53 protein-coding genes, 2 pseudogenes and 1 riboswitch (2 of these 56 running past the window's edge) are annotated in these 57671 nt (G+C 63.7%); of the genes and pseudogenes, 40 read left to right on the forward strand and 15 right to left on the reverse strand.

The features are described from left to right. The 3 genes from FQ746_RS11345 to FQ746_RS11355 all read left to right on the forward strand — a co-directional run. Positions 1-263 carry the 3' end of a sugar efflux transporter gene (locus FQ746_RS11345; protein WP_144109450.1) on the forward strand. 1060 nt of this gene lie to the left of the window's left edge, so only the last 263 of its 1323 coding nucleotides appear in the window; its start codon lies beyond the left edge, outside the window; the stop codon is at positions 261-263. 330 nt (positions 264-593) lie between these two features. Further along, positions 594-1631, forward strand: coding sequence for a phosphogluconate dehydrogenase (NAD(+)-dependent, decarboxylating) (gene gnd, locus FQ746_RS11350; RefSeq protein ID WP_144109451.1), 1038 nt, complete (start codon positions 594-596; stop codon positions 1629-1631). A 27-nt stretch (positions 1632-1658) separates the two neighbouring features. Next, positions 1659-2351, forward strand: coding sequence for an HAD family hydrolase (locus FQ746_RS11355; RefSeq protein ID WP_144109452.1), 693 nt, complete (start codon positions 1659-1661; stop codon positions 2349-2351). A gap of 70 nt (positions 2352-2421) precedes the next feature. Here the strand turns inward: FQ746_RS11355 and FQ746_RS11360 are convergent, their stop codons facing one another. Together FQ746_RS11360 and FQ746_RS35170 are read right to left on the reverse strand one after the other, a co-directional pair. Continuing rightward, positions 2422-2967, reverse strand: a complete 546-nt coding sequence (locus tag FQ746_RS11360; protein ID WP_144109453.1) for an ankyrin repeat domain-containing protein — start codon at positions 2965-2967, stop codon at positions 2422-2424. 108 nt (positions 2968-3075) lie between these two features. Beyond that, positions 3076-3201, reverse strand: coding sequence for a hypothetical protein (locus FQ746_RS35170; protein WP_260853982.1), 126 nt, complete (start codon positions 3199-3201; stop codon positions 3076-3078). Positions 3202-3511: 310 nt separating this feature from the next. Here FQ746_RS35170 and FQ746_RS11370 point away from each other — a divergent pair, with 310 nt between their 5' ends. After that, on the forward strand, positions 3512-5905 hold the full coding sequence (locus FQ746_RS11370; protein WP_144109455.1) for a phosphoketolase: 2394 nt from the start codon (positions 3512-3514) through the stop codon (positions 5903-5905). Between the two features lie 13 nt (positions 5906-5918). Continuing rightward, on the forward strand, positions 5919-7067 hold the full coding sequence (locus FQ746_RS11375) for an acetate/propionate family kinase (RefSeq protein WP_144109456.1): 1149 nt from the start codon (positions 5919-5921) through the stop codon (positions 7065-7067). 15 nt (positions 7068-7082) lie between these two features. On the opposite strand, the gene FQ746_RS11380 is transcribed toward FQ746_RS11375, so the two are convergent. Beyond that, complete coding sequence (locus FQ746_RS11380; protein ID WP_144109457.1) at positions 7083-7970, reverse strand: LysR family transcriptional regulator; 888 nt, start codon at positions 7968-7970, stop codon at positions 7083-7085. 102 nt (positions 7971-8072) lie between these two features. Between FQ746_RS11380 and FQ746_RS11385 the strand changes: the two genes are divergently transcribed. The 3 genes from FQ746_RS11385 to FQ746_RS11395 all read left to right on the forward strand — a co-directional run bounded on the left by FQ746_RS11385 (position 8073) and on the right by FQ746_RS11395 (position 11429). Continuing rightward, positions 8073-8666: a LysE family translocator gene (locus FQ746_RS11385; RefSeq protein ID WP_144109458.1), complete on the forward strand. Its 594-nt coding sequence runs from the start codon at positions 8073-8075 to the stop codon at positions 8664-8666. 2 nt (positions 8667-8668) lie between these two features. Continuing rightward, entirely contained in the window at positions 8669-9055 is a 387-nt protein-coding gene (locus FQ746_RS11390) for a cupin domain-containing protein (protein ID WP_144109459.1), read from the forward strand. Between the two features lie 241 nt (positions 9056-9296). Next, positions 9297-11429 carry a TonB-dependent siderophore receptor gene (locus tag FQ746_RS11395; RefSeq protein WP_186310696.1) on the forward strand — a complete coding sequence of 711 codons (2133 nt, stop codon included), beginning with the start codon at positions 9297-9299 and terminating at the stop codon, positions 11427-11429. A gap of 72 nt (positions 11430-11501) precedes the next feature. Here the strand turns inward: FQ746_RS11395 and FQ746_RS11400 are convergent, their stop codons facing one another. Continuing rightward, a complete protein-coding gene (locus tag FQ746_RS11400) occupies positions 11502-12719 on the reverse strand; it encodes a D-amino acid dehydrogenase (RefSeq protein WP_144109461.1) in 1218 nt (405 codons plus the stop codon). A 181-nt stretch (positions 12720-12900) separates the two neighbouring features. Beyond that, a riboswitch (glycine riboswitch) is annotated at positions 12901-12993 on the reverse strand. A gap of 84 nt (positions 12994-13077) precedes the next feature. Beyond that, positions 13078-14331 carry an MFS transporter gene (locus FQ746_RS11405; protein ID WP_144109462.1) on the reverse strand — a complete coding sequence of 418 codons (1254 nt, stop codon included), beginning with the start codon at positions 14329-14331 and terminating at the stop codon, positions 13078-13080. A gap of 180 nt (positions 14332-14511) precedes the next feature. Between FQ746_RS11405 and FQ746_RS11410 the strand changes: the two genes are divergently transcribed. After that, on the forward strand, positions 14512-14907 hold the full coding sequence (locus FQ746_RS11410) for a PaaI family thioesterase (RefSeq protein ID WP_144109463.1): 396 nt from the start codon (positions 14512-14514) through the stop codon (positions 14905-14907). A 6-nt stretch (positions 14908-14913) separates the two neighbouring features. On the opposite strand, the gene FQ746_RS11415 is transcribed toward FQ746_RS11410, so the two are convergent. Then, positions 14914-15486: a lipocalin family protein gene (locus FQ746_RS11415; RefSeq protein ID WP_144109464.1), complete on the reverse strand. Its 573-nt coding sequence runs from the start codon at positions 15484-15486 to the stop codon at positions 14914-14916. Between the two features lie 221 nt (positions 15487-15707). Here FQ746_RS11415 and FQ746_RS11420 point away from each other — a divergent pair, with 221 nt between their 5' ends. Continuing rightward, a complete protein-coding gene (locus FQ746_RS11420; RefSeq protein ID WP_144109465.1) occupies positions 15708-16412 on the forward strand; it encodes a YceH family protein in 705 nt (234 codons plus the stop codon). A gap of 18 nt (positions 16413-16430) precedes the next feature. On the opposite strand, the gene FQ746_RS11425 is transcribed toward FQ746_RS11420, so the two are convergent. Next, entirely contained in the window at positions 16431-17489 is a 1059-nt protein-coding gene (locus FQ746_RS11425; protein WP_144109466.1) for an LLM class flavin-dependent oxidoreductase, read from the reverse strand. Between the two features lie 245 nt (positions 17490-17734). Between FQ746_RS11425 and FQ746_RS11430 the strand changes: the two genes are divergently transcribed. Beyond that, positions 17735-18664: an aliphatic sulfonate ABC transporter substrate-binding protein gene (locus FQ746_RS11430; protein ID WP_260853983.1), complete on the forward strand. Its 930-nt coding sequence runs from the start codon at positions 17735-17737 to the stop codon at positions 18662-18664. Positions 18665-18679: 15 nt separating this feature from the next. On the opposite strand, the gene FQ746_RS11435 is transcribed toward FQ746_RS11430, so the two are convergent. The 4 genes from FQ746_RS11435 to FQ746_RS11450 all read right to left on the reverse strand — a co-directional run bounded on the left by FQ746_RS11435 (position 18680) and on the right by FQ746_RS11450 (position 23083). Beyond that, on the reverse strand, positions 18680-19585 hold the full coding sequence (locus FQ746_RS11435; protein ID WP_144109468.1) for an ABC transporter permease: 906 nt from the start codon (positions 19583-19585) through the stop codon (positions 18680-18682). 2 nt (positions 19586-19587) lie between these two features. Next, complete coding sequence (locus FQ746_RS11440) at positions 19588-20502, reverse strand: ABC transporter permease (RefSeq protein ID WP_144109653.1); 915 nt, start codon at positions 20500-20502, stop codon at positions 19588-19590. A gap of 133 nt (positions 20503-20635) precedes the next feature. Next, positions 20636-21955: a PotD/PotF family extracellular solute-binding protein gene (locus FQ746_RS11445; RefSeq protein ID WP_144109469.1), complete on the reverse strand. Its 1320-nt coding sequence runs from the start codon at positions 21953-21955 to the stop codon at positions 20636-20638. A gap of 69 nt (positions 21956-22024) precedes the next feature. Further along, positions 22025-23083 (reverse strand): ABC transporter ATP-binding protein, encoded by a 1059-nt coding sequence (locus FQ746_RS11450; protein WP_144109654.1) that lies wholly within the window; start codon positions 23081-23083, stop codon positions 22025-22027. A gap of 327 nt (positions 23084-23410) precedes the next feature. Here FQ746_RS11450 and FQ746_RS11455 point away from each other — a divergent pair, with 327 nt between their 5' ends. The 3 genes from FQ746_RS11455 to FQ746_RS11465 are packed head-to-tail and all read left to right on the forward strand — an operon-like array spanning position 23411 to position 25703. Continuing rightward, complete coding sequence (locus FQ746_RS11455; RefSeq protein WP_260853984.1) at positions 23411-24388, forward strand: polysaccharide deacetylase family protein; 978 nt, start codon at positions 23411-23413, stop codon at positions 24386-24388. After that, the gene (locus tag FQ746_RS11460) at positions 24385-25098 is read left to right on the forward strand and encodes a GntR family transcriptional regulator (protein WP_186310697.1); all 714 of its coding nucleotides are present in this window, start codon (positions 24385-24387) and stop codon (positions 25096-25098) included. Before FQ746_RS11455 ends, FQ746_RS11460 begins: the two co-directional genes overlap by 4 nt. A gap of 14 nt (positions 25099-25112) precedes the next feature. Next, positions 25113-25703, forward strand: a complete 591-nt coding sequence (locus FQ746_RS11465; RefSeq protein WP_144109471.1) for a flavin reductase family protein — start codon at positions 25113-25115, stop codon at positions 25701-25703. 17 nt (positions 25704-25720) lie between these two features. Here the strand turns inward: FQ746_RS11465 and FQ746_RS11470 are convergent, their stop codons facing one another. Genes FQ746_RS11470 through FQ746_RS11480 form a run of 3 tightly spaced genes read right to left on the reverse strand, consistent with a single transcriptional unit; the run spans position 25721 to position 29329 of the window. After that, on the reverse strand, positions 25721-27307 hold the full coding sequence (locus tag FQ746_RS11470; protein ID WP_144109472.1) for a gamma-glutamyltransferase family protein: 1587 nt from the start codon (positions 27305-27307) through the stop codon (positions 25721-25723). 10 nt (positions 27308-27317) lie between these two features. After that, complete coding sequence (locus tag FQ746_RS11475; protein ID WP_144109473.1) at positions 27318-28520, reverse strand: amidase; 1203 nt, start codon at positions 28518-28520, stop codon at positions 27318-27320. Positions 28521-28528: 8 nt separating this feature from the next. Further along, entirely contained in the window at positions 28529-29329 is an 801-nt protein-coding gene (locus tag FQ746_RS11480; protein WP_144109474.1) for a cysteine hydrolase, read from the reverse strand. A 208-nt stretch (positions 29330-29537) separates the two neighbouring features. On the opposite strand from FQ746_RS11480, the gene FQ746_RS11485 reads away from it, so the two are divergent. From FQ746_RS11485 to FQ746_RS11505, 5 genes are all read left to right on the forward strand, one after another. Beyond that, positions 29538-30515: a BMP family protein gene (locus FQ746_RS11485; RefSeq protein ID WP_144109475.1), complete on the forward strand. Its 978-nt coding sequence runs from the start codon at positions 29538-29540 to the stop codon at positions 30513-30515. A 1-nt stretch (position 30516) separates the two neighbouring features. Next, entirely contained in the window at positions 30517-32142 is a 1626-nt protein-coding gene (locus FQ746_RS11490; protein ID WP_144109476.1) for an ABC transporter ATP-binding protein, read from the forward strand. Continuing rightward, on the forward strand, positions 32139-33236 hold the full coding sequence (locus tag FQ746_RS11495; RefSeq protein ID WP_144109477.1) for an ABC transporter permease: 1098 nt from the start codon (positions 32139-32141) through the stop codon (positions 33234-33236). Before FQ746_RS11490 ends, FQ746_RS11495 begins: the two co-directional genes overlap by 4 nt. Further along, on the forward strand, positions 33236-34165 hold the full coding sequence (locus FQ746_RS11500; protein WP_144109478.1) for an ABC transporter permease: 930 nt from the start codon (positions 33236-33238) through the stop codon (positions 34163-34165). The genes FQ746_RS11495 and FQ746_RS11500 overlap by 1 nt, the downstream gene beginning before the upstream one ends. 105 nt (positions 34166-34270) lie before the next feature. After that, positions 34271-35056, forward strand: a complete 786-nt coding sequence (locus tag FQ746_RS11505) for a TetR/AcrR family transcriptional regulator (RefSeq protein ID WP_144109479.1) — start codon at positions 34271-34273, stop codon at positions 35054-35056. Here FQ746_RS11505 and FQ746_RS11510 read toward each other — a convergent pair. Then, on the reverse strand, positions 35029-36330 hold the full coding sequence (locus FQ746_RS11510) for an O-acetylhomoserine aminocarboxypropyltransferase/cysteine synthase family protein (RefSeq protein WP_144109480.1): 1302 nt from the start codon (positions 36328-36330) through the stop codon (positions 35029-35031). The genes FQ746_RS11505 and FQ746_RS11510 overlap by 28 nt on opposite strands. Positions 36331-37180: 850 nt before the next feature. Between FQ746_RS11510 and FQ746_RS35590 the strand changes: the two are divergent. From FQ746_RS35590 to FQ746_RS11610, 21 genes and pseudogenes are all read left to right on the forward strand, one after another. Then, a pseudogene (locus FQ746_RS35590) lies at positions 37181-37708 on the forward strand (carbohydrate-binding protein); the annotation flags it as partial. Positions 37709-37734: 26 nt separating this feature from the next. After that, on the forward strand, positions 37735-38181 hold the full coding sequence (locus FQ746_RS35020; protein WP_222105872.1) for a hypothetical protein: 447 nt from the start codon (positions 37735-37737) through the stop codon (positions 38179-38181). Then, positions 38090-39358 (forward strand): glycoside hydrolase family 18 protein, encoded by a 1269-nt coding sequence (locus tag FQ746_RS35025; protein WP_260854000.1) that lies wholly within the window; start codon positions 38090-38092, stop codon positions 39356-39358. The genes FQ746_RS35020 and FQ746_RS35025 overlap by 92 nt, the downstream gene beginning before the upstream one ends. A 21-nt stretch (positions 39359-39379) precedes the next feature. Further along, entirely contained in the window at positions 39380-39865 is a 486-nt protein-coding gene (gene gspG, locus FQ746_RS11520; protein WP_186310698.1) for a type II secretion system major pseudopilin GspG, read from the forward strand. Between the two features lie 13 nt (positions 39866-39878). Next, positions 39879-41063, forward strand: coding sequence for a type II secretion system F family protein (locus FQ746_RS11525; protein WP_144109481.1), 1185 nt, complete (start codon positions 39879-39881; stop codon positions 41061-41063). Between the two features lie 4 nt (positions 41064-41067). Next, entirely contained in the window at positions 41068-42744 is a 1677-nt protein-coding gene (locus FQ746_RS11530) for a GspE/PulE family protein (RefSeq protein WP_260853985.1), read from the forward strand. Between the two features lie 90 nt (positions 42745-42834). Next, on the forward strand, positions 42835-43644 hold the full coding sequence (locus FQ746_RS11535; RefSeq protein WP_144109482.1) for a hypothetical protein: 810 nt from the start codon (positions 42835-42837) through the stop codon (positions 43642-43644). Beyond that, positions 43641-44255 (forward strand): hypothetical protein, encoded by a 615-nt coding sequence (locus FQ746_RS11540; RefSeq protein ID WP_144109483.1) that lies wholly within the window; start codon positions 43641-43643, stop codon positions 44253-44255. Before FQ746_RS11535 ends, FQ746_RS11540 begins: the two co-directional genes overlap by 4 nt. After that, positions 44252-44770: a hypothetical protein gene (locus FQ746_RS11545; RefSeq protein ID WP_144109484.1), complete on the forward strand. Its 519-nt coding sequence runs from the start codon at positions 44252-44254 to the stop codon at positions 44768-44770. Before FQ746_RS11540 ends, FQ746_RS11545 begins: the two co-directional genes overlap by 4 nt. Next, the gene (locus FQ746_RS34765; protein WP_186310699.1) at positions 44767-45462 is read left to right on the forward strand and encodes a hypothetical protein; all 696 of its coding nucleotides are present in this window, start codon (positions 44767-44769) and stop codon (positions 45460-45462) included. The genes FQ746_RS11545 and FQ746_RS34765 overlap by 4 nt, the downstream gene beginning before the upstream one ends. After that, positions 45459-47384 carry a secretin N-terminal domain-containing protein gene (locus FQ746_RS11555; protein WP_144109485.1) on the forward strand — a complete coding sequence of 642 codons (1926 nt, stop codon included), beginning with the start codon at positions 45459-45461 and terminating at the stop codon, positions 47382-47384. The genes FQ746_RS34765 and FQ746_RS11555 overlap by 4 nt, the downstream gene beginning before the upstream one ends. Beyond that, complete coding sequence (locus tag FQ746_RS11560; protein ID WP_144109486.1) at positions 47377-47844, forward strand: type II secretion system protein; 468 nt, start codon at positions 47377-47379, stop codon at positions 47842-47844. Before FQ746_RS11555 ends, FQ746_RS11560 begins: the two co-directional genes overlap by 8 nt. Positions 47845-47849: 5 nt before the next feature. Next, entirely contained in the window at positions 47850-48227 is a 378-nt protein-coding gene (locus FQ746_RS11565; protein WP_144109487.1) for a type II secretion system protein, read from the forward strand. After that, positions 48202-48717 (forward strand): type II secretion system protein, encoded by a 516-nt coding sequence (locus tag FQ746_RS11570; protein WP_144109488.1) that lies wholly within the window; start codon positions 48202-48204, stop codon positions 48715-48717. The genes FQ746_RS11565 and FQ746_RS11570 overlap by 26 nt, the downstream gene beginning before the upstream one ends. A 164-nt stretch (positions 48718-48881) precedes the next feature. Continuing rightward, complete coding sequence (locus FQ746_RS11575) at positions 48882-50750, forward strand: glycoside hydrolase family 19 protein (RefSeq protein WP_144109489.1); 1869 nt, start codon at positions 48882-48884, stop codon at positions 50748-50750. 125 nt (positions 50751-50875) lie between these two features. Beyond that, positions 50876-51439 (forward strand): annotated as a pseudogene (locus tag FQ746_RS35595) (carbohydrate-binding protein); the annotation flags it as partial. Between the two features lie 435 nt (positions 51440-51874). Continuing rightward, complete coding sequence (locus tag FQ746_RS11590) at positions 51875-53011, forward strand: chitinase (protein WP_186310701.1); 1137 nt, start codon at positions 51875-51877, stop codon at positions 53009-53011. After that, entirely contained in the window at positions 53008-53982 is a 975-nt protein-coding gene (locus FQ746_RS11595) for a lytic transglycosylase domain-containing protein (RefSeq protein WP_144109490.1), read from the forward strand. Before FQ746_RS11590 ends, FQ746_RS11595 begins: the two co-directional genes overlap by 4 nt. A gap of 59 nt (positions 53983-54041) precedes the next feature. Continuing rightward, complete coding sequence (locus FQ746_RS11600; RefSeq protein WP_144109491.1) at positions 54042-54785, forward strand: hypothetical protein; 744 nt, start codon at positions 54042-54044, stop codon at positions 54783-54785. Positions 54786-55027: 242 nt separating this feature from the next. Next, on the forward strand, positions 55028-56842 hold the full coding sequence (gene atzF, locus FQ746_RS11605) for an allophanate hydrolase (protein ID WP_144109492.1): 1815 nt from the start codon (positions 55028-55030) through the stop codon (positions 56840-56842). A gap of 90 nt (positions 56843-56932) precedes the next feature. Then, positions 56933-57671: the 5' portion of a BMP family ABC transporter substrate-binding protein gene (locus FQ746_RS11610; RefSeq protein ID WP_144109493.1), read on the forward strand. The gene runs 359 nt beyond the window's last position; 739 of the gene's 1098 nt are visible here — the first part of the coding sequence; it begins with the start codon at positions 56933-56935; its stop codon lies beyond the right edge, outside the window.

The following is a 57671-nucleotide window of genomic DNA, read 5'->3' on the forward strand; positions in this document are numbered from 1 at the left end:
AGGACCTGATGCCAAGCGCCCCCGGCCGCGCGACTGCGTTGTTCTTCAATGCCGCGCGGGTCGGCTCGATTCTGTCGGGGGTGTTGTCGGGTTTGCTGGTGCAGGCGTTCAGTTATCGCGGCACGTTCGTTTTCTGCGGCTTGCTGGCGTTGGGTGCGCTCGTGCTGTTTGCCGTGCCGGGCTATAAATATCCGTTGATGTGGCGAGCGCTTCAGCGCATCGCGCGCGAGCAGTACGGAAAGATGCAGACGCGGCGGCGCTGAAACATAGCGCGAAGTGTAAAGAAGTTGTCGGCTGATTCGAAGCCAGGCCGCCATTAGCCGCCGTTGCGCGCCATCTGCGGAACTTTACGCGGTGGCGGGCCTCTGCCAATAGGCGTATCGCTGTTTCGACCCTCGCTACCGCTATACCCTGCGCGTTTCGATGTGCTCGACCGGCATCGTCAGTATGATGCTTCGAGCGCCTCGGCCTCGCGCTCCAGAAGCGGCCGGGAAACATTCAGCGATTCAGCAGCGATTCATCGGATTACCAGCATTGCCGCAGTACAACCCATCAGGAACAAGCAGCGCAACGAGCACTTTCCGGAGCGAGATATGCAACTAGGCATGATTGGATTGGGACGCATGGGCGCCGATATGGTCCGGCGTCTGACGAAGGGCGGTCAGCAATGTATCGCTTACGACGTGCAACCGGCAGCGGTCGAAAAACTGAAGCAGGACGGCGTGCCCGGCGCGTCGTCGCTGGAAGACCTGGTCGCGAAGCTCGACAAGCCGCGCGCCGTGTGGCTGATGGTGCCGGCCGCCGTGGTCGACTCCACGCTGGAAAAGCTGCTCCCCTTGCTGGAACCGGGCGATATCGTGATCGACGGCGGCAACTCCTATTATCACGACGACATTCGCCGCGGCAACGAACTCGGCGCGCGCAAGCTGCATTACGTGGACGTGGGCACGAGCGGCGGCGTGGCGGGTCGTGAGCGCGGCTACTGCCTGATGATCGGCGGCGAGCCCGAGGTGGTCAAACACCTCCAGCCGATCTTTGCGACGCTCGCGCCGGGCGTGGGCACTGCATCCGCCACGCCGGGCCGCACCGCGAGCGACAGCACGGCCGATCAGGGTTTCCTGCATTGCGGTCCGCAAGGCGCGGGTCACTTCGTGAAGATGGTTCACAACGGTATCGAATACGGCATGATGGCCGCTTATGCCGAAGGCCTGAACATCCTGCGCCATGCGGATGCGGGCAAACATGCACGCGAAGTCGACGCCGAAACGTCGCCGCTGCGCCGCCCGGAACTCTACCAATACGACCTGAACCTGGCCGACGTCACCGAAGTCTGGCGGCGCGGCAGTGTGATCAGTTCGTGGCTGCTCGATCTGATCGCGGGCTCGCTCATCAAGGACGGCGATCTGAGCCACTACGCGGGCCGCGTGTCCGATTCGGGCGAAGGCCGCTGGACCGTTGCTGCCGCGATCGACGAAGGCGTACCGACGCCCGTGCTGAGCGCGGCGTTGTTCGCGCGCTTCAGTTCGCGTGGCGAGGCCGATTTCGCCAATCGTGTGCTCTCCGCAATGCGCAACGATTTTGGCGGCCATGCCGAAAAAGCGGCCACGCCGCCCGAGGGATCGCAGCACTAACCCGTCGAATAGCCGAGGAAAGCCGCAATGCAAGCCACCACCACGCCGCACGACGTCGTGTTTCTGTTCGACTGCGATAACACCCTGCTCGACAACGACCGTCTGCTCGCCGATCTGCGCGAGTTCCTGACTCGCGAGATTGGCGCGGAGAACAGCAAGCGGTACTGGGAGATTTCCGAAGAGTTGCGCGCGGAACTCGGCTATGTCGACTATCTGGGCGCATTGCAACACTTGCGGCTCGAGCAGCCGCTCGATACGCGCTTCCTGTCGGTCTCGTCGTTTCTGCTCGACTATCCGTTCGCGGACCGGCTGTTCCCAGGTTCGCTGAACGTGCTGCAACAGTTGGCCCAGCATGGCCCGACGGTGATTCTCTCCGACGGCGATATGGTGTTCCAGCCGCGCAAGCTGAAGCGCTCGGGCTTATGGGACGCGGTGGAAGGGCGCGTGCTGATCTACGTGCACAAGGAGAAGATGCTCGACCAGGTGAAGGAGGTCTATCCTGCCGGGCACTATGTGATGGTCGACGACAAGCTGCGCATTCTCACGGCCATGAAACAGGCGTGGGGCGATTCGCTGACCACGGTGTTTCCGCGCCAGGGCCACTATGCGTTCGATCCGAAAGAGGTGTCCAGCAATCCGCCCGCCGATGTGACGGTCGAGAAGATCGGCGAACTGGCGCAGGTCGACGCGCAACGGCTGACGGGCAGCAGGAATAGCTGACTTTTGGTGCTCCGTTCATGCGCGCCTTTTTGTCTTACGCGCATGAACGGCCCGACTCTCTAGCGCGTCTTCACGCGCCCAGTTCTTTCAGCTTCGCTTGCGCGTCGCCTGCGCCCATACGGCCGGCCGCATCCGCAGCGCTCACGCCGTTCGCATCGCGCGCTTGTGGATTGGCGCCGTGCGCGATCAGCAGTTCCATGATGGCGGTGCGATTGAACATCGCGGCGATCATCAGCGCGGTACGTCCGTCTGGCGACGCGCCTTCCACATCCGCGCCGTTCGACAGCAAGGTTTTGATGACCGCGTCGAAGCCCTTGAACGCCGCGCCGGCAATCGGCGTCTGGCCGTTGTCGTTGCGCAGGTTCGGATCGGCGCCGAGTTCGAGCAGCGTGCGCACGGCGTCCGCATGACCGTGATAACTCGCGAGCATCACGAGGCTGTCGCCTTTGTCGTTGCGCAGATTCGGCGGAACGCCTTTCTGGATGACGGCGGCCAGCATGGTGGCGTCGCCGCGGCGGGCGAGATCGAACACTTCCTGCGCGAGTTCGAGCAGTTGCGGATCGATCGAAGCGGGGGTGGGCTGGGCGGGCGTTGAAGCGTCTGCGCTGTCCGTCATGGACTCTCCTTTGATTCGATCATGGCTCACGTAGGACGAAGGCGCCGGGTTGGCGCCGGAAAGATCGGTCAGCATACACAATCTGCGCGATGCCCGCGTGCCCGCGCGTTATAGTCGTTCGGACAGTTCGATCAGCAAGCCGAACAGCCCCACGAACACCGCGACGCCCGCGCACACCAGGACGAGGGAGAGAATCACGATCTGAGCTTGCTTGAAGCGGCTGGGTGTCGGCATGAAGGTATCGGAGAGGAGGCGGAAAGTGCGCAATGCAGCGAGATGCACTTCGGTCCCGGCATTTTGCACGAACTCGCCCGACGTATGGGCTTTTATGCAGAAGGGAAGTCCGATCCGGACCATTCGTCCGGCGCAATACTGTCGTATTACTTGCGTACAGTTTGCGCGAAAGGTCTCTTTGTCAAAACGAGTCGAACCATGACGCGCTCTGCCGGTCACACACGTCGTCATCTTTGCCTTATCTGGTCTCATAGACGCACACAGCCTTATTCGCCAACCTGCCGGACAGTTCTCTTCGAGGAATCACGCCATGGCTGAAGCAAGCTCCCTTCCGACACCGCCGCAAACACTGAACCCCGAAACGTTGCGCAACATGGACCGCTACTGGCGCGCCTGCAACTATCTGTCGGCCGGGATGATCTATCTGCGCGACAACCCGCTGCTGCGCGAACCGCTCAAGCCCGAGCACATCAAGAACCGTCTGCTGGGCCATTGGGGCTCCGACCCGGGGCAAAGCTTCCTGCTGGTCCATCTGAACCGGCTCATCAGGCAACTCGATCTGAACGTCATCTACATCGCGGGTCCCGGTCACGGCGCGCCGGCCACGCTCGCCAGTTGCTACCTCGAAGGCCATTATTCGGAGATCTACCCGGACCGCAGTCAGGACGAAGCCGGCATGCGGCGCTTCTTCCGGCAGTTTTCGTTTCCGGGTGGTATCGGTTCGCATTGCACGCCCGAGACGCCGGGCTCGATCCACGAAGGCGGGGAGTTGGGTTACAGCCTGTCGCACGGTTACGGCGCGGCGTTCGATAACCCCGATCTGATCGTCACGGTCATGGTGGGTGACGGCGAGGCCGAAACGGGTCCGCTCGCGACCTCGTGGCATTCGAACAAATTCCTCAATCCGGTTCGCGACGGCGCCGTGTTGCCGGTGCTGCATCTGAACGGCTACAAGATTGCGAACCCGACCATTCTCGCGCGCATCCCTCGCGGAGAACTCGAAGCGCTGCTCACCGGCTACGGCCACAAACCGTATTTCGTCGAAGGCGACGATCCCGACACCATGCATCAGCAGATGGCGGCGACGCTGGAACAGTGCATCGGCGAAATCCGTGCGATCCAGCAGCATGCTCGCGACAACAACGATCCCACGCGCCCGCGCTGGCCGATGATCGTGCTGCGCTCGCCGAAAGGCTGGACCGGTCCCAAGGAAGTCGACGGCCACCAGGTGGAAGGCACGTGGCGCGCGCATCAGGTGCCGGTGCTCGATCCGGTGACCAATAGCAAAAGCCTGAAGATCGTCGAAAACTGGCTGCGCAGTTACGAGCCCGAGTCGCTGTTCGACGAGGCAGGCCGGCTGGTGCCCGAGTTGCGCGAACTGGCGCCCGAGGGCACGCGCCGCATCAGCGCGAATCCGCATGCGAACGGCGGCTTGCTGTGCGAGACGCTCGATCTGCCCGCGTTCCGCGATTACGCGGTGGCCGTGAAGAAGCCCGCGAATTCGTACACGTCGCCCACCGAAGTGCTCGGCAAGTTCTTACGGGACGTGATGCGCAACAACATGACGAATTTCCGTGTGTTCGGCCCGGATGAAACCGCCAGCAACAAACTGACCGACATCTACGAGGCATCCGGAAAAACCTGGCTCGCGCAGACCGTGCCGGGCGACGCGGACGGCGGCGATCTCGCCCCCGACGGCCGCGTGATGGAAATGCTGAGCGAGCACACGCTCGAAGGCTGGTTCGAAGGTTACGTGCTGACCGGCCGTCATGGTTTGTTCGCCACGTACGAAGCGTTCGTGCACGTGATCGATTCCATGTTCAACCAGCATGCGAAGTGGCTGGAGAAGGCCAAGCGCGAGTTGGGCTGGCGACAACCGGTGCCGTCCATCAACCTGCTGATCACGTCGCTGGTATGGCGCCAGGATCACAACGGCTTTACGCACCAGGACCCGGGCTTTCTGGACGTGGTCACCAACAAGAGCCCGGACGTGGTGCGGATTTATTTGCCGCCCGACGCGAACTGTCTGCTGAGCGTCGCCGATCACTGCCTGCGCTCGCGCGACTACGTGAACGTGGTGGTCGCCGACAAGCAGCCGCATCTGCAGTATCTCGACATGGAAGCGGCCGTCACGCATTGCACCAAGGGCATCGGCATCTGGGACTGGGCGTCGACCGATCAGGGCGTCGAGCCCGATGTGGTGATCGGCTGCGCGGGCGATATCGCGACCATGGAGGCGCTCGCCGCCGTGGAGATTCTCAAGGCACGCTTCACCGACCTGAAAATCCGCTTCGTGAACGTGGTCGATCTGTTCCGCCTGATGCCCGAGCATGCGCATCCGCACGGCTTGTCGAATCGCGATTTCGATTCGCTATTCACCGCGACCAAGCCGGTGATTTTCAACTTCCATTCGTATGCGTCGCTGGTGCACAAGCTCACCTATAACCGCACGAATCACGACAATCTGCATGTGCACGGTTACCACGAGAAAGGCAACATCAACACGCCGCTCGAACTGGCGATCATCAACCAGGTCGACCGTTTTTCGCTGGCGATCGACGTTATCGACCGCGTACCCAAACTGCGAGGTGTCGGCGACCATGTGAAGGAGTGGTTGCGCGGGCAGATCATCGAGCACCTCGCGTATGCGCATGCCGAGGGTATCGACAAGGAAGAAATCCGCAACTGGACGTGGAAAGGCTGAGCCGGAGATGCCCATGCAGAACGACAGTCACGGTCACGGCGAGACGATTCTGGTGTTGAACAGCGGTTCGTCGTCGTTGAAGTTCGGGCTTTTCGAACATTCCGGCGATGACGAAGCGTTGCTGCTCGAAGGCAGCGCGGAAGGCATCGGCCGGGACGACGGCAGTTTGCGCATCAGGACCCCCGACGGCCGCTTGCTGGAAGAGCAGCAGCATGTGCTGGAGTCGCAAACCGACGCGCTGCAGAAACTAGCCGACGTGCTGGCGAAGCAGAAGCATGCGCGGCCGACGGCGGTCGGACATCGGGTGGTGCATGGCGGGCCGCACCTGCGCACGCATCAACGCCTGACGCCGCAGGTGCGCCGGCAGTTGCAGGACGCGGTGCATTTTGCGCCGCTGCATATTCCGCCGGCGCTAGCCCTGATCGACGAGGCAGAGAAAATTTTCGGCGATGCCCGGCATTTCGCCTGTTTCGATACCGCGTTCCACACCACCTTGCCGCCGCGCGCGGCGCAGTTGGCTTTGCCGCAGCGGTATGCCGAAGCGGGCGTGATCCGCTATGGTTTTCACGGGCTCTCGTATGAGTCGCTGGTCGCGCGACTCGGTACGCAGATGCCGGCACGCGCGGTGTTTGCGCATCTTGGCAACGGGTCGAGCGTGTGTGCGTTGCGCGACGGCAGGTCGGTCGATACGTCGATGGGTTTGACGCCGACCGGCGGTGTGCCGATGGGTACGCGAAGCGGCGACCTCGATCCCGGCGTGCTGCTGTATCTGCTGCGCACCGAGAAGCTCGACGCCGACAGCCTGGAGACTTTGCTGAACCGGCATAGCGGGCTCGCGGGTTACGCGGATGGCGAGAGCGACATGCAGGCGCTCGAGAAGAAGGCCGCGGCGGGCGATGCGCAGGCATCGCTGGCGCTGGAGGTGTTCGCGACGGCGGTTCGCAAGACGATTGGCGGGTATGCGGCCTTGCTCGGCGGAATCGATCTGCTGGTGCTCACCGGTGGGATCGGCGAACACAGCGACGCGATACGGCGGCGTATTTGCGAAGGGCTGGCGTTTTTCGGGCTTTCACTCGACGATCCGGCAGGGAAGGTGAGAGTGATTCACACCGAGGAAGAAAAGCAGATTGCACGGCATTGCCGCAAGCTGATGGCGGCGTGACAGCGGGCGAGAGTCTCAGGCCACTTTAGCGATGCGTCCACGCGTGGCGACGTCGTTCGACATTGCTTCGCGCACGCATCGCGCGAACTCCAGCGCCGCCGGCTGTACCGCCGCGGGCAAACGCAGACAGATGGCGAACGGCGGCAGCGTCGGCAAACCGGCCGTGTGCGGCGAGAGTATTTCCAGGTCGGCGGGCACGGTCGACACCAGCCACGTCGTGACGGCGAGCCCAGCCCGAACCATCGCAGCGGTCGCCTCGATGTTGCCGCTCTCGAACACGGTGCGCCACGGAATATCCATGTTGGCGAGCGCGCCGAGCACGACGGGGCGGAACGCGCAGCGTTCGTCCACCATCGAAAGCGGCAGCGGCCGCTTCTGCCAGGCCTCGCTGCCGCGGCCGTTCACCCACACCAGCGGCTCGATGCGGACCACTTCGCCTTCGGCCTCGCTCGCGACGTATTCGATCAGCGAGACGTCGACGCGTCCGCTTTGCACTGCCTCGTTCAGTTCCGGCGACGCCGCGCACACGAGCGATATTTCGACATGCGGATGGGTATCGGCGAACGCCTTCAATGCGGGAGCGAGCGGCGTGACGAGATCGAAGGGCACGCCCACGCGCAGACTGCCGCGCAAGGATTCGCCGGTGGTGTCGGCCCAGATTTCGTCGTTCAAACGCAGCAGTTGGCGCGCCTTGACCAGAAACTGTTCGCCTTCACGCGAAAGTTCCAGCTTGCGCGCCGAGCGCACGAACAGCTGACAGTCCAGCGATTCTTCGAGACGTTTCACCTGCTGACTGACGGCGCCTTGCGTCATGTGCAGCAGATTGGCGGCGACCGTCATGCTGCCGCTGTCGGCGACCGTCACGAAAGTGCGGATCAGATCGAGGTCGAGGTTTCGTGTCATCGACGCATTATGCCGTGTAATGGATCGCATCAAAATTATTGGTTTTGATAATGCATGGGCGGTCCGTACAGTGCGAGGTCTCGATCACCCGAATCCGCACCCATGACCGCTTCAATACTTCCGCTCGTTCTGTTCGTTGCCGTTGCTACAGGCACACCCGGCGGCGCGACCACGCTCGCGACCGCGTCAGGTGCGCGCTTTGGTTTTACGCGGTCGATTCCGCTAGTGCTCGGAATCGCGATAGGTCTCGCGTCGCTCGCCGGCGTTGCCGCGCTCGGGCTTGGCAGCCTGCTGCTGGCGATGCCCGCGCTGCAGAACGTCGTCAAGGCGATCGGCTCCGCGTATCTGTTATGGCTGGCGTGGCGCATCGCGCGAAGCGGTCCGCCGAACGCGGGCGATGGTCCGGCGCGGCCGGTCACGCTGGTCAACGGCATTCTGTTGCTGTGGCTCAATCCGAAAGGCTGGGCGATGACCGTGGGCGCGGCGGCGTCGTTTGCGCTGCTCGCCGATGGTCCGCACCGGCTCGCGATACTGCTCGGGACGGCGTTCGGACTCGCCGCCTGCGTGTCGCTCGCGCTGTGGTGCGCGCTCGGGGCGCTGCTCGCACGGCTGCTGCGCACGCCGCGACACTGGCGCATGCTCAATTTCGCGATGGCGGTGCTGCTCGCTTTGTCCATCATTCCCACCTGGAGATAACCGTGTCTGTTCATCCGTTTGCCGAATCGTTCGACCTCGAAGCCGCGTTTAGCGATGTGTCGGAACACTGGTCGCCGAAAGTCGTCGCGCAGGTCAACGATCAATACGTCAAGGTCGCGAAAGTGCGCGGTCAGCTCGTCTGGCACGACCATGCGCACGAGGACGAACTGTTCTTCGTCGTGCGAGGCCATCTGAAGATCGAATACGAGGGCGGCCGGGTCGTTTCGCTGCCTGCCGGGTCGATGCATGTGGTGCCGCGCGGTACGCTGCACAACCCCGTGGCCGACGAGGAATGCTGGATCGTGCTGATCGAGCCCGTGCAGACGAAGCACACGGGCGACGTGGAATCGCCGCTGACCAGGACGATCGACGAGCAGTTGCGGACCTGACTCTCGGCAACGCCTATCCACGCCAGCGCAGATTTCTGGCTGCCCTGACGGTCCGAATTCAGCGGTTGTTGTAAATTTGTATCAATTTGCAAATGAGAATCATAATCATTTAAGATGCGTTCTTTTTTTATGAAGAACGCATACCATGGGTCGTTTCTCCTCTGCGCGACAGCAATCGCACGCCGATACTCGAACGTTCAGCAGCCGGGGAGGGCCCGGCGCAGTTCGACCGCTCGCGCTGATGCTGGCGCTTGCCGGTTCGTCGCCGATGCTCGCGTGGTCCCAGACCAGCGCTGATGCAACCGCGAATAGCGGCGCTGCAGACACGAAGCAGGAAGCGCAACTCCCGGCGGTGAAGGTCAAGGCGAGCAGCGAGGCTGTCCAGGCGCCAACCGAAAAGACCCATTCCTATACGATTCAGGCGACCACGGCCGGCAGCAAAATCGCGCTGTCGCCCAAGGAAACGCCGCAGTCCGTCTCCGTGCTGACACGTCAGCAGATGGACGACTTCCAGCTCAACAGCATCAACGACGCGTTGCGGCAGGTAACGGGCGTGACCGTCGAATCGTACGATTCGTACGCGACGGATTACACGTCGCGCGGATTCCACATCACCAATCTGCAATTCGACGGCGTCGGCATTCCGCTCATCTACACCGCGCAATACGGCGACCTCGACATGGCGATGTTCGACCGCGTCGAAGTGCTGCGCGGCGCCGACGGGCTGAATGCCGAGACCGGCAATCCATCGGCGACGGTCAACTTCATACGCAAGCGTCCGACTTATCAGTTCCAGGCGTCGGGCAACATTTCGTATGGATCGTGGGATACGAAGCGGATCGACGTCGACATTTCGGGTCCCTTGAACAAGGCCGGGACTGTCGCAGGCCGCCTCGTCGCCGTTCATCAGGATGGCGATTCGTTCACCGACCGTCTGAAGCCGAGCAAGGATCTGGTGTACGGCGTGGTCGACGTCAACGTGACGCCGACCACGCTCGCCACGCTGGGTTTCAGCTACGAGTACAACCAGTTGAAGGGCGCGAGCTGGGGCGGCTTGCCGTTCCTCGATGCGTCGGGCAATCAGCTCAGCTACGACGTGCACGCGAGCATGGCGCCGAAGTGGGCCTACTTCAACACGCAGGAACAGCGCGCTTTCGGAGAGTTGACGCAGCAACTTGGTCAACGCTGGTCGTGGAAGACCACGGTCAACTACAACGACATCTATAACGACGCGCAATTCTTCTACCCGTACGGCACGCTCAACGCGGATGGTTCGGGCGTCAACTCCTACACCTCGTCGTATATCTCGTCCAACCATCAGATCGTGCTGGACTCCAGCGTGACCGGCAAGATCGATCTGTTTGGCCGCACGCACGACCTCGTGTTCGGCGCCAATTTTTCGCGCTCGCAATTCTCGAATCCGTCGGCCGAAGGCGACGGCGACGGCTTGCCGGTCGGTTACGCCGAACTGCTCGCGGGTACTTATGCACAGCCCGTGTTCGGCGACGCGACTTCGCACATCAACTATCTGGATGTAAGGCGCTCGCTGTACGCGTCGTCGCGCTGGAGCCTGACGGATCGCGCGCATCTGCTGCTCGGCGTCAACTACACGCAGGCAGCGAGCAGCGGCAGCGCCGACGGCAGTCCGTACGATCAGCAATCGTCCGGCTCGACGCCTTACATTGGCCTGACCTACGACCTGACGAATCAGATCACCGCCTACGCGAGCTTCACGAAGATCTTCAATCCGCAGTACCAGATCAACATCGACAACCAGTTACTCGGACCCGCGCGCGGACGCAGCGCCGAAGCGGGGATCAAGGGCGCGTTCTTCGATAATCGCGTGAACACGTCGCTCACGGTGTATCGCGTGCATCAATCGAATATTGCGACGTCGGCGGGCTTCAATCCGGACACCGGCAACTACTATTACTCCGGCGGCGATGCGACGTCGCAGGGGATCGAAGCCGAGGTGTCGGGGCAGATCACGCACGACTGGAACGTCAGCGCGGGCGCGACGATCCTGCGCGTGACGGGTGACAACGGCGAGTCGACGCAGCTTTTCGTCCCGCGAAAGTCGGCGCATCTGACGACGACGTACCGCCTGCCTTATCTCGATCACAAGCTGACGCTCGGCACCAGCCTGCGCTGGCAAAGCGCGACGAGTTATGTCGAAGACGGCGTGGGGACGGCAACTCAGGGCGCCTATACGATGGTCGACTTCATGGCCCGTTACGATGTGAACCGGCACTTCACCATCACAGGAACGCTGAACAATGCGCTGAACAAGAAGTACTGGTCGTCGATGGAATACAACTACGGCACGTATGGGGCGCCGTTGAACGGCAGTGTTAACTTGACCTGGCGGTATTGAGCGATGGGTCCGCACGCAGACGACAACGCCTGCGTGCGGTGCCCGACTCGCTTGACTATCCCGGCCGCGCGCTCACCGTCCGTCCATCGCTCCCGCCACCGCTTGTGCGGTGGCCGCCGACAACGTCCAACCGAGATGTCCATGCCCGGTGTTATAAAACACGCCGCGCCGCTTACCCTGACCGACCTTCGGCAACATGCTCGGCAGCATCGGCCGCAAGCCGGCCCACGGAATCACTCTCGAGGTCGACACTTCCGGGAAATATCGCCGGGTCCAGTCCACTAGCGGCGCAATCCGGTCCGAGCGGATATCGCGATTGAAGCCGTTGATCTCCGCCGTTCCCGCCACGCGGAAACGATCCGCGCCGAGCCGGCTGGTCACGATCTTCGCGCTGTCGTCGAGCAGGCTGACCCACGGCGCGCGCTGCTGGCTCACGCTGTCGTCCAGACACACGGTGATCGAATAGCCTTTGACGGGGTAGATATTCACGTGATCGCCGAGCATCGCCGCGAACTCGCGGCTCTTCACGCCCGCGCAAATCACGATCCGCTCGAATGCGAACTGCTGCGTGTCGCCTTCCAGATTCACCGTCAGCGAGAAGCGGCCCTCGGCCGGTTGCGAGATCGACGTGATGTCCGCGTCGTAATGAAACTCGACGCCGTGCCGCTCGCAAGCGTGAGCGAGGCCGCGCGTGAATTTGTGAATATCGCCGGTGGAATCGGACGGCGTGAAAAAGCCGCCGTGAAATTCGCCCTGAATCGTGGGTTCGATGGCGTGCAGTTCGCTCGCCGTGACCGGATTGCGTTCGAGTCCGCCTTCGCGCAGCAACGCATTCACCTTGCTGGCCGCGTCGAATTCCTTGCGGGTCTTGTAGATATGCAGAATGCCGCGCTTTTCCAGATCGAACTCGATGCCTTCCTTTTCGGCGACCGAAAACAGATGCTCGCGCGCGGCAATGGCGAGCCGCACTGTCTCGACGGTGTTGGCGCGGTACTGCGGAATCTGCCGCAGGAACTCGCCCATCCACGAGTACTTGTGCCAGCTCGGCATCGGGTTGAGCAGGAGCGGCGCGTCGCGCGTGAGCATCCAGCGCAGACCCTTGAGGACCGTGGCGGCACTGTTCCAGACTTCCGCATTGCTGGCGGACAGTTGCCCGCCGTTGGCGAACGAGGTTTCCATCGCGGCATAGCGATGACGTTCGAACACGGTGACCTGGTGGCCGCGTTGGGCGAGCGCGTGCGCAGTCGTAACGCCGGTAATGCCGGCGCCGATAATGGCGATTCGTGACATGACATGGTCCAGAGTAGTTGAGCATCACCGGTGTCGATTTCGTTGTCGAAACCGGCGTCGATGCCCCATCTGTCCATGTACCTGAGAGTTTCAACCCGCGATGACGGCCGCGTGATACGGCCCGACGGGAATCCCCTTCGGTGGGCGCACGTTGTACTACGGTGCGCCGCTCTCCAGATGTTCCTGCTGCACGGTCCTTTTGCCTGAGAGTTTCCGGGGCGGTTGCTCCGTCGGCGTCGTCATACCGTCTGACGATCTCTCCCGCGCTGCATTGCAGAACGGCACGACGATACCGGGCAAATAATTCCGCCGCAAGTGTTTCCTGCTTTTCGACGCAAGGTCATGCACCCGCGCCGCTTTACTCGGCCGCAATGTCCGTCGACCGGAACACCCAGCCGTTGAACAACGCGCCACACAGCATCAGCACGCTGGTAATCAGAAACACCGCCTGCATGCCGAAATGCGCGCCGACGAAGCCGCCCGCCAGCGGTCCGGCGACCTGTCCGGTGTAGTTGGCCGAGGTCGCATAGCCGAGGATGTAGCCGGCGGAACGGTCCGGCACGTTGTGACGGATCACGCTGGTGATCGACGGCAGCAGTCCGGCGAGCGCGAGTCCCATCAGGAAGCGCAGCACCACGAGTTGCCAGCCGCTCGTGACGAACGCCTGCGGCACCAGCAACGCGGCGCACAAGGCGAGACACGCGACGATCACCTTCGGCGCGCCGATCCGGTCGGCAAGACGGCCGACCCGCGAGGCCGCCAGCACGCTGCCGAGCGCCGAGGCCGACATCACGAAGCCCGACACCAGCGTGACATGCCGCGTGTCGTGCACGAGCTGGCCGACATACACGGTGATGATCGGCTCGATCGACATGTTGGCGAACATCAGCAGGCCGGCCGTCAGCAACATGGCGAGCACGGGTTTCAGATCCGGCACGCTGGACCAGCCGCGCGACGCGTCGGGCGTGTCCAGAACGGTTTCAGTCACGGCGGGCGAACGGGCGAGCGGCCGCTCGACGGGCTTTTCCTTGATCAGCAGCGTCGTCGCGATGAACGCGCAGAAGATCATCGCGCCGGCAATGAAGAATGTATTGCGGATACCGATCAGCGGCGGCAGCGCCCCGCCGATCAGCGGGCCGACCAGATTGCCCGCCATCACGCCGGAGGCGAGCGTGCCGAGCGCCCAGCCGGTGCGGCCGCGCGGCGTCTGGGTGGCGATCATCACGGTGGCGCCCGACGAGTAGCCGCCGACGAGGCCGGCGAGAAAGCGCAGTCCGACCAGTTGCCAGACGTTCTGCGCGAGACCGAGCAGCGACATCACCACGGCCATGCCGAGACTCGCGCGGATCAGGATCAGCTTGCGTCCGTACTTGTCGGCCATGCGGCCCCACAGCGGCGAGACCAGCGCGGCTGCGAGAAAGGTCGCGCCGAAAGCGATACCCGACCACTGGACCGCGCCCGCCGCGGTGGGCACACCGAGTTGTTGCACGTAGAGCGGCAGGAAAGGTAGCAGCAGCGTCATCGCGACGATCGTCGAGAACGAGCCGAACAGGCAGACATACAGGTTGCGTCGCCAGTGCGGCGCGCCGTCGGAGGGTGGGGCTGAGCTCATCGGAAGCGGACGATGCGGCCGGCTGCGAAGCCGTGCCGCGAATGTGGTGAAGACGCGATTGTGCCTGATAGTACGGCAGCGGGATTTGCCGGTTGGGACGTACCGGATGCGCCGGCGACGCTACCATGCTGACACCGCGACGCATCGCTCCCGACTATTTCATCAGGCAAAGGCCCGACCATGTCCGACTTTCCCATTGACAATCCGTTTCTCGAATCGCTCGGCGTGCATCTCACGCAGTGGCGTGACGGCTATGCGGAGCTGACCATGCCGATCGACGCCAGCAAGCTGAACCGGCAACGCGTGCTGCAAGGCGGCGCGATTGCCACGCTGCTTGATGCGGCAGCCGGCTACGCGGGCCTCTATGCACCCGCCGACGCTCCGGTCCGGCACGCATTCACGCTGTCGCTGACCACCAGCTATCTCGACAAGGGACTCGGCGAACAGGTCACCGCCAAGGGCTTTCTGGAGCGTGCCGGCCGCTCGATCTTCTTCTCGCGCGGCGAGGCGTGGGTGGACGGCAAGCTCCTGATCGCGAGCGCGCAGGGCACGTTCAAATACTCGCGAACGGGTTGATGCCGGTTACTCGTGACGGGTCGTGCGCAGCATCGACGTATCGTAGCCAAGCGCAGCCACCCGTTCGATTAGCGCCTGCCTGACGTTTGCAGCGGGTCGTGCCTCGCGCGTGAGAATCCACAGGAAGCGTCCGCTCGGTTCGCCGACGATCGACCAGCTGTAATCGTCCGCGTGATCGAGCACCCAGTAATTGCCGACGTAGAACGGGCCGAAGAACGACACCTTGAGCTTCGCATCGCCCGAGCCGGCGACTATCTTCGCGCGGCCTTGCGACACATCCGGCGGCCCGTTCACGTCGCCTTTACGGCAACTGTTGGTGACGTCGATCAAACCGTCGTCGCGCGCGGCATAGTCGGCGGTCACGGCCTCGCAATTGCGCTCGAAGCCGTTTTCATAGCGCGCCATTTCATACCAGCGGCCGACGTAGCGGGTGAGGTCCACCGGTTTCGCGGGTTGCGGCACACGCGCGTTGCCGCTCTTGCCCGCTGGGCTCAACGCGCAGGCGCCAAGCAGGCAGGCCGCGCCGATGGCAAGCGTGATCGCGCTGACGCGCAGGACTGACGGACGACAGTTCGACATCGGGTACTCCAGGAATAACGGGTATTGAACGGCAGCACGTGCCGTGCCCATGACGCGCCATGAGGTGCCACAGCGCGTCATGGCAGCCTGCGGCGACGATTCGTGCGACGCGAGCGTGCGGGCCGTTTATCATAGTGCCCACAAACCAGAAAGCACCGTCCGCCTGTGCAACGGTAAGGCATTGACTCACGAGACCCGGCGGCGCAAGCCACGCACTATCCATGAACACCATTCCCGACTCTCCCTCCCGTCCCTCCATCCGCGCACTGACCTTACTCGAAGGACGCGTGCTCGGCGTGCTGGTCGAAAAGCAGCACACCGTGCCGGATAGTTATCCGCTGTCGCTCAATGCATTGACCTTGGGCTGTAACCAGAAGACCGGCCGCGCGCCGGTCATGAACGCGACCGAAGCCGAGGTGCTGACCGCCGTCGACGGCCTGAAGCGTCTGAGTCTCGTGATGGAAGGCAGCAGCAGCCGCGTGCCGCGTTTCGAGCACAACATGAGCCGCGTGCTGGGTCTGCCCAGCCAGTCGGCGGCATTGCTGACCACCTTGCTGCTGCGCGGCCCGCAGACGGCCGCCGAACTGCGGCTGAACAGCGCGCGTCTGCATGGCTTCGCGGATATCTCGTCGGTGGAAGCGTTTCTCGACGAACTGGCCGCCCACGATCCGCCGCGCGTGGTGAAGCTGGCGCGCACGCCGGGCGAGCGCGAGAGCCGCTGGACCCATCTGCTGTGTGGGGAAGTGAGCGCGAGCGACATCGCGCAGCCGGGTAGCGACGACGACCTCGTGCCGCTGTCCGCGTTCGAAGCCGTCAAGGCCGAGCAGAAGCGGCTTGCCGAAGAGGTCAGCCGCTTGCAGAGCGTCGTGCGGCGCATGGCCGCCGAGTTGGGTATTGCCGTGGACGAACTCGGCGATCAGACGTGATTTACCGCTGAACGCGCATCAACTCAACAAGCGCCGGACTCGCGGAATCACTTCCCCGGCGAAGCGGCGCATGTCGCGTTCGAACGGCTGGAACTGCAGCATGAAGAGTTCGATGCCCGCGCGGTGAAATTCGGCGATGCGCTGCGCCACCGTGTCGTAGCTGCCGACGAGCCCGGCCGCGGTTCCGCCATTCGATCCCACGCGTGGCGTCTGCGCAAAGGTCTGAAACATCACCGCTTTGGGATCGATGTTGCCTTTCTGTTGTTCGCGCAACGGCTTGTCTTTCGCAGCGAGCGCGAACAGATGATTCAGATGCCGATCGGCTTCTTCATCGGAGTCGCGCGCAATCACGAAAGCGGACAGGCCGAAGCGCAACGCCTCGTGCGGCGCCGGGCGCGGGCGTCGCGACACATCGGCGATCAACGCCTCGACGTCGGCGAGCGGCTGACCGTTGATAAACCACACGTCGCCCTTGTCGGCCACGAGTCCGCGCGCCGGTTCCGATTCGCCGCCTACGTAAATACGCGGCCGGCTGCGATACGGGTCGGCGGGGCGCAACAGATAGTCGTCCACGTTGAAGTGTTCGCCGTGAAAGCGGGTGCGCTCGCCGCGCAACAGCGAATCGACCACGGTGATCCACTCGCGGCCATACGCGTAGCGCGCGTCGTGTTCCGCGAAACCGATGCCGGCGCGTTCCAGCTCCGGCCGGTTCCACGCGTTGACCAGATTGATCGCGAAACGCCCGCCGCTGATGTGTTCGATCTGCTGCGCCATCTTCGCGAGCACGACCGGGTGATACAGATACGGCTTGATGGCCGCGATGATTTCGATGCGCCCGGTCAGCGCCGCCAGCGCGGCGGATGCGGTCCATGCTTCGAGCTGATCGAAGTCCGGGTCGTGCGGATTGATGGTGTGCTGGGCGACCAGCACCGAGTCGTAGCCGAGCTGTTCGGCTTCGAGCACGAGCGCCTTGTTGCGCGCCCAGGACGCGTCGTACGGTTCGTCCGGGTCCTGCAGCGCGGCACGGCTGCCGTGAACCAGCGCCCAGACCCCGAAGCGGGGTGCCAATGTCGACATGATCTGAAACTCTCCTGCGGCAAGCGTGTTCTGCGCGGGTTAGCAGGGGTTCTGCAATAAGCGCGAAACCGCCAATGATGCGCGATTCCACGCTGCTGCGTTCCAATTTATGTCGATATGGATCGATGAAATCAGTCTTAGCCGGACTGGCGAACTTTTATATATTCAGCGGTTTCGCCTCTCTTCACGGACTTCGATCGATGCGCTTCGCTCTTCCCGGTTTCAGAACTCTTCGGCGGGCAGGTTTGTGCCTGACCCTCATCGGCGGCGTGCTGTGCGCCGGCATCGCGCAAGCCAATGAAACGGTGTCGATCAGCTACCAGCGCTCCTCCACGCTGTTCCTGCTGATGAAACGCACCGGCGCGCTCGACAAGAAGCTCAAGGCGCTCGGCTACGACGTGAGCTGGCACGAGTTCTCGACGGGCCTGCTGCAATCGCTGAATGCGGGCAGTGTCGACCTGCACTCCGACGTGGCCGACGCGTTCGCGCTGTTCACCCAGGCCGCCAACGCGCCGCTGACGTACTACGCGGAAGAAACCGCCGCGCCGGCCGCGCAGGCGATTATCGTGCCGCCGGATTCGCCGGTGCATTCGGTGGCGGACCTGAAGGGCAAACGCGTGGCGGTCATGAAGGGATCGGGCGCAAACTATCTGCTGATCCGCGCTTTGGCGAAAGCCGGCCTGACGATCAACGACGTTCAGGTGCGCTATCTGGAAGCGTCGGATGCGCTGGCCGCATTTCGCGGCGGCAATGTCGACGCATGGGCGATCTGGGACCCGTTTCTCGCGGCGCAACAGCGCGATGCGCATGTGCGGGTCGTCGCAGACGGTTCGAACGGCGTTGCGGAATACAACCGTTTTTATATGGCGACCACGTCGTTCGCCGACAAGCATCCGGAAGTCATCCGCGCGGTGTTCGACGAACTGAATGCCACCGGCAAATGGGTGAAGGCGCATCCGCATGAAGCCGCGGAAATTCTCGCGCCGGTGTGGGGCAATTTGCCGGTGGAAACGGTGGAACTGGCGAACAGCCGCCGCAGCTACGACATCGTGCCGGTCAAGCGCGACCAGCTTGCCGAGCAGCAGCGCATTGCCGATGCGTATCGCGCAGCGGGGCTGATTCCGGCGCCGCTCAAGGCGACGGACATTCGCATCTGGACGCCGCCTGCGAAATAAGCCCTGAATGCAGGGCTATTTGCTTGCCGCCGCCAACCGGCGGCGCGCGAGCAACCTCACGCCGAGCAGACAGACTGCCATGACGGTTAGCGAGAGCAGGGTCGTCATGGTCCCGAGCGCGTAGATGACGGGCGTCGTCACCGAGGTGGTCAGCCCCTGCAATTCGAGCGGTAAGGTGTTCTGGTCGCCGATTGCCTGCGAGGTCCGCGCGATCTCGTCCCACGACAGCGTGAAACCGAACATCGCCACGCCCACCACCGACGGCCCGATGATCGGCAGCACGACGTGCCGGAAACTTTGCCACGGGCTCGCGCCGAGATCGCGCGACGCTTCTTCGTAGGCCGGATTGAAGCGGTTGAACACCGCGAACATCACCAGCAAGCCGAACGGCAGCGTCCACGTGAGATGCGCGCCGAGCGCCGACGTGAAGAGGCCCATCGACGTCGTATACGTATCGGCGAAAGACTGATAACCCCACGCGCCCGCCAGATATTTCACGCCGTTATCGAGCAGGCGGAAGGTCAGGCCGATGCCGAGCGACACGATGATGGACGGCATGATGAGACTCGCCACCGACACGTAAAACACCGCTGTGTCGCCGCGAAACCGTTTGCGGAAGGCGAGCCCGGCCGCGACCGAAAACAGCACCGTGAGCACGGTGACCGCCAGCGCAAGCCGCACCGAGCGTCCAAACGCGCCCCAGATATCGATATCGCCGACCCCGTCGCGCAACACCGCGAACCAGTGCAGCGACACGCCGCGCATCGGGAAGGTCAGGCCGCCTTCCGGGCCCTGGAACGACAGAATGAAAATCGTGATGACCGGCCCGTACAGAAACAGCACGAACAGGCCGAACAGTAGCGCGAGCCAGTAGAAACTGGCGGGACGCGGTTCCCGATGTTTGAGGCGAACGGCCGGCATGATCAAAGCTCCTTGCGAATGTCGACGACGCGCGTCAAACCCCAGACGATCATCAGCACGACCGCCAGCAGAATGATGGCGTTGGCGGCCGCCGCGGGAAACTGCAGATAGCCGGTTTGCACCTGAATGATCTTGCCCACCGAGGCGATCTGCTGCCCGCCCATGACGCCGACGGTCAGGAAGTCGCCCATCACGATCGTGATGACGAAGATCGACCCGATCACGATGCCGGTTTTCGACAGCGGCAGCACGACGTCGCGCACCACCTGCCAGCCAGTCGCACCCGCGTCGCGCGCGGCTTCGAGCAAGGAGCGGTCGATGCGCATCATCGCGTTGAAGATCGGCACGATCATGAAAAACGTGTACAGATGCACGAACGCCAGCACCACCGAGAAGTTCGAATACAGCAGCCATTCGAGCGGCTGGTCGATCAGATGCAGGCCGAGCAGCGCCTGATTGACGAGGCCATTGCGGCCGAGTAGCGGCATCCACGAAATCATGCGGATCACGTTCGAGGTCCAGAACGGGATCGTGCACAGCAGGAACAGCACGGTCTGCATGGCGGTGGTGCGCACATGAAACGCGAGAAAGTAGGCGAGCGAGAAACCCAGCAGCAAGGTGACCGCCCAGACGATCGCGCAGAACTTGAGCGTCGACCAGTAGGTTTTGAACGTCACGCACAGGTCGGTGGTCGACGAACAGCCGTCGAAGATCGCCCTGTAGTTCTTCAACGTGAAGGCCGGGATGATCTGATATTCGTTGAAGTCCCAGAAGCTGACGATCAGCGTGATGACGAGCGGCACGATGAAAAACAGCAGGAAGGTCAGCGTAAGCGGCGTGACCTGCAGCCACGCCGGAGCACGCCGGTGTTTCGCGGGCCGGTCCTGCGCCTGCGTGGGAAGATCGATCGTGGCCATGGGCGGAGGGGAGTGAGAATGACGGTAGGCGCGCACGGGAGGCGCCGCATGAAGCAACGGCGCGGCTCCCTCGCTCATCGGTTGATTCGGCTGCTCTGCAAGCAGGCGTTCGGGCAGATTCGCAGCCCGGCGTTCAGGCCGCGATGAACTCGTTCCACTTCTGAACCATGTAGATGTTCTCGTCCATCACCGCGTTCCAGCACGCAATCGCTCCCATGCGCTGGTTGTACGAGCCGCCGTCGCGTACGGTGCCGGCTTTTTCGAGCAACTGTCCGTCCGGCGCCTTGATGTCCTGCGCGGCCGCCTTGCCTTCGATCCAGTAATCCCATTCGTACGGTTGCATGTGGGTCTTCGCCGTTTCCAGCACGCCCGAGTAGTAGCCCTGACGCATCAGATACGCACCGGCCCAGCCGTCCTGGAACCAGTTGACGAACTCATAGGCCGCATCCAGTTTCTTGCCCTGCAGCGAACGCGGAAAGCCGAAGCCCGACGCCCACGAACGATAGCCTTCCTTGAGCGGCTGGAATTTGCACGCTATGCCCATGGTGCGAACCTTGGTCACGGCCGGCGACCACATCGACTGGATCACGACCTCGCCGGAGGCCATCAGGTTGACGCTCTCGTTGAAGTCCTTCCAGAACGCGCGGAACTGGCCGGCGCGTTTCGCTTCGATCAGATACTTCATGGTCTGGTCGATCTCGGCCTTGGTCATGTTGCCCTTGTCGCCGTACTTCATGTGGCCTTGCGCTTCGAGCGCCATTGCCGCGTCCATGATGCCGATGGCGGGAATGTTCAGCAGCGCGGCCTTGCCCTTGAATTGCGGGTTCAGCAGTTCGGCCCAACTGTCGATGGGACGCTTGATCAGGTCGGGACGAATGCCGAGCGTGTCGGCGTTGTACGTGGTGGGAATCAGCGTCATCCACTCGGTCGGCGTCGCCGAGAACTCCGTGGAGCGCGGGCCGGTGAGGAACATCACCTTCTTCGGCGCGGTGCCCTGATCGCCGATCTTCTTGCCGTTCACTTCGCCGCGCGTGAGGACCGGCGTGATCTTGTCGGCCAGCTTGATACGCTTCGCGTCCATGCCGGCCAGCGTGCCCGCGGGAATCAGCTTCTTCAGCGCGAAGTATTCGGTGTCGACGATATCGAACGAATTCGGCTGCGTGATGATGCGCTTGGCGACGTCGTCGGTCGTGACCGGAATGTACTGAATGTCGATACCGGTGTCTTCCTTGAACTTCTTCGCGATGTCCGCGCTTTGATTCACGGCGGTGCCGAGGTAGCGCAGCGTGATCTTTTCCTGCGCGTGCACATACGGGAAGCCGGCAATCCCGGCCGCCGCCACGGCACCCTTGATGAACGTGCGGCGCGACAGGCCTTTGTCTTTCAGGTCGGACGCTGCTGCCGGTGCCGCTGCCAGGTTCTCGTTCACCGGCTTGTCGTTCGCTACGCTCATTGCCTTCTCCTCAGTGGATGTTTTCTTCGTGACTGTTTATTTGTCCTGCAACCCGTTCGCTGCCCGGTATCAGGCAGCGAGCGGATGCGCGTCCTGCTCGTTCCACCAGACCACGACGCGCGCATCGGGTCCGAGCTTCGCCGGGTCGTAGTCGCCGTCGCCCACCAGCGACACCAGTTCGGGCGACCCGTCCAGCGGGTCCAGCGTCATGCGCAAATGCGTGCCCTGATACTCCGCTTCGCGCACCTTGCAAGGCACGCCGCCAATGCGCGTGAGACCGCTCTCGCTGCCCGCCGCCTGCACCGGCGTGACGCCATGCGGCACGACCCGCAGATGGTCCGCACGCACCGTGAACATCCGGCCGTTGCTGTTGAAAACGTTATGTCCGCCGAGAAAGCGCGCAACGAACTCGGTGCGCGGCCGGTTGAAGACTTCGTGCGGCGTGCCGCTCTGCTCGATGCGTCCGTGACTCATCACGACCACGAGGTCGGCCAGCGCCATCGCTTCTTCCTGCGAATGCGTGACATGCACGAAGGTGATGCCCAACTCCTTCTGCCAGCGTTTGAGTTCGGCGCGCATCTGCACGCGCAGGAACGGATCGAGCGCGGAAAGCGGTTCGTCGAGCAGCAGGCAGCCGGGTTGATTCAGCAACGCACGCGCGAGCGCGACACGCTGCTGCTGGCCGCCGGAAAGCTGCGCGGGTTTGCGTTCGGCATAGGCGGACATCGCGACGAGTTCGAGCAGTTCGGCGGCGCGCTTGCGTCGTGCGTCCTTGGCTACGCCGCGCATCTTCAGGCTGAAGGCGACGTTGTCGAGCGCGCTCAGATGCGGGAACAGCGCGTAGTTCTGGAACACCATCGCCGTGCCGCGCGCAGCGGGTTCGGCGCGCGTGACGTTGCGTCCGGCGATCAGAATGTCGCCATCGGTAACCGACTCGTGTCCGGCGATCATGCGCAGCGTCGAGGTCTTACCGCAACCGGACGGTCCGAGCAGACAGCAGTACTGGCCGCCGTCGATGCGCAGATCGATCGAGTCCACGGCGAGCGAGTCGCCGTATTGCTTCGACACATGCACCAGCTCGATATCGGCGGCTTGCGTGTCGAGCACTGTAGAAGCAGGCTGAATCATGAAGAGCGTGTCCTCCTGAACGACGATGAAGCGGCTGGGGACGAGGCACACGCCAGGCACGTGGCACCTCAGGCGAGGGGTACGCAAATGCAAGACATGTGCCATCGTTCGCACGATTCGATGCGACGATCGCCAACACGCCCGTGCGCTTAACGTCGACGACTTGGCTCACATATTGCAAACGATCCGATGCAGCGATCGTTCGCGATCAGGACATACCTTTTGCTCGAACGCGGTGCGTGCACGAACCGTCGCGGGGCATGAACCGGCCAATCCGGATCATCCGCGCGCCGACGTGACGCATGGCGTCACTCACGGCTCTCTTCAATGAACGACACACGGAACATGCCCGTAGTGCAGAACAATCCACGAAGCCGGGCTCATCGGCCACTCGCGACGCACGGCCGCTTTGCGTATCGGCCCATCACCGACGGCGACGCTTATCGCTGGCCCGGCGGCAGCGGCCTTGCGGTTTATCTCGGCTTCAACATCGAACACTTTGCGTTCGGCGAGGGACTCGGCGCGGCGCTCGGACCGGTCTCGCCGCAACCGGATGTGCTGAACCACAGCTGGCGCGAATACGGCAACCGGGTCGGCGCGTGGCGTTGCATCGAACTGTTCGACCAACTCGATCTGCCGGCCGGCACGCTGATCAACACCGCGCTCTACGATCATTGCCCGGAGTTGATCGCGGCCTGCGTGGCGCGCGGCGACGAACTGATCGGCCACGGTCATTCGAACGCACACCGTCAGAGCGATCTCGACGAGACCGGCGAACGCGAACTGCTGCTGCATTGCCGTGAACGGATCGCCGACGAGTCCGGCGCGCCGCCGTTGGGCTGGCTCTCGCCATGGATTTCCGAGTCGCATCTGACGCCCGATCTGTTGGCCGAGACCGGTTATCGCTATACGCTCAACTGGTGCCACGACGACCGGCCGGTGCGCATGGCGACGCGCGGTGCGCCGCTGTGGTCGATTCCCTATCCACAGGAACTCAACGACCTGCCGATGATGGTGGCGCGTCACATGGACGGCCGCGCGTTCGCCGACATGATCGTCGACCAGTTCGACGAGATGCTCGAGCAGGCCAATCGCGGCGCCGCGCCGCAGTCGCTGGTGATGGGTATCGCACTGCATCCTTATCTGGTCGGGCAGCCCTACCGGCTGCGTCATCTGCGGCGCGCGCTCGAACATATCGCCGCTGCGCGTGCCCGCGGCAACGTCTGGATCACGACGCCCGGCGCGATTGCCGCGCAGATGGATCGACTGGAACGGGACGGTGCGTTGAGCCCGGCATGTGCATGAGCACCAGACAGAAAGACAAAGAGAAAGACCAGACCGATCTCGACGCGCGCCTTTATCAGTCGATTTTCGACGGCGTGCTGAATCATCGTCTGACGCCCGGGACCAAGTTGCCGGAGCCCGAGTTGTGTCAACTGTTCGGCGTGGGCCGTGCGGTCGTGCGGCGGGTGCTCGAAAAGCTCGCGTACGACGGCATCGTCGTGCTGCGCCCGAACAAGGGCGCGGTGATCGCGGAGCCGACGCCCGAAGAAACCCGGGAGATATTCGAAGCGCGCCGCTCGGTCGAACGCATGCTCGTGGAACTGGCGGTGCAGCGCGCGAGCGCCGACGATATCGCGTCGTTGCGTCAGCAACTGGCGAACGAACACGACGCGATGCACCGCTTCGACCAGCCATCGTGGGCGAGACTCGCGAGCGGCTTTCACATGCGCATCGCAGCGCTTGCGGGCAATTCGATCTTGCAGAACTACCTGAAGGAACTGGTGACGCGCTGCTCGCTGATCGTCGGTGTCTACGAACCGCCGGGCTATGCCCCTTGCGAGCACGCGGAACATGCGACGATTGTCGACTGTCTCGAAGCACGCGACGCGGCCGGCGCGATCGCGCATATGGAAGCACATTTGCGGCAACTGGAGGAACGGATCCAGATCTCGCGGATGCGCGGCGAGAAAAGCCTCGGCCAGTTGCTCGGCCTCACCGATAACGTCACCTGAACGCGGACCCCGACATGGAAATCGATTTCGATGCGATTACCGAGTACCAGCGCTACAAACTGATGGCGAGCCTGATCGTGCCGCGTCCCATCGCGCTCGTCACCACGCTCGGCGCGGACGGCACGATCAACGCCGCGCCGTTCTCGATGTTCAATATGCTGGGCGAAGAACCGCCGATCGTGATGATCAGCATCAATCGGGTGACCGACGGCACGCTCAAGGATACGGCGGTGAACATCGTGCGCAGCGGCGAATTCGTCGTGCATCTCGCGGACGAAGCGATTGCGGAGAAAATGCACCGCTGCGGCGAACGGTTGCCGCCGAACGTGAGCGAACTCGCGCAAGTGGGTCTCACGCCGGTGCCGAGCACGCACGTTGCGCCGCCGCGCATTGCCGAAGCGCCGGTCGCGTTCGAGTGCACGACGTGGGAAACGCTGGAGACGACCAGCCGGCAGATTTTTATCGGCCGCGTGCACCGGCTGCATGCCCGCGACGAACTGATCGATCTGGACACCTGGCGGGTGCGTCTGCAGCACTATTTCCCGGTGGGCCGGTTCGGCGCGAGCGATTACGTCACCACGCGCGACCGGTTCACGTTGGGCTGATGAACGCTACGGTTTGATCAGACCGCCAGCGCGCGGCCGTCGCTGCGCGGATCGTGCGCGCCGGTAGCCGAACCGTCCGCGTCGATGCGAATCACGCCGGGGTGACCCGCCAGCGGACTTTGCTCCGGTATCGCGCTGACTTCGTGCCCGCGTGCCGCGAGTTCGGCGAACACGTCCGCGCCCGCATCGCGTTCGAGTTTCAGCGCATCGCGTGTGTCGGAGAAAGTCTTGCCGAGCAGAAAACGCGGCCGGGTGAGGGCGGTGAGCGGGTCCATCCCATAGTCGATCAGCCGCGTGAGAATCGCGGCGAGCGTTTGCGGCTGACCGTCCGCGCCCTGCGTGCCGAACAGCAGATGCGGGCGGCTGTCCTTTACGTACATGCCCGGGTTGAGCGTATGGAAAGGCCGCTTGCCGGCTTGCAGCGCGTTGTGATGCGCGGGGTTCGTGCTGAACGACGCGCCGCGGTTGTGCCACAGAATGCCGGTGTCGCCGGCCACCACGCCGCTGCCCCAGTCGAAGAAAACGGTCTGCAGCATGCTGACGCTGCGCCCCTCGCTATCCGTCACGCCGATGTACACCGTGTCGCCCGGCCGGAACACATGCGGCCACGCGCGCGCCGCGCCGAGGTCGATGGAGCGTGCATGCGCATCGAGCGTCGCCGGCGACAGCATCTCGCCAACCGGCACCGCGTTGAACTCCGGGTCCGACACGTAACGGTCGCGATCCACGAACGCGCACTTCACGGCCTCGACCAGCAGGTGATAGTAGTCGGCGCCGCCTTCTTCAATTGCGCTCAGGTCGAAGCGTTCGAGCGTACCCATGATCTGCAGGGTGGTCACGCCTTGTGTGGGCGGTTGCAGGCTCACCAGTTCGCCGCCGCGATAGGCGACCCGTAACGGCGCTTCGTCGCGCGCGCGAGTCCGGGCGAGGTCGCTCGATTGCAATGGCGAACCCGCCGCCTGCAAACCGCGTGCGATACGTCCGGCGAGATCGCCCTCGTAGAACTCGCGCGCCCCAAAACGCGCGATGCGTTCGAGACTGTTCGCGAGCGCCGGTTGCACGAAATGTGCGCCAATGGCGGGAATTTCGCCGTCGGGCGCGAAGGTCGCCGTGAAGCCGGGCAAGTCGCGCAGTTCGTTCTTGCGCAACGTCTGCCAGTAGTGCTGGGACGGCGTGACCGCGAAGCCCTCGGCGGCATGCGCGAGCGCGCCGTCGAAGAGCGACGCCCATGAGCGCGTGCCGCCCCATGACGTCTGGCTGATGCGGAACGCCTGATCCCAGGTATCGACGGTGGCGGCGGTGGTGAGCGCGGCGCGCGGACCCCGCAGCGGAATCGCGCCATCGAAGCGCGGCAGGTCGGCTGCGGCCTGGCCGATGCCCGACACGGTGCGCAACATGCCCTGGCGATCGCCGATCACCCAGAACGCGTCGCCGCCGAGTCCCGTGAAGTGCGGATACGTCACGCACAGCGCTGCGCCTATGGCGATGGCGGCTTCGATTGCATTGCCGCCCGCGCGCAGCACATCGAGGCCCGCCGCGCTGGCGAGTGCATGAGGACTGGTGACCATGCCGCCGGTCGCGCCGGCGAGTTTCAGATTTGGCATCGAGGGTCCACTAGTGTGAGGTGGCCGAATAGTGGCGCGAGTATAGATGGCGCGCGAAGTCGAGCAGCGCGCGGTCGCTGCCGCGTGCGCCGATCAGCGACAGCGCGAGCGGACGATCGACGTCGTCCGAAAACGGCATGCTGATTTGCGGCAGACCGCCGAGCGTGGCGAGGGCGTTCAGCGTCAACGCGTCTTCGTAGAAACGGCCGAGAGCGGCGCCGTCGATGTCTTTCGGCAGCAGCGCGACGGGCGTGGTCGGCAGGATCAGCACGGTACCGTCGGCTAGCAGCGGGTCGAGCTTCACGCGTAGTTCGGCGAGCGTCGCGTACCAGGCCGCGCGAGTCTCGCGATCGAGCGAGACCTGGCGCGCGAAGCGTTCGGCGATCGACGGGCCGAAATGCGGCTGTGCGTCGCGCAGCCAGTCGCCGAGCGAGCGGTCGATCTCGAAGTCCTGCACGTACTGATAGCAGGCGAGCCAGCGCGCGGCCTCTCCGTGATTGGCGAACACGTTCACGGCGCTGCGCGCACCGAGCGACTCGGCTAGCGCGAGCAGACGAGTGGCGTCTTCTGGCTCATGACGCATGCGCGTGTCGAATGCTTCGGTGTTCCGCACGAGTCTCGTGTTTTGAAAACCCGCATCGGCATCGGCGAGCGTCGACGCCGGTGGCAGCAACACATCGCCCACGGCCGCGAGCACGTCGACGGAGCGCGCGAACCAGCCAACCGTGTCGAAGCACGGTGCGAACGGCACCACGCCCGCAAGCGCGATGGCGTCGTGCGTCGGCCGCATGCCCCACACGCCGCAGAACGCAGCGGGCACGCGCACGGAGCCGCCCGTGTCGGTGCCTAACGCAAAGTCCACGTCGCCCGAGGCCACCGCCGAAGCGGAGCCGCTCGACGAACCGCCGGGCAGCGCATGCGGCCAGTGCGGATTGAGCGGCGTGCCGTAATGATGATTCGCGCCTTCGAGGCTGAACGCGAGTTCATCGGTGATCGTCTTGCCTTCCAGCGTCGCGCCGGCCGCCAGCAACGCAGCAACGCACGGCGAGTGACCCGCAGCCGGCGCATGACTCGCCAGCCAGTCCGGATTGCCCGCGCCGGTCGTGACGCCCGCCACGTCGATCAGATCCTTCACCGCGAAGCGCAGATGGTCCAGCGGCCCATGCGCGCTCGCCGGGACGCGCAAGCGCGAACCGGGGACGAACGCGCTCATGCCCGGGTTCATGCCACGCCCGCGAGTGCATCGACGATTCGCGTCGAATCGGTGACGAAGCCGAAGCACTTCTTCACGTTCCACACGGTGGCTTCGGTACAGAAGGCCGGCGACGACGTCGCGCAGCAGTCTTCCACCAGCACGCAGCCGTAGCCGAGGAAATTCGCGTCGGTCAGCGAATGCAGCACGCACTGGTCGGTATTCACGCCGGCGAACATCACGGTGCGAATGCCGAGATTGCGCAGGATGCTGTCGAGCGGTGTGTCCCAGAAGCCGCTGATGCGGTATTTGTCCACGCAGATGTCTTCGGGCAGCGGCGCCAGTTCGTCGACCACCGCAGCGGCCCACGAGTCTTTCTCGAGCACGTGCGAGCCATTGCTCGCGAGCGGCTCGCCGAGGCCGGTGCCGCTTCCGGTCGGCTTATATAGATGCAACTGGTTCGGCGGCATGTTGGCGAGGTCCGGGCGGTTGCCCCAGTTCACCCAGATCACCGGCACGCCCTGTCGACGCAGCACCGGCAGCAGGCGCTGCAATGGTGCAATCGGACCACGGTCGACGCTGAAATCGCCCCCAATCTGGGCAACCCATCCTCCGTTGGTGCAGAAGTCGTTCTGCATGTCGATCACGACGATGGCCGTGCTGCAGAGATCGACGCGCACGTTTTGCGGCTCGCAGGGCAGCGTCGCGACGCGCGGTTCGGGCGCGGGCAGCGACATGTCCACGAGCGATTCGCTGGCGCCCCAGTGGGGCCGGCCGTCGCGGCCCAGTTGACCGGAAACGCTTGTGCCGTAAGCGTTGTGCTGTTTCATCGGAAGTTCTCCATCGTGTCTGAAGCGAGGTCGGTAAAGGCTTTTCGAAGGCCGGAATGCCGGCCGTACTACGACGTCGAAAAGCGCTGCTTTGCAGGTTCGAACCGGCTCTTGCGCCATGGCCGGAATCGACATGGCATCGAAGTTGCATCTGGTTTCGTTCATGAATAACCTACTTACCCAAACCAAACGCAAGAGGAATGCCAGAATGTCGATCGTCAAGTTCAAAACCGTCGCGACCTGCGTCGTCGCGCTCGCTGTGTCCACCGTCGCGCTGCAGGCGATTGCGGCCGATCCGTTGAAGGTCGGCGTGCTGATCCCCGGTTCGAAATCGGACAAGGGATGGATGGAATCCGGCTACGACGGTCTGGTCGCCGCACAGAAAGAACTCGGCCCGAAGCTGAAGACGCAGATGATCGAGAACATCAACTACGCCGACATGGAACAGGCGCTCACGAATCTCGCGTCGAAAAATCAACTGGTGATCGGCGTGGGCGGTCAGACTCAGGCGTCGGTGCTGAAAATCGCGAAGCGTTTTCCGAACGTGAAGTTCGCGATCGTCGGCGGCAACAAGGGGCAGGACATGCCGCCGAACGTCGCCGGTTATGACGTGAAGCAGGCGGAAATCGCGTACGTGGCCGGCGCGGCCGCGGCCATGCTGTCGAAGAACGGCGCGGTGAGTTATGTCGGCGGGATGGAGATTCCGTCCATCGTGAACGCGGGCAAGGAGTTCGGCAACGGCGCGCGTTCCATCAATCCGAAGATCAAGTACTTCGAAAGCTACACGGGCGATTTCGACAATGTCTCGAAGGCGAAAGAGGCCACGCTCGCGGCCATTTCGCAAGGCGCGGACGTGCACTATCACATTCTGAATCTCGGCCTGCGCGGCATGGAACAGGCCGCTACCGAGAAGCACACGCACATGATCGGCAGCTATACCGACCGCTGCGGCACGGACCCGTTGTACGTCGCGTATTCGATCACGGGTGTCGGCTATCAGGTGCAGTACGCCATCGATCAACTGGCGGCCGGCACGTGGCAGCCCGGCTATAAAGCGTTCGGTCTTGCCATGGGGCCGAAGGCGTCGGGTATGGTCATCTGCAAGCCGACGCCGGAAATGTCCACGAAGATCAAGCAGATCGAACAGGACATCGAAAGCGGCAAGATCAAGGTCTCCGAAGGCTGACATGAGTGCTACTCACGCTTCTGCTGCGGCGTCGTCTACGCTGAACCCGCTGGCCGGCGACGCGCCCGCTTCGGTGCTGCGCATGGAAGGCATCGGCAAACGCTTCGGCGCGTTTCAGGCGTTGAACGACGTGTCGCTCGAACTGTTCTCCTGCGAAGTGCACTGCCTGCTCGGCGAGAACGGTGCGGGCAAGTCGACGCTATGCAACGTGCTGTTCGGCGTGCATCAACCCGATGCGGGCGCCATGTGGCTCGATGGCGTGCCGTACCGGCCGCTGAGTCCGCGCGATGCGCTCGAACACGGCATTGCAATGGTGCATCAGCACTTCAGCCTCGTGGAAGACGTGAGTGTGCTCGACAACCTGCTGCTCGGTCAGACGCGCGGCTGGTTGAATCGCAAGCGTGAAGCTGAACGGGTGCGCGCGCTGGTCGCTGGCCTCGGTTTGGCGCTCGATCCCGACGTGCGGGTCGCCGATCTTTCGGTCGGCGAGAAGCAGCGTGTCGAGATCGTGAAGTGTCTGATTCGCGAGCCGCGTTTGCTGGTGCTGGACGAACCGACCGCGGTGCTGCTGCCCGCGGAGATCGACGCATTGCTCGATACCTGCGCGCGCGTCGTCGCACGCGGTTGCGCGGTGGTGCTGGTCACGCACAAACTCGCGGAAATTCGCCGTATCGCGAATCGCGCGACGGTGTTGCAAAGCGGCCGCGTCGTGGCGAGGTCGAGCACACCGTCCGACGATGTCGATGCGCTGGTGCGCGCAATGATTCATCGGCCGGGTAGTGTCGATTCCGAAGGCGTAACGGAGTCCGCCGGACAGAATAATTCGGCGACGCCGGTAGCCGCGTCGCCCTACGGCCGTCCGCTTGCCGACGAGGCCTTGCAGATCGACGGCGTCACCGTGCGCGATGCCGACGGCGTCACGCGTCTGCAGTCGTGCACGCTCGTCGTCAATCGCGGCGAGATAGTCGGCATCGCGGGCGTGGAGGGCAACGGGCAAAGCGAACTCGGCCTGGTGCTGGCCGGTATGCTCGCGCCGAGCGAAGGACGCTTCTTCGTACAAGGCACGGACTGCACTCGCGCCGCGCCGCAAACGCTCACCAAGGCGGGCGTGGGCATCGTGCCGGAAGACCGTCACGCGCTCGGCTGCGTGCCCGACATGAGCCTGACCGAGAACCTCTTTCTCAACCGTCTGGACGATTACGCGCGTCACGGCATGATGCGTCGTCGCGCGATGCGCCGCGACGCACGCGCATTGATGCAACGCTTCGACGTGCGGGCAGCGAGTCCCGAGGTGGCGTTTCGCGGACTCTCGGGCGGCAATCAGCAGAAGGCGGTGCTCGCACGCGAACTCACCCTCGACGGGCTCGCGGTGCTGGTTGCCGCGCAACCTACACGCGGCCTCGACGTCGGCGCGGTCGCCGCGGTCTACGACCACATTCGCGCCGCACGCGATGCGGGGGTGGGCGTGCTGCTGATCTCCTCGGAACTCGACGAACTGATGGCGGTGGCCGATCGCGTGCTGGTGATGTATCGCGGCCGCATCATGGGCACCTGCGTGCCGGACAAGTCGCAACTCACTCTTCAACGCGAGCGCATTGGCGCATGGATGGCAGGGCACACAGCATGACTTCGACCACTTCAACGGTACCGTTGGCACGCGCCGCGTGGCGCAGTTCGCGACGTCTGCGCACCGCGACCGTACTCGGCGGCGCGGCACTCATCGCCATTGCAGCGGCGCTCGCGCTGATCGCCATCGTCGGCGTGCCGCTCGGCGATGCGCTCGCCGCGTTCGCGGACGGCGCGTGGGGCTCGCCCTACGCGATCGGCGCGTCGATCAATCGCAGTCTCGTGTTTGCGCTGGTCGGCACGGGCTTCGTGCTCGCCAATCGCGCGCAACTGACCAACGTCGGCGGCGAAGGGCAGATTGCGATGGGCGGCATCGCCGCCACCGCGATGAGTCTGTACGGCCACGTCGCGCATTTGCCGTTCGGCCTGTCGTTCATCGTGCCGATGCTGGCAGCCGCGCTCGCCGGGGCGGTGTGGGGCGCGATACCGGGCTGGCTGAAAGCGCGCGCCGGCACCAACGAAGTGATCAGCACCTTGCTGCTGACTTTTATCGCAGTGTGGTTCCTGTACTGGTGCGTGCAATCGGAAGCGCTGCTGCGCCAGCCGATGAGCAACGCGGCCACGTTGCCCGAATCGCTCGATATTCCCGACGCGACCAGACTGCCGTTGCTGGCGAGTTCGAGTTCGACCGGATTGCACATTGGCTTGCCGGTGACGATCGCGCTCTGCCTCGTCGTCGCGCTGATGCTCGCGTATAGCCGTTTCGGTCTGCACCTGCGCGCGGTCGGTCTCAATGCGCTGGCCGCACGCCGCGCCGGCATGCCGATCACCACGACGATCGTCGCCGCACTGGCACTGGCCGGCGCGCTCGGCGGTCTGGCCGGTGCGCTGATGCTGCAAGGCGACCAGTACTCGTTGAAAGCCGGGTTCTCGTCGGGCTACGGTTTCGACGGACTCGTGGTCGGTCTGCTCGCGCGCGGTTCGGTAACGGGCGTTTGCGCTGCGGCGCTGCTGTTCGGCTTCATGCGCTCGGGCGGCATCAATATGGAAATGGTGGCATCGGTGCCCTCGGCGCTGGTGCTGGTGGTGCAGGGCGTGGTGATCGTCGCGTTGGCGGGCGGCTCGCTGTGGCTCGAACCCAAAGGAGCGCGGTAATGAGTGCGGCATTCAATGCGGAATTCGTCGCGGTGTTCATTGGCTCGTCGATCCGTTTCGCCGCGCCGCTGATGCTGGCGTCCACCGGCGAGTTGATCAGCGAGCGCGCCGGTGTGCTCAACATGAGTGTGGAAGGGATGATGCTGTCGGGCGCGTTTCTCGGCGCGGCGGGCGCGTGGGCGACCGGCAACGCGACGCTCGGTCTTGCCATCGGCATGCTGGGCGTGTTGCCGATCGCGCTGTTGCAGGCCTTTCTGAGCGTGACCTTGCGCGCGAATCAGATCGTGACCGGCATCGGCATCAATATTCTCGCGCTGGGGGCGACCACGCTCGCGTATCGTGAACTGTTCGGCGAACGCTCGAGCGCGGTGATTCCGGGTCTCGCGCGCTGGACACCGCCTGGTCTCGGCGCGCTGCCGGTGATCGGCGAGCCGGTGTTTCATCAGGTATGGCTCGTGTATCTCGGACTTGCGATTCTGGTCGCGACCTCGCTGGTGATGCGCCGCACGGCGTTGGGCGTGGCCTTGCATGCGGTCGGTGCGGCGCCGCGTTCGGTCGATCAGTCGGGGCTCTCGGTCACGCGTCTGCGTTATGGCGCGGTGTTGTTCTCCGGCGTGATGTCGGGCGCGGCGGGCTGCTTCATTTCGATCGGCGATATTCATACCTTCACCGAAGGCATGACGAGCGGGGCCGGTTATCTGGCGATTGCGGCGATTATCTTCGGAAACTGGAAGATTGGCCGGACGGTCGGCGCGTGTCTGCTGTTCGGCGCGGCCAGTGCCTTGCAGTTCCAGTTGCCGCTGATCGGCGTGCAGGTGCCGACCGCGTTGCTGGCCATGCTGCCGTATCTGCTCGCGTTGATCGCGGTGGCGGGACTGATCGGCCGGCAGACGGCGCCGCTCGCGCTGACGCAGCCGTTCCGGCGTTGATGTTCCGATGCGCCGATCCGTTCGCTCGCGTGCCGCATTTACAATGAGCGATTTTCTGCCATTCACTCAGGACGCCGGCCGCGCGCGGCCCGGCACTGCTGCCACATGACACGTGCTTCCAGCCGAGCCGTTGCTGCTGCTTCGGCGATATCCGATACGTCGCCGGTTGCAGCGCCGCCCGTAACGCAGCGTCAGAAGCTCGCGGCGGCGACCCGCCAGCGTATCTTCAGGATCGCGATTGCCGAGTTCTCCGACAAAGGGCTGAGCGGCGCACGCGTGGAGACCATCGCGAGCCGCGCGAAGGTGAACATCCGGATGATCTATCACTACTTCGGCGGCAAGGAAGCGTTGTACCTCGAAGTACTGGAGTTCGTGCTCGGCAGGTTGCGCGAGGCTGAACTCAAATTGAAGCTCGACGTCGATCAGATCGACCCGGTTACGGCCATCGTGCAGCTTTACGATTTTATCGAAGGCCATTTCGCGGCGCATCCCGAGTTGTCGAAGCTGCTGGCCTTCGAAAATCTGAACCGCGCGCGGGCCATGAAGCGCTCGACCGCCATTCCGGAAATGTCTTCGCCGGTGATGAATTTGCTGCGCACGGTCATTGCCCGCGGCGAGACCGATGGCTCGTTGCGCAAGGGTATCGATCCGCTTCACCTGTACGTCGGACTCGTGAGTCTGTGCTCGTTTCACAAGTCGAATGCGTACACGCTTTCGCGCATCTTCAATACCGACATGCTCGCCAGCCAATGGCAGGAAGATCAGAAAAAGCAGGCGCAGGAGATGGTGCGGGCGTTCGTGGTCGCCGGCGGCACGCCCGGCGCCGCTGGCGGTGTTATTGGCGCTACGGCCGCTGCTGCCGCTCAGCTTGCCAGGGCAGCGAGCGCCTGATCGATATCCTCGAGCAGATCGTCGATGTGCTCGATGCCCACCGAGAGCCGCACGGTTTCTTCACGAACCCCCGCACGTTCGAGTTCTTCCGGCGACAGCTGACGATGCGTGGTCGACGCCGGATGCGTGACGAGCGACTTCGCGTCGCCGATATTCACGAGGCGCGTGAACAGTTGCAGACGGTCCTGGAACCGCGCGCCCGCTGCCCGTCCTCCCTTTACGCCAAACGTCAGAATGCCGGGGCCGCGTCCGGACAGATAGCGTTCGACCAGCGCGTGGTCTGGATGATCCGGCAAGCCCGCGTAACTCACCCACTCGACCTGATCGTGATGCTGCAGGTGCTGCGCGATTTTCAGCGTGTTGCCGGTGATACGGTCGAGGCGGAGTGCGAGCGTTTCGATACCCTGCAGAATCTGGAAGGCGTTGAACGGTGAAATGGCTGCACCCGTATTGCGCAGCGGCACCACGCGCGCACGGCCGATATACGCGGCAGGGCCGAACGCTTCGGTATACGTCACGCCGTGATAGCTCACGTCGGGGGTGGTCAGACGCTTGAAGCGTTCCGCGTGCTGCGCCCACGGGAATTTGCCGGAGTCGACGATCGCGCCACCGATGCTGGTGCCGTGGCCGCCGAGATATTTGGTCAGCGAATGCACGACGATATCCGCGCCGTGTTCGAAAGGGCGCAGCAGATACGGCGACGGGACGGTGTTGTCGACGATCAGCGGGACACCGTGACGATGCGCGATGTCGGCGAGCGCGGCGATGTCGGTGATATTGCCGAGCGGGTTGCCGACCGATTCGACGAAAATCGCTTTCGTGCGCGCATCGATTGCGGCTTCGAACGAGGCGGGTTCGCGCGGATCGGCGAAATGGGTGTCGATGCCGTATTGCGGCAGCGTGTGCGCGAACAGGTTGTACGTTCCGCCATATAGCGTGCTCGACGAAACGATGTTGTCGCCGGCTTCCGCGATGGTCAGGATGGAATAGGTGACTGCGGCCTGGCCGGAGGCGACCGCGAGTGCGCCGACGCCGCCTTCGAGCGCGGCGACTCGTTGCTCGAGCACGTCCTGAGTCGGGTTCATGATCCGCGTATAGATATTCCCGGGCACTTTCAGATCGAATAGATCGGCGCCGTGCTGGGTATCGTCGAAGGCGAAGGCGGCGGTCTGGTAAATCGGTACCGCTGCGGCGCGGGTGGACGGATCGGGCCGATAGCCGCCGTGTACCGCAATGGTTTCGAGGCGCCAGTTGGCGGACGGGGTTTCGCTCATGATCGTCTCCTCAGAAAAGCGCGGCGTCGGTTGCGCGCGAGTGACGATTATTGAACGCAATGCGTGCCCTCATTAGCACGTTTTTTCGCTTGCTTAGCTGATCTCGATGGATGGCGCAACGCGGGTGCCCGGCCGCGAAAACAGGCCGTCGTCCACCTGCTATTCAGCCGCGAATGCCTTTACGGATATGGCTTTGCGGCAGTTACAATTTTTCAAACGGATAGCCGAATACCCTCTGGATATGCCGGGAATTTCTGCTATGATTACATTCAGCTTTAAACTTGAAATGTCCGAAAAATGCTGTTGAAAGCTTTTGGAGATTTTCAACTCTATTTATCAAAATTTATCCAGAATAATCTGGAATTCCTGAATACATGCTGGCAGGTCGCAGGTTTTGAAGGTGTGCCCGGAACATACGGCACCGCCTAGGGAAACTGTACGTCCACGGATTTCCCGGCGGCATCTCCGGATGCTCGTGTTTCCACGAGATCCCATTATGTTGTTGAAGCAGGTCGTTTAAGGCCGGATTAATTGCGCCTTGAAAAATCAGGTTTTTCTAATTCAATCGCAAACAATAACGGTTATCGATTGGATATGTTTTTAATTGTTTTAAATAGATATTCCGGAAAACATCAACATTAATTCCGGATTTCCGGTTGGCGAGTTTCCCTTCTTTTTCATTGAATTTTCGGCATTCCGGCCTTGATCGGCTTCGATCGGGCGTGAGCGTGCCGGCGGTGATTTGCGTGTGACAAGCGTGTTCTATTTGCCTTCCTGACGACCCGGAGTGTCGAGGAGAAGCATCATGAAGAGCTCGATAAGAAAGTCTCGTGCGCCGCTTCTGGCGTCGATGCTACTGGCGGTTTACTCGTTGGGCGCCATCGGCGCCGAGTGGCACGAGGGCAACACTTACACCGCCGGGACCACGGTCACTTATAACGGCCGAACGTATCAGGCTCTGCAGACGCATACCGCGTTCGTCGGCGCCGGATGGGCCCCGGCGACAACGCCGACGTTGTGGCGCGATATGGGGACGGCAGGGCCGTCGCCTTCGCCTGCGCCAGCGCCAGCACCTGCACCTGCACCTGCACCTGCACCTGCACCTGCACCTGCACCTGCACCTGCACCTGCACCTGCACCTGCACCATCACCAGCGCCAGCACCATCGCCATCGCCATCGCCATCGCCATCGCCATCGCCATCGCCATCGCCAACGCCATCGCCAACGCCAACGCCAACGCCATCGCCTTCGGGTTGCGCGGCGGCGTGGTCCAGTGCTAAGGCTTATGCCTCGGCCGGTACGCGCGTCACCTACGGCGGCCATACCTACCGCAATAAATGGTGGACTCAAGGCGATAACCCAGCTGACTCCGGTCAATACGGCGCATGGGAAGACCTGGGCGCATGCTCCGGCACACCGACGCCCACGCCAGCACCAACTCCGGCACCGGCACCGGCACCGACGCCAACACCGACGCCAACACCGACGCCAACACCGACGCCAACTCCGACGCCAACTCCGACGCCGACGCCGACGCCTGCACCTACGCCAGCACCGACGCCAGCACCGACGCCAGCACCGACGCCAGCACCGGTACCCACGCCTGCACCGGCACCTACGCCTGCACCAGCGCCCACACCCACGCCGGCGCCCACGCCAACACCGACCCCATCCCCATCCCCATCCCCATCCCCATCTTCCGCTCACGAAGTCGGCGGATACTTCGCGCAATGGGGCATCTACGGTCGCAACTACAAGATCAAGAACGTCGACACGTCCGGCGCAGCTCGCCTGCTCACGTTCATGAACTACGCGTTCGGCAATCTGTATTCGAAGAACGGCGGCTATGAATGCGGCCTCATCACCAAGCTCGAACCGGGCGCGACCGACCCCGACAATCCGGAAGCCGGGACCGGCGGCGACGCCTACGCCGACTATGGCAAAGGTTTCTCCGGCAACGAATCCGTGGATGGCGCAGCCGACCCCTGGGGCTTCCCGGCATGGGACGATCCACGCACCGGCAAGTCCGGTCCGCTCAAAGGCAACTTCAACCAGTTGAAGAAGCTGAAGGTCAAATACCCGAACCTGCGCGTGATGATTTCGCTCGGCGGCTGGACCTGGTCCAAGTGGTTCGCTCGCGCGGCATCGAGCGATGCGCTGCGAAAGCAGCTCGTCACGTCCTGCATCGATATCTATATCAAGGGCAATCTGCCGTTCGATTCGAGTGACAACGCCGGCGGCGACGGCGTGGCGCTCGGCGTCTTCGACGGCATCGACATCGACTGGGAGTTCCCCGGCGGTGGCGGCCAGCCGTACAACGCGGTCGACCCCAACGACAAGCGCAACTACACGCTGCTGCTCGCGGAATTCCGCAAGCAACTGGACGCGGCCGGCGCGCAACTCGGCAAGCGCTTCCTGCTCACCACGGCAATCGGTTCCGGCGGCGACAAGATCGCAAACACCGAGCCGGGCGAATACAGCAAGTCGCTCGACTGGATCAACATCATGTCCTACGACTTCCACGGCGGATGGGAGGCCAGCGGCCCGACCGACTTCCAGTCGAACCTGCATCCGGACCCCGACAGCCCGAATACCAAAACGCCGACGGGCGCCACCTACAACGTCGAGTCGGCCGTCAAGGCACTGCTTGCCGCGGGCGTGCCGTCTTCGAAACTGGTGGTGGGCATTCCGTTCTACGGACGCGGCTGGACCGGCGTCTCCGCGGGACCGAAGGGCGACGGCCTGTATCAGAAGGCAACGAAGCCGGCGCCCGGCACCTACGAAGCCGGCATCGAAGACTATCGCGTGCTCAAGAATGCGGCCGGCACGGTCCGCGAGCATCCGGTCGCCAAACAGGCGTGGAAGTTCGACGGCTCGACCTTCTGGTCGTACGACACGCCCGCCACCATTCGCGGCAAGCTCGACTACGTGAAGCAGCAGAACCTGCGCGGCGTCTTCAACTGGGAACTGGACGGCGACACCGCCGACTCGGAACTGTTGAAGGTGCTCAGCGAGATCAACAAGTAGTCCGGCATTCAGGAGTCGATCATGCGAGTGCAAAGTATGCGGGTGCGGGTCGCGGCGCAAGGTCCCACGCACGTCGTGATTGCAGACTGGCGAGGCCGGCTGCTGCATCGCGGTTTCACGCTGCTGGAATTGCTGGTGGTGCTGTTGATCATCGCGTTGCTGGCAGGCTACGTGGGCCCGAAACTGTTCGGCGAAGTGGGCAAGGCCAAGAGCAAAACCGCCGCGTCGCAGATGAAGGGCATCTCCAGTGCGCTCGACCGGTATCGCCTGGACACCGGCCAGTTTCCGAGCACCGATGCGGGTCTCAAGGCACTCGCCGTGAACCCCGGCAACATCACCGGCTGGGACGGCCCGTACATGAACGGCGAGATTCCGCCCGACCCGTGGGGGCGTCCGTATGTCTATCGCGCGCCCGGCGAAAACGGCAAGGACTACGACCTCAGCACCTACGGCGCCGACGGCAAACCGGGCGGGTCGGGCGAAGACCTCGACATCGTCGCCAAGTGACAGGTGACCGGTCATGCGCTATCGCGTCCGAGTCGGGACAGACTCCGGTGAACAGGAACTCGAACTCGAGAGCGACGACGAGTCACGGCTTGCTCAGACGGTCGAGGAAATGGGCCTGTCGTTCGTGGCCGCCACGCCGATCGAAAAACGCCGCTTCGGCTGGTCGTTCCGCAAGCAGGTGTTCGACCGATCGCTGTTCACGCAGGAACTGATCGCCTTGCTCGAAGCAGGCCTGAGCCTGATCGAAACCGTCGAGACCTTGCGCGACAAAAGCGCGACGGGCATCAACCAGACGGTGCTGGGCGGTATCGTCAGTGCGCTTTACGAGGGCGTGCCGTTGTCCGGCGCACTCGAGCGGCAGCCCGACGAATTCCCGCTGCTTTACGTGGCGACGGTCGCCTCCGCCGAGCGCACCGGGCAACTCGCCGAAGCGCTCAAGCGGTACCACCACTACGATGCGCGGCTCGCGGTCGTGCGCAAGAAAGTGGTGGCGTCGATGGTGTATCCGTCCATCGTGATCGCGACGGGCGCGTTCATCATCCTGTTTCTCATGTTCTACGTGATTCCGAAGTTCAGTCAGGTCTATGCGTCGATGAAGGAGATTCCGTTCTCCGCGCAGATCATGTTGTGGTGGGGCGACCTGGTGCACGCGCATGGCGGCATGCTGTTGATCGGCATCGCCGCGTGTGTCGGCGGCGTCGTCGCGGCGCTGCGCAACGCGACGATCCGCGGACGGCTCGTCGACACGCTAATGCGCACGCCGAAGCTGCGTGGCTATCAACGGCTGTTCGCCTTGACGCGCTTCTTCCGCACCTTGGGTCTGCTGCTGGCGGGCGGCATGTCGGTGGTGGCGTCGATGGAACTCTCGGCACAACTGCTGCCCACGCAGATGCAAGGCGCGCTGGCGCAGGCCCTCGGCGATATCTACGCGGGCAAGGCGCTCTCGACCGCGCTACCGGCCGCCGATCTCACTACGCCGGTTGCCGAACGACTGATTCGCGTCGGTGAGCAGAGCGGCGAACTCGCCGCCATGGTGACGCGCTCCGCGGAGTTCTGCGACGAAGAACTCGACCGCGCGATCGACACGCTGATGCGCGTGGTGGAGCCGGTGTTGATGCTGGTGGTGGGCGGTATCGTCGGCACCGTCATTTTTCTGCTCTATATGCCGATTTTCCAGCTGGCTGGAAGCATGGGGTGAAGTCATGGCAAACAGCACCGCCGTCAAGGCGCCGCAACCGGACGACAACGATCGCCGTTCGATGCAGGCGCGCATGTGGGAAGCCGCGGGTCAGCAGACCGCGGATTATCTGCAGCGCGTGAATCGAACCATCGGGCTACGCGGTCTGGATGCCGCGCAACTGGATGCAACCACACCGAGTTTCGATCTGTTGCCGTTCGCCGAGGCCATGGCGCGCCATTGCGTGCTGGTAAGAGAAGCGCCGAAGGACGATGACGATCACGGCGGCCTGCTGCTGGTGCTGGCCGATCCGTTCGACGCGCATCTGCGCGCGTGGGCCATGCAGCGCGTGAAAAAGCTGTTTGCATTCGCCTTCTGCGTGCCCGACGATCTGAGCGCGTACCTGGCGATGCACGAGGCCACGCAACGCGCGCTCACGAACGTCAGCATGGACGCGGCGCAAGCGGTGAACCCCGACGCCGGCGTGGAGATCACGCTGGCGACCCTCGCGGCAGATGTTCATCCGGTGATCCGGCTCGTCAATTCGTCGCTCTACGACGCATTGCGGGCACGCGCCTCGGACATTCATATCGAGAGCACGGCAACGGGGCTCGTCATCAAATACCGGATCGACGGCGTGTTGCAAAGCACCGCATCGGCGAGCGGGACCGAGGTGGCGGAGCAGGTGCTCTCGCGCCTGAAAGTGATGTCGGACCTCGATATCGGCGAGCGCCGCGTGCCGCAGGACGGCCGCTTCAAGGCGATCATCAATCAGCGCGAGATCGACTTCCGGGTGTCGATCATGCCGTCGATTCACGGCGAGGACGCCGTGCTGCGAGTGCTCGACAAGCAGCGCGGCGAGCAGAGCTCGGCGCCGTTGCGAATCGACGCGATCGGTCATGAAAGCGACATCGTCGAGGCGATTCGCGTGGTCGCTCACGAACCTTATGGCCTCGTGCTCGTGACCGGGCCGACCGGTTCCGGAAAATCGACCACGCTGTACGCGACGTTATCGGAAATCAACACGGGTGAAGAGAAAATCATCACGATCGAAGACCCCGTCGAATACGAACTCGAAGGCGTGCTGCAGATTCCGGTGAACGACAAGAAAGGCCTGACCTTCGCGCGCGGTTTGCGCTCCATTCTGCGCCACGACCCGGACAAGATTCTGGTCGGCGAAATCCGTGACGGCGAGACCGCGGGCATCGCGGTGCAGGCCGCGCTGACCGGTCACCTCGTGCTGACCTCCGTGCATGCGAACAATGTGTTCTCGGTGCTCGACCGCTTCCTGCACATGGGCGTGGACATGCACAGCTTCGTCGATGCGTTGCTGGGTGTGGTCGCGCAACGGCTGATGCGCAAGAACTGCCCGCATTGCCTGCGTGCCGACGAGCCACCCGACGACGCGCTGCTGCAGGCTTCCGGACTTACGCGCGAACAGGTCAAAGGGTGGAACTTCCAGCGCGGCGCAGGCTGCGAGGCCTGCCGCAAGACCGGTTATCTGGGCCGCCAGCCGATTGCCGAGGTGCTGCGCTTCAACGACCTGATCAAGCAGTGTTTCGTCGAGCGTCGGCCGGTGCTCGAACTCAAACAGGTGGCGCGCGACAGCGGTTTCATTCCGATCCGGCACGTTGCGCTGCGCGCGGTCGCGGATGGGCGCACCACGCTCGCCGAAGTGAACCGCGTGACGATCGTCGATTAGGCATGGGTTGAGTAGCGAGCAGGCAACTAGCAAACAACGAGCGAGCAGCAAGCAACAAGCGAGACGGCATTCAGCAAGCGGAGGCATGCGATGTCAACCTGGGTCGGACAACTACTTGGCATGACGAAGTTAAAGACGGGTTCGCCCGATCGCAACGGCTGGTTTAGCCGCGCCTCGATCTGGCTCGATGGGGAGCATGCCCGTCTGTTCGAACCAGGCGGACGGCAACTCGCCGCGGTGCCGCTCAAAAGCGCGGGCGACGTGGGCTCGGCGCTGGCCGCGCTCGACTCGCTGATAACGAAACCGGCCCGCCCAGGTTGGCATTCGCTGCGGGTTCTGCTGGGCGCGCCCTTCGTGCGGTACTTCGTGCTGCCGTGGCGGCCGTTGCCGCGGCCCGCCGACTGGGTCTCGCTCGCGCGTGCGCAGTTCGTGCGCGAAGGACCGGGCGGTGCGGACGGCTGGCGCTTCGCGGTGCCGGACGGTCAGTGGGGCAACGGCCGCCTCGCGGTCGCCGCGCCGGAGCCGCTGTGCGTCGATATCGTGCGCCTGTGCAAGTCGCGCCAACTGCGCCTTGCCGCCATCGAACCGGCTTTCATTCACGCGTTGTCGAAGCATCTTCGGCGCATTCACGACGGCGCGATCGCCGTGGTCGAACTCGAACAGGTGGATGCCGGCTTCGCCATCGCGCATATCGGCTTTCGCGAGCATCGGCAATGGACCGGGTTCATCACGTTGCCCGCCACCGGTTCCGTGGAGGACGTGATGCGCGACGCGATGGTCTTATGTACGGCTGCCGTGCCCGAGCGCACGTATGTGATCGCCCCGGCGGGTTTGCAGACGTGGGCGATGCAATCGCCCGCCGCGCAGTGGCTGCCGTCGCCCTGGGATGCCGCGCCATGAAAGCGGCGCTGCTCGACCTGACGCGGGCGAATCGTGCGGGCGTCGTACCCGGACTCGTCGGCCTGATGCTCGCCGCCGTCGTGCTGCTGGGGACGGTGCGCTATCTCGACGCGCTGAAAGAGCAGGGCGCGGCGCTCGACGAGCGCGAGAGCGCGATTGCCAGCGAGGAAGGCCGGCGCGAGCTGATCAGCCGCGCGCACCGGCAACCCGACAATCCGCGCGCCGCGCAACTGATGGCCCAGCAGAAGTACGCGACGGAGCCGGCACGCGATCTGATCGAAGGCGGCTGGCGGCCGAATATCGCGTTCCTGACGATGGAGATTGCCACTGCGTCGCGCGAAATCAACATGGTGTTCGAAACGCGTTCGGTGCAGGAGGCGCTGTCGTATAGCGACTGGCTCGAGGCTCAGGCGGGCACCGAGCGCGTGGTGATCAAGCGGCAGGCGGAAAAACCCGGGCCGCCGGTGAAGTCGGTGGAGACCACGTTGCAGATCACGTGGCGGGCAGCGGGGCCACGTGATGCCGCGGCAAAACCGGCGGGCGCGTCGGCGACCGCGGTGTCGGCCCCTGCATCGGCAATCGTGCCGGCATCGACATCGGGGCGGCCATGAATCGCGGATTGTGGGAGTTGCGTCGCCTGCGTTGGCGCCTTGGCAACTTCGGCCTGCTGGCCGCATTGATGATCGTCGTCGCGGCCACTATCGCGTTGCTGGAGATACGCCCCATGCAAAGAGATCTCGAGACGCGCCGTGAAAGTCTCGCCGTGCGCGAGGCGCGGCTCGTGCAACCGCCGCCGCCGGTACCCGACGACATCGTCGCGAACGGCAACCCGGACCAGCGCTTCGGCATCTTTCTGCACAGCTTCCACGCGATGGCGGCGAAGAGCGGTCTGTCGATTCCGCAAGTCGTCTATCAGAGCCCGCAGCAGGACGACCCGGCGGTGCGCCGCTATCTGGTGGAGAGCACGTTCAGCAGCGACTATCTGCGCCTGCGGGCGTTCATCGCGACTCTGCGGCATCTGGATGGCGTGCGTATCGAGCGCCTGTCGATTACCCGTCCCAACATCGGGGCGACGCAACTGGAGGTGCGGATTCAATGTTCGTACCTCGTGGAGGTCGCACCGTGAAACGACTCTTTACCCGTTCACCAATGGCGAGGCGCCTGAAGTGGATCGTTGCCGTGCTGGTCGTGAGCTTCTGCGCGGCCGTATTCGCGTACTGGAAAAGCGGACAGGAACCGGCGCAGGACACGCAGAGCGTGCCGGCACCGACGTCCGCCTCCGCGCCGCTTCCAGCGAACGGAGCCTCTAACGGAGCGGCCGACGGAGCGGCCGACGGAGCAGCCAACGGAGCAGCCAACGGAGCGGCGACCCGTCAGTCGTCGCCGGTTGGAGCGGCCGCCCGGCGCTCGCCGATTCAGCCTGCCGGCGCGGCGTCTGCGATGTCTGCGGAGGGATCGACAGCAGCCAGCCCGGCCGCCTCGGCAACCGTCATTCCCGTCAACCTGTTTCCCGGCCAGAGCTGGCTGCCACCGCCGCCGCCCGCACCCCCGCCGCCGCCGCCGCCCAAAGACCCGCCGCCGCTGCCGTTCACGGTCCGCGCGGTATGGCTTGCGCAGGAGGGCACGCTGTACGTCGTGCTCAACGGCGGAGGACACGAGTTACCGGTCTGCGCGAGCTGCCGCAACAAGGGTTTCTTTCGCAAGGGCGACGTGCTGATGGGCACGTACCGGCTCGAGCAGGTGGATCGTCGTGAAGTCCGCTTCACCTATCTACCCATGAAGCGCACACAGCAGTTGTCATTGTCGGGGGCGAAATGAGCCGAATCCGAGAGATCACCGCCTGGATCGTCGTGGCGTCGCTCGTCAACGCGTGTTCCAGCGTGCGCCACCCGGAGCTGGAAGAGAGCCTGCAAGGTCTCACGCCGGACGCGGCGCTCGACAGTCTCGCGCAGCAATCCGCGCAGAAGCCCGACGACATGGAACTGCGCAGCCGCTACCTGCAATTGCGCCGGCAACTGATGACCGACTATCTGCAGCGCGCGACCGCGGCTTACGACTCGGGTGATATTGCGCAGGCGCAGCAGTGGGCGCAGAAAGCGCAGCAGGCCGCGCCTGGCGACGACAACCCGACCTCGATGCTGCAATGGATCGCGACCCAGGCGCCGATAGACAGCGCGGTGCACTACGCGGAGTCGATCCGCGCCAGCAAGCCGCAGGAAGCGCTGTCGATTCTGAACGACGTGATTTCGAAGCAGCCCGGTAACGTGCCGGCCACGCGCCTGCGCGACGAGCTGCTGGCGCCGCAGGAACGGGAACTCGCACCGAAGCTCACGCGCGACATGAGCCAGCCGATCACCGTGCAGTTTCGCGACCAGCCGCTGATCAGCATTTTCGAACTGGTGTCGAAAATCACCGGATTGAATTTCACGTTCGACAAGGACGTCGCCGCCACCGCGCCCACGACGATCTACGCGACCAACACGCCGGTCAGTCAGGTGCTCTCGCTGGTGCTGCAGGTGAACCAGCTGGCGAGCAAGGTGGTGGGCGGCAATTCGCTGCTGATCTATCCGAAACGGCAGGACAAGGAAACGGAATACCGCGATCTGGTGGTGCGCACGTTCTATCTGCAGAATGCGCTGGCGCCGCAGGTCCTCGCGATGCTCAAGCAGATGGTGAAGACCCGCGACCTCGTGCTCGACGAGCGGACCAACGCGATCATCATGCGCGACGCGCCCGAGACCATCAAGGTGGCCGAGCGCCTGATCACCGCGATGGACGTGAGTCCCGCCGAGGTCGTGATGGAAGCGCAGGTGCTCGAAGTGTCCGCGACCGATCTGCTGCAGGCCGGCATTCTTTATCCGAGCCGCGTCGATTTCACGGGACAGACGCCCGACACCAACGACACCGGCACGCATACGCCGGGCGTGCTCACGCTCGACGAGCTCCGGCATCTGAACAGCAGCGACATTCTGGTGCGGCTCGGCGCGCCGTCGGTGGCCATCGACATGCTGCAAAGCCAGGGCAAGACCAAGACGCTCGCCACGCCGCGCATTCGCGTTCGCAGCCGCGAGAAAGCCAAGGTGCTGATCGGCGACCGCTTGCCGGTGGTTACCACCACGCTGTCGAGCAACTTCAGCACGGAGAGCGTCAACTATCAGGACGTGGGTCTCACGCTCGAAGTGGCGCCGGTCGTGGTCGATAACGACGACGTGCAGGTGAAGCTGAAGATGGAAGTGTCGAACGTGACCGATACGATCACCACCAGCAGCGGACTGGTCGCGTATCAGATCGGCACGCGCACGGCGGAGACGGTCATGAACGTGCGCAACAACCAGACGCAGATTCTCGCCGGCCTGCTTCAGCGCAGCGAGCGCGATTCCGGCCAGGGGTTGCCGGGCCTTAGCCGGATTCCGTTTCTCGATCGCATCTTCGGCACGAAGACCAATAACGAAAGCCAGACCGAACTCATCTTGCTGCTGACGCCGCATATCGTGCGCGGCCAGGGCATGCCGGCCGGCAACGTCGTCAATTTCGATTCGGGTACCGACACGCGTATCGGCATCGAGCGCGAACGGATGCCGGGTGGGCAGAACGTGGTGATTCCGCCGCAAGGCGTGCGCGTGCCGCCGCCACCCATCGAGCTTCCGGCAACGCCCCCCGCCGCGCCGTCACGGCCGGTCACGAGCAGCGACGCGCCGGTCCCGGTGCCCGGCAAACCGCAGGCGACGCTTCATGACTAAGGGTTTCACACTCATCGAGTTGCTGGTGACGCTGGCGATCATCGCGACGCTGGCGACGGTCGCGCTGCCGCTGACTCAGGTGGCGGCGCAACGCGAGAGAGAAGAGGAGCTCAAACATGCGCTCTGGCAGATCCGCGATGCGATCGACGCGTACAAGCTTGCCGGCGACGCCGGCAAGATCGATCGCCAGGTTGGGGATAGCGGCTATCCCGCGAGTCTCGAGGTGCTCGTCGACGGGGTGGCCGACAAGACGAGCGCGACTCAATCGCGACTCTATTTCCTGCGGCGTATTCCGCGTGATCCATTGTGCGATTGTCCGAGCCGAAGCGATGCGCAGACGTGGGGCAAGCGCAGCTACGCCAGCCCACCGGATTCGCCCAGCGAAGGCAACGACGTGTACGACGTGTATTCCCTGGCCGACGGCGACGGACTCGACGGCATTCCATTCCGCAAGTGGTAGACGTCATGAAGAAAAACGGCTTCCGGGCCTTTACGTTGATTGAACTGCTGGTGGTGCTCGCCATCATCGCGACGCTGCTGACGGTGGTCGTGCCGCGCTATTTCGGGCAGGTCGACAAGGCGCGCGAAACCGTGCTGCACGAAAACCTCAGCGTGCTGCGCGATTCGATCGACCGTTTCCGCGCCGACCAGGGACGTTATCCGCAAACGCTGGATGAACTGGTCGAGCGGCATTACCTGCGCGAAGTACCGATGGACACGATCACGCAAAGCCGCAGCACATGGAAGACCGCACCGGCGCCCGACGGCAAGCCGGGCGTGTACGACGTGCATAGCGGTGGACAGGGAAAGGCTAAAGATGGCACGGACTACAGCAGCTGGTAAGCGCAGGTGCTGCGCGACGACACTTCGCCGGCGGCAGAAGGGCTTCAGCTTTCTGCTCGCGCTGCTGTGCGTCGCGCTGATGAGTCTTTATCTGTTCAAGGTCGCCGAGATGTGGAGTCTGCGGACCCAGCGTCTTCAGGAGCAGGAGTTGTTGCGTAACGGTGATGCGATCCGGCGCGCGATCGAAGCGTACGTGCTGGCCGAAACGAACGGCGCGTTCCCGCGCACATTCGACGATCTGGTGAGCGACCCGCGGACCTCGTTCGCGCGACGGTTTTTACGCCGGGCGTATGCGGATCCGCTGACGCAGCAGGACTGGAAATTCATTCGCGGGCCGCAGGGCGAATTGTATGGCGTGTATAGCGGGGCGGAGGGCGTGCCCTTGAAGCAGGACGAATTCCCCGATACGTATGCGAGTTTTGCTTTGCAGAAGAGTTACGAGGAATGGAAGTTCGTGTACTACCCGAGCGGCGGAATGATGCGGCGCTGAGGGTGAAGCAGCGGAGGCACCCGCGCTGTCGCGCGGCGGATGCCGTGGTCGATCGTGCGGCGCCTGCCAGGGCGCTCACGCTGACCGGTTCGGCCGGCGTTTGGTGTTGGCCGTGCTGGCGGTGCGGGTCGTGCTGATCGTGTTTGATTGTTGGGAGAATCGCAATGTCGCAGTTTCGAAAGAGTCTTGCTTTGCTGCCGGCCACGCTGTTACTGTGCGCCGGCGCTACCTTCGCGCAGCAGGCGTGGCAGGAGAACGCCACGTATGCGGCCGGTGCCACGGTGACCTATAACGGCCACACGTATCAGGCGCTGGCTGCGCATACCGCCTATGCGGGCGCGGGGTGGACGCCTTCGAATTCGCCGACGTTGTGGCGTGACATGGGGGCGGCGGGAGGGACGCCTGCGCCTTCTCCTTCTCCTTCGCCGAAGCCGACACCTTCGCCGACGCCGACGCCGGCAGGATGTTATGCGGCGTGGTCGAGTTCTCAGGCTTACGCGTCGGCTGGGTCGCGCGTGACCTACAACGGGCGGAATTATCGCAACAAATGGTGGACGCAAGGCGACGATCCGTCCCAGTCGGGAGCCTATGGCGCTTGGGAAGATACGGGGGCTTGTTCGGGGACGCCTGCGCCGACGCCAACGCCAACGCCAACGCCAACGCCAACGCCAACGCCAACGCCAACGCCTGCACCTGCACCTGCACCTGCACCTGCACCTGCACCGACACCAACGCCGACGCCTGCGCCTGCGCCTGCGCCTGCACCGACGCCTGCGCCTGCACCGACGCCGACACCGATACCAACACCTGCACCGACGCCGACACCAACACCTGCACCGGCGCCAAGCCCGACACCTTCGCCAACTCCAACACCCTCACCAACCCCGAGCCCGCAATCCGGCACGCTCGGCGTTCCCACGCTCAAGGAAGCGCAAGACTACGAGAAAGCGCTCACTCAAAGCACGCCGAATTTCAAGGAAGTGCAGGCGTCGATCAACACGCTCGACAACGCAAAAGTCGATGCGGTGACACCCGGCAACAAGGCCAATCCCGCCAACGTGAAACTCGTCGAGAGCCTTTTGCCGTCGACGAAATGGGACTACCTCTTCGCCGATCGCGAGGAAAGTTACACGTATCAGCGCTTCCTGCAGGCGGTCGCCAAATTCCCCGCGGTGTGCCAGACCTACACCGACGGTCGCGATTCCGATGCGATCTGCCGTCGCTCGCTCGCCACCATGTTCGCGCATTTCGCTCAGGAAACCGGCGGTCACAATCCTGGTACCGCCACGCCGGAATGGCGTCAGGGCCTCGTGTATCTGCGTGAAATGGGTTGCAGCGAATCCGGCAATGGTTGCGGCTACAACGTCGAATGCAATCCGGCGATCTGGCAAGGGCAGACATGGCCGTGCGGCAAGCGTGCCGACGGCACGTTCCAGAAGTACTTCGGACGCGGCGCAAAACAGCTCTCATACAACTACAACTACGGACCGTTCTCGGAAGCGATGTACGGCGACGTTCGCGTGCTGCTCGACCAGCCCGACCTGGTCGCATCGACTTGGCTCAACCTGGCTTCGGCGGTGTTCTTCTTCGTGTATCCGCAGCCGCCGAAGCCTTCGATGCTGCATGTGATCGACGGGACCTGGAAGCCGAACGCCAACGATATCAAGGACGGTCTCGTACCGGGTTTCGGCATCACCACGAACATTATCAATGGCGGTGTGGAGTGCGGCGGCGATGTCGAGGTCGCTGCTTCGCTCAACCGCATCTCGTACTTCCAGCAGATGTCGGCCGAGTTAGGCGTGACCGTGGAGCCGAACGAGAAGCTCGGCTGCTCCGGCATGAAGCAGTTCAGCGAGCAGGGCGCGGGCGCGTTGAAAGTGTATTGGGAAGAAGACTGGAGCTGGAACGCGGAAGCCGCCGACGGCAAATCGTACAAGTGTCAGCTGGTGGGCTACCAGACGCCGTACTCGGCGTTCAAGGACGGCGACTACGTGAAGTGCGTGGAAAAGCATTTCAACGTGAAGCTCGAGTGACGCGTTGCGGCGTCGAGTAGAGGCGTTAGGCAAGACGGACCGTTTCGCATGTTTCGCGGATATGCAGTCCCACGGAGGAGTCGATCATCATGAAAGCACTCGGAATTCGTGTCAGCCTGCTGGCGATGGCGGCAGGGCTCGCGTTGTCGGCCACCGGCGTTCATGCGCAGGATCCCGCGTGGCGCGAAGGCGGGACGTACGCGGCAGGCGATCGTGTGAGCTACAGCGGACATGAGTATCAGGCGCTGCAAGCGCATACCGCGTACGTGGGAGCAGGGTGGACGCCTTCCAGTTCGCCGACGCTGTGGCGGGATCTGGGAGCGGCGACGCCGACGCCTGCGCCTGCACCAGCGCCAACGCCGACGCCAACGCCAACGCCAACGCCAACGCCAACGCCAACGCCAACGCCAACGCCAACGCCAACGCCAACGCCAACGCCAACGCCAACGCCAACGCCAACGCCAACGCCAACGCCAACGCCAACGCCAACGCCAACGCCAACGCCAACGCCAACGCCAACGCCAACGCCAACGCCAACGCCAACGCCAACACCGACACCGACACCGACACCGGCACCGGCACCGGCACCGGCACCGGCACCGGCACCATCGGGTTGCTACGCAGCGTGGTCAAGTGCGCAGGCGTATGCATCCGCTGGCACACGTGTGACGTACGCAGGGCACAACTATCGGAACAAGTGGTGGACTCAGGGCGACGATCCTTCGCAGTCGGGTTCCTGGGGCGTATGGGAAGACCTCGGCGCATGTTCGGGTACACCGACCCCAGCGCCCGCACCGACGCCAGCGCCCGCACCGACGCCAGCGCCCGCACCGACGCCAGCGCCCGCACCGACGCCAGCACCCGCACCGACACCAGCACCCGCACCGACGCCAGCACCCGCACCGACGCCAGCACCTGCACCCACGCCAGCACCCACACCCACGCCAGCACCCACACCCACGCCAGCACCCACACCCACGCCAGCCCCCGCCTCCTACAAACCCAAAATCATCTACATCCCCGCGCCCGCCGGCTATCCGAGCAACGCGGAACTCAGCCAGGCCGAGAAGGCCCTGGTCGACCAGACCCAAGGCCAGATTGCCCTGATCCGCAGCGCGCTGCGCGTGCTCCCCGATTCCGAGGTCGAAGCCGTCGAAGTCGGCCGCGCCGGCAATCCGTCGAACGTGCGACGGGTCGAGAAGATCCTCCCCGAACAGCGCTTCAACGAGTTCTTCCCGGTCCGTCACCTGAAATACTCGTACATCAACCTGCTGCGCGGCATTGCCAAGTTCCCCGCGTATTGCGGCGACTACACCGACGGCCGCAACGCCGACCTCATCTGCCGCAAACTGCTGGCCACCTCGTTCGCGCACTTCGTGCAGGAAACCGGCGCGAACTGGCCGTCGCTCACGCCCGCGCAGGCGCGCTCGGGCTACCCCGATCACGACAACCCGATCCTCGCGAAACTGCCGCAGGACACGCCCATCGAATTCTGGCGTCAGGGCCTGTGGTTCCTGCGCGAATCGGGTTTCGAAGAAGGCTCCGCGGTCGGCGCGTACCAGCAGTGCGCACCCGGCTCGCACGCGACCAACTGGGTCTTCTATCCCTGTGCGAAAAACGCGAGCGGCCAGTACCTCGACTATTTCGGTCGCGGCGCCAAGCAACTTTCGTGGAACTACAACTTCGGTCCGTTCTCGCAAGCCTTGTACGGCGACGTCAACGTGCTGCTCGACGACCCGGGCCGCGTCGCCGATACCTGGTTGAACTTCGCCTCCGCGGTCTGGTTCGCGGTCACGCCGCAAACCCCCAAGCCGCCGATGACCTGGGCCGTCGACGGCACCTGGGTCCCGAATGCCGTCGACCTCGGCAACAACATGAAGCCGGGCTTCGGCGCGACCGTGTTCATCATCAACGGCGGGATCGAATGCGGCGGCGGTGGCGCGGAGCGTCCACAAGTCGATAACCGGATCGCCGCGTATCGCGAGTTCGCGCGCGAACTGGACGTGACCATTCCGCCCGGCGAACCGCTCGGCTGCGCAAACATGCGCGGTTTCGTCGAAGGCTCGGCCGCGGCCGTGCAGGCCTATCTCGACAAGGACTGGTCATGGCGCGACGGCAAGCCCGCCATCGGCTGCAAACTGGTCGACTATCAGATGCCGTTCACGCTCGTGACATCGGGTGACTACAAAGCCTGCACCGATTATTTCTTCCGCGGCAAGGTCGAATACCAAGGCCAGATCGTGATCGACAACACCAAATGAAGCCGCCTGTTTTCGAGCCGCCGGGCGCGGCGTTCCCCAAAGCGAGGCGACAGCACGGCGCGTTGCTGGTCGCGTTGCTGCTGTTGGCACCGAACGCGGCGCACGCCATGCTCAGGTGCCGCGCGCCCGACGGCTCGGTGAGCTACAGCAGCGAGCGAACGCCGGGCGATCGGTGTGCGGACATCGGCATGCCGCTCGCGGCTAAACCGTTGCGTGTTTCTACAGCACGGCCGTTCACCACTTCGCGTGACACGCAGAAGGCGAGCATGCCCCGCATCGTCGACGGCAACGTCAATGGAAACAACAACGGAAACAACAACGGAAACAACAACGGCAGCGAAACGACCCGCACCGCCGAAGCCCGCATCTACGCCTATCTCGAAGACGGCGTGCGCCACTACACGAGCAGTCGCCCAGCCGAAACCTCGTCGCAGCACTTACAGATCGACGTGATCCGCCTGCGCTATATCGAGTCCTGCTATCTCTGCGGGCCGCGACGCGGCCTCGACGTGAGCACCCTGACGCTCGATCTGCATTCGTTCGATGCCGAGATCGAAGCCGCGGCGCGCGAATTCGGCGTCGAACGCGCGATCGTGCGTGCGGTGATTCACGCGGAGTCCGCGTTCCGTCCGGATGTCGTGTCCCGTGCAGGCGCTCAAGGTTTGATGCAACTGATGCCGGGCACGGCCAGAGAACTCGGCGTCGTCGATGCCTTCGACGCCGTACAGAACATTCGCGGCGGCGTGCGCTATCTGGCGTGGCTGCTCAACCATTTCGACGGCGACCTCGACCGCGTGCTCGCGGGCTTCAACGCGGGCGCGGCCGCGGTCGACAAATACCGGGGCGTCCCGCCGTATGCGGAGACGCTCCGTTATGTAGCGCGCGTGAAGGCGTTGACCGAACGCTATCGCAGCGCGCCCCAAGCCAGTGAGTCCAATGAATCGCACGAATCCAGAGGCTCCCTGACTTGACGATGCTGAAGCCATTCAGCGCTATTCCCTGAAAAATCCACCGATAGCTGGAGGTTGAGATGGAAAGAATGCGTTCGAGCGACGTGCCAGTATTCAGGTCGCTCATCACTAGCGGTTCGCAATTCGAGGCGTATGTCGATTCGATCGGACGGCCGCGCTTCGCGGTCAGTTGCGGCGGCGACGACCCCGGCGGCGCGCGTGCCGAACTCGACGAGTGGCTCTTCGCCGACGATATCGAATGCCTGATGCGAGCGTTCCTCGACTGGGACGCACGGGGCATCCGCATGGAACTGGACCGCGGCGCGTCCGACGAAGCCGAGGTCGGCGCCTGCTGGAACGTGATCGGACTGCCGCCGCATTTCAACGACGCCACGTCGAACCTGAACAGCGGACTGCTCGGCGCGATGTGCATGGCGATGGGCGCGGACGGCGCACGCCGGGCGTTTCTCGAATCGGTTTTCAACGATGCATGGAGCTACGATTTCGTGACCTTGCGCTCGAACCGTTACGACAGTTTCATCGAAGAATGGAAATCGGACGACGACAAGACCGCGCGCCCCGAGCATTACCGCGCGCAGAAGCACTTTGGCGTGATCATCGACGCGGGGGCGCTCGGCGTCGGCAGCCGGCCCTTGCAGTATTGGGTGTATATCGGCGGCGCGAGCGGCAGTCTGACCTGCAAGCAGATCAGCGACGCCGGTCTGACCTGCGAAGGGTTGATCGGCCAGGCTTGTGTGATCAACGGACTCGGCGAAGTCGAGCGGATCGGCAATCATCGCGTGGTGGTCCGCGACGCGGCCTGATAGAAAGCGGTGCGCGGTCTGCACAATAAACGAGGGCACGCAAGCCCTGAGTTGGTGAGCACCGCACCACGGCGGCGTGAACGGGTGCGTCGTGGACGGTGGCCCACGGCTGGGCCTTTCAGGCTGGAATCCTTTGCCAGCAAGGCTTGCAGTACGACTGACAGAGCCTGGATCAGCATTGGCATAACTCCTGCTAAGTTGAGTTCAAACTTGTATTCAAGATTGAACTCAAGGAAAAACAGGTGCCGAACTCAACATTGCCGACCCTCGCCGGACTGCGCGACGCTTACGCGGCTCGTCGTCTCACGCCCACTCAGGTGGTGACCTCGGCGCTGGCTCGCCTCGATAGCAGCGAGCGCCCGGAAGTCTGGATTCTGCGGATTCCAGCAGCGGATATTCAGGCCCGCGCGAAGTCGCTCGAAGCGTTGCTCGAAGCCGAAGGCGACGCGTTGTTCGAACGCATGCCGCTATTCGGCGTGCCATTCGCGGTGAAGGACAACATCGACGTCGCGGGTTTGCCGACCACCGCCGCGTGCGCGCCTTTCAGCTATACCCCCGACGTGTCTGCGTTCGCCGTGCAGCGGCTCTTCGACGCGGGCGCGATCCTCATCGGCAAGACCAATCTCGATCAGTTCGCCACGGGTCTGGTCGGCACGCGTTCGCCATATGGCGCCGTGCGGAACGCGGAGTTTCCCGAGCGCGTATCGGGCGGCTCCAGTTCGGGTTCGGCGGTCGCGGTGGCGCTGGGCTGCGTCGCGTTCTCGCTCGGCACCGATACGGCCGGGTCGGGACGCGTGCCCGCAGGTTTCAACGAACTCGTCGGATTGAAGCCGTCGTTGGGCCTTGTCAGCAAACGGGGCGTGGTGCCCGCATGCCGCACGCTCGACACGCTGTCGGTGTTCGCGCACGACGTCGACGATGCGTGGCGCGTGCTGAGCGTGATGGCGGCTTTCGATCCGCTCGACAGCTACTCGCGCAAGGTGCCGGCGCTCGGCCTGTCGCGCGGCGTGCCGCGCATCGGGGTGCCGGAGCGGCTCGAATTTTATGGCGATGCGGCCGCGAGCGATGCGTTCGACGCGGCGCTCGAAGCCGTGTCGGCGCATCTCGACGTGAGCCCTCGATCGATCGATTTCGAGCCTTTGAAGGCGGTCTCCGCGCTGCTCTACGACGGCCCGTGGGTGGCCGAACGGCGTGCAGCGATCGGAACGTTTTTCGACACGCAACATGACGCAATCGATCCGGTCGTGGCCGCGGTGGTCGGCAAGGCCGACCGTTTCAGCGCGGTCGATCTGTTCAACGGCCAGTACACGCTGGCGGCCCTGAAGCGTCACGCGGAAGAACTGTTCGAATCCATCGACATCCTGATCGTGCCGACCACGCCGACGCATCCGTCGATCGCGGACGTGCAGGCCAATCCGGTCGAACTGAACAGCCAGCTCGGCTACTACACGAACTTCGTGAACCTGCTCGATCTATGCGCGCTGGCCGTGCCGTGCGCGCGTCGCGCGGACGGCTTGCCCGCGGGCGTCACGCTGATCGCACCGAGCGGCGCCGACCGCCGTCTCGCCGATCTCGGCGCGCGAATCCAGGCACTCTTCGCGACGCCGGACGCGCGCGCTGCCGCCACGTCGATCGCGCCGTTGCCGTTCCAGGAGCCGACAGTCGCGCTCGCTGTGGTCGGCGCGCATCTGCGCGGCCAGCCGTTGAACTGGCAACTCGAACAGGCCGGCGCGCGATTCGTCGACGCGACGCACACGTCGCCCGACTACCGCCTTTACGCGCTCGCCAATACGCAGCCGCTCAAACCGGGTCTCGTGCGCGTATCGGACGAGACCGGCGCCGCCATTGCGATCGAGGTGTGGGACATGCCGTTGCGCAACTTCGGCCAGTTCGTCGCCGACATTCCCGCGCCGCTCGGCATCGGCACGCTGCAACTCGCGAACGGACTCACGGTGAAGGGCTTTATCTGCGAGCCATGGGCCGTGAGTGCCGGTAGTGGCGCGAAAGACATCACCTCGTTCGGCGGCTGGCTCGCGTATCTCGACAGCGCCAACTGAACAGCCGCACACCTGCAAAAAAAGCAAAGACAGTCACCGACGACATCGACCCAACCCACGCCCATTCATCTTCGACAGGATCAGGACACCATGACCAGCCGCCGTACTTTTATCAAGAGCGCCAGTCTGCTGACGCTCGGCAATATTCTGCCCATCGAGTCGGTTTTCGCCGCGCCTAAAACCACGGTCGGCGTGATCTACGTGGGTGCCCGCGGCGACTACGGCTACAACCAGGCGCAAGCGAGCGCCGCGGCCGTGATCAAGAAGATGCCCGGCGTGAAGGTGGTCGAAGAAGAGAACGTGCCCGAAACCATCGCCGTGCAGAAAACCATGGAGGCGATGATCGAGCAGGACGGTGCGACGCTGATTTTCGCGACCTCGTTCGGCTACTTCGACCCGCACGTGCTGAAGATGGCGGCCAAATACCCGAAGGTGCGCTTCGCGCATTGCGGCGGTTTGTGGAAGCAGGGTAATCCGTCGAACATCACCAGCTACTTCGGTTATATCGACGAATGCCAGTACCTGAACGGTGTGGTCGCCGGTCATATGAGCAAGAGCAAAAAGCTCGGGTTCGTCGCCGCCAAACCGATTCCGCAAGTGCTGCGCAATATCAACGCGTTCACGCTCGGCGCGCAGTCGGTCGATCCGTCGATCACGACGCAGGTGATTTTCACCGGCGACTGGTCGATGCCCGTGAAGGAAGCGGAAGCGACCAACAGTCTGATCGACCAGGGCTGCGATGTACTGACCTGTCACGTCGACGGCCCGAAGGTGGTGATCGAGACCGCGGAAAAGCGCGGCGCGATGAGTTGCGGCTATCACGCAAGCC

The organism is Paraburkholderia sp. BCC1886 (genome assembly GCF_900996245.1).
Taxonomy (GTDB): Bacteria; Pseudomonadota; Gammaproteobacteria; order Burkholderiales; family Burkholderiaceae; genus Paraburkholderia.

Coding starts and splice junctions, on each gene's coding strand:
- gnd (WP_144109451.1), top strand. CDS start 594: ATGCAACTAGGCATGATTGGATTGGGACGCATGGGCGCCGATATGGTC.
- FQ746_RS11355 (WP_144109452.1), top strand. CDS start 1,659: ATGCAAGCCACCACCACGCCGCACGACGTCGTGTTTCTGTTCGACTGC.
- FQ746_RS11360 (WP_144109453.1), bottom strand. CDS start 2,967: ATGACGGACAGCGCAGACGCTTCAACGCCCGCCCAGCCCACCCCCGCT.
- FQ746_RS35170 (WP_260853982.1), bottom strand. CDS start 3,201: ATGCCGACACCCAGCCGCTTCAAGCAAGCTCAGATCGTGATTCTCTCC.
- FQ746_RS11370 (WP_144109455.1), top strand. CDS start 3,512: ATGGCTGAAGCAAGCTCCCTTCCGACACCGCCGCAAACACTGAACCCC.
- FQ746_RS11375 (WP_144109456.1), top strand. CDS start 5,919: ATGCAGAACGACAGTCACGGTCACGGCGAGACGATTCTGGTGTTGAAC.
- FQ746_RS11380 (WP_144109457.1), bottom strand. CDS start 7,970: ATGACACGAAACCTCGACCTCGATCTGATCCGCACTTTCGTGACGGTC.
- FQ746_RS11385 (WP_144109458.1), top strand. CDS start 8,073: ATGACCGCTTCAATACTTCCGCTCGTTCTGTTCGTTGCCGTTGCTACA.
- FQ746_RS11395 (WP_186310696.1), top strand. CDS start 9,297: ATGCTGGCGCTTGCCGGTTCGTCGCCGATGCTCGCGTGGTCCCAGACC.
- FQ746_RS11400 (WP_144109461.1), bottom strand. CDS start 12,719: ATGTCACGAATCGCCATTATCGGCGCCGGCATTACCGGCGTTACGACT.
- FQ746_RS11405 (WP_144109462.1), bottom strand. CDS start 14,331: ATGAGCTCAGCCCCACCCTCCGACGGCGCGCCGCACTGGCGACGCAAC.
- FQ746_RS11410 (WP_144109463.1), top strand. CDS start 14,512: ATGTCCGACTTTCCCATTGACAATCCGTTTCTCGAATCGCTCGGCGTG.
- FQ746_RS11415 (WP_144109464.1), bottom strand. CDS start 15,486: ATGTCGAACTGTCGTCCGTCAGTCCTGCGCGTCAGCGCGATCACGCTT.
- FQ746_RS11420 (WP_144109465.1), top strand. CDS start 15,708: ATGAACACCATTCCCGACTCTCCCTCCCGTCCCTCCATCCGCGCACTG.
- FQ746_RS11425 (WP_144109466.1), bottom strand. CDS start 17,489: ATGTCGACATTGGCACCCCGCTTCGGGGTCTGGGCGCTGGTTCACGGC.
- FQ746_RS11435 (WP_144109468.1), bottom strand. CDS start 19,585: ATGCCGGCCGTTCGCCTCAAACATCGGGAACCGCGTCCCGCCAGTTTC.
- FQ746_RS11440 (WP_144109653.1), bottom strand. CDS start 20,502: ATGGCCACGATCGATCTTCCCACGCAGGCGCAGGACCGGCCCGCGAAA.
- FQ746_RS11445 (WP_144109469.1), bottom strand. CDS start 21,955: ATGAGCGTAGCGAACGACAAGCCGGTGAACGAGAACCTGGCAGCGGCA.
- FQ746_RS11450 (WP_144109654.1), bottom strand. CDS start 23,083: ATGATTCAGCCTGCTTCTACAGTGCTCGACACGCAAGCCGCCGATATC.
- FQ746_RS11455 (WP_260853984.1), top strand. CDS start 23,411: ATGAACGACACACGGAACATGCCCGTAGTGCAGAACAATCCACGAAGC.
- FQ746_RS11460 (WP_186310697.1), top strand. CDS start 24,385: ATGAGCACCAGACAGAAAGACAAAGAGAAAGACCAGACCGATCTCGAC.
- FQ746_RS11465 (WP_144109471.1), top strand. CDS start 25,113: ATGGAAATCGATTTCGATGCGATTACCGAGTACCAGCGCTACAAACTG.
- FQ746_RS11470 (WP_144109472.1), bottom strand. CDS start 27,307: ATGCCAAATCTGAAACTCGCCGGCGCGACCGGCGGCATGGTCACCAGT.
- FQ746_RS11475 (WP_144109473.1), bottom strand. CDS start 28,520: ATGAGCGCGTTCGTCCCCGGTTCGCGCTTGCGCGTCCCGGCGAGCGCG.
- FQ746_RS11480 (WP_144109474.1), bottom strand. CDS start 29,329: ATGAAACAGCACAACGCTTACGGCACAAGCGTTTCCGGTCAACTGGGC.
- FQ746_RS11485 (WP_144109475.1), top strand. CDS start 29,538: ATGTCGATCGTCAAGTTCAAAACCGTCGCGACCTGCGTCGTCGCGCTC.
- FQ746_RS11490 (WP_144109476.1), top strand. CDS start 30,517: ATGAGTGCTACTCACGCTTCTGCTGCGGCGTCGTCTACGCTGAACCCG.
- FQ746_RS11495 (WP_144109477.1), top strand. CDS start 32,139: ATGACTTCGACCACTTCAACGGTACCGTTGGCACGCGCCGCGTGGCGC.
- FQ746_RS11500 (WP_144109478.1), top strand. CDS start 33,236: ATGAGTGCGGCATTCAATGCGGAATTCGTCGCGGTGTTCATTGGCTCG.
- FQ746_RS11505 (WP_144109479.1), top strand. CDS start 34,271: ATGACACGTGCTTCCAGCCGAGCCGTTGCTGCTGCTTCGGCGATATCC.
- FQ746_RS11510 (WP_144109480.1), bottom strand. CDS start 36,330: ATGAGCGAAACCCCGTCCGCCAACTGGCGCCTCGAAACCATTGCGGTA.
- FQ746_RS35020 (WP_222105872.1), top strand. CDS start 37,735: ATGCTCCGGCACACCGACGCCCACGCCAGCACCAACTCCGGCACCGGC.
- gspG (WP_186310698.1), top strand. CDS start 39,380: ATGCGAGTGCAAAGTATGCGGGTGCGGGTCGCGGCGCAAGGTCCCACG.
- FQ746_RS11525 (WP_144109481.1), top strand. CDS start 39,879: ATGCGCTATCGCGTCCGAGTCGGGACAGACTCCGGTGAACAGGAACTC.
- FQ746_RS11530 (WP_260853985.1), top strand. CDS start 41,068: ATGGCAAACAGCACCGCCGTCAAGGCGCCGCAACCGGACGACAACGAT.
- FQ746_RS11535 (WP_144109482.1), top strand. CDS start 42,835: ATGTCAACCTGGGTCGGACAACTACTTGGCATGACGAAGTTAAAGACG.
- FQ746_RS11540 (WP_144109483.1), top strand. CDS start 43,641: ATGAAAGCGGCGCTGCTCGACCTGACGCGGGCGAATCGTGCGGGCGTC.
- FQ746_RS11545 (WP_144109484.1), top strand. CDS start 44,252: ATGAATCGCGGATTGTGGGAGTTGCGTCGCCTGCGTTGGCGCCTTGGC.
- FQ746_RS11555 (WP_144109485.1), top strand. CDS start 45,459: ATGAGCCGAATCCGAGAGATCACCGCCTGGATCGTCGTGGCGTCGCTC.
- FQ746_RS11560 (WP_144109486.1), top strand. CDS start 47,377: ATGACTAAGGGTTTCACACTCATCGAGTTGCTGGTGACGCTGGCGATC.
- FQ746_RS11565 (WP_144109487.1), top strand. CDS start 47,850: ATGAAGAAAAACGGCTTCCGGGCCTTTACGTTGATTGAACTGCTGGTG.
- FQ746_RS11570 (WP_144109488.1), top strand. CDS start 48,202: ATGGCACGGACTACAGCAGCTGGTAAGCGCAGGTGCTGCGCGACGACA.
- FQ746_RS11575 (WP_144109489.1), top strand. CDS start 48,882: ATGTCGCAGTTTCGAAAGAGTCTTGCTTTGCTGCCGGCCACGCTGTTA.
- FQ746_RS11595 (WP_144109490.1), top strand. CDS start 53,008: ATGAAGCCGCCTGTTTTCGAGCCGCCGGGCGCGGCGTTCCCCAAAGCG.
- FQ746_RS11600 (WP_144109491.1), top strand. CDS start 54,042: ATGGAAAGAATGCGTTCGAGCGACGTGCCAGTATTCAGGTCGCTCATC.